Genomic DNA, 55,756 nt, shown 5'->3' on the forward strand with positions numbered 1-55,756 from the left:
CCGCACCGTGCGCGGTGCGTCACCCGGTGCGGGCCTGACGGCTCGGTGCTGCGCCACGTGCGCGCACCCGCCCGTCACCGCTGCACCCGGTCAACAAGACCGCACCGTGCCGCGCCGGCAACCACCCGACGACCGCGACCAGCCCGCAGGAGACGCAACGCACAGGAGGCCCGGTGCCGGTTCATGGAACCGGCACCGGGCCTACCGTCGGTGCGTTCAGTGCACGCGGTCAGCGTGCGCGTGTTTCGCTACTGCACGTCCTCGTCAACCCAGTCGAAGGTCTTCGTGACGGCCTTCTTCCACAGGCGGAGCGTGCGCTCGCGCTCGGCGGCGTCGAGCTGGGGCTCCCAGCGCTTGTCCTCCTGCCAGTTGGCACGGAGCTCGTCGAGGTTGGCCCAGAAGCCGACCGCGAGACCGGCGGCGTAGGCCGCTCCGAGCGCCGTCGTCTCCGCGACGACCGGACGGACGACCGGCACGTTGAGCATGTCGGCCTGGAACTGCATGAGCTCGCTGTTCGCGGTCATGCCGCCGTCGACCTTGAGCTCGGTCAGGTCCACGCCGGAGTCGGCGTTGACCGCGTCGAGCACCTCGCGGGTCTGCAGCGCCGTCGCTTCGAGGGCAGCGCGCGCGATGTGCCCCTTGTTGACGAAGCGGGTGAGGCCGACGATCGCACCGCGGGCGTCCGGACGCCAGTACGGCGCGAAGAGCCCGGAGAACGCCGGCACGAAGTACACGCCACCGTTGTCCTCGACGGTCTTGGCCAGGGCCTCGACCTCCGGGGCGCTGCCGATCAGACCGAGGTTGTCGCGGAGCCACTGGATGAGCGAGCCCGTGACGGCGATCGAACCCTCGAGGGCGTAGTGCGTCTCCTGGTCGCCGAGCTTGTAGCCGACGGTGGTGAGCAGGCCGTTCTCGGAGCGGACGATCTCGGTACCGGTGTTGAAGATCAGGAAGTTGCCGGTGCCGTAGGTGTTCTTCGACTCGCCCTGGTCGAACGCGGCCTGACCGAAGGTCGCGGCCTGCTGGTCGCCGAGGATGCCGGCGATCGGGACCTCGCGCAGCAGGCTCGAGGACTCGACGTGGCCGTAGACCTCGGAGGAGCTGACGATCTCGGGGAGCATCGACTTCGGGACACCGAAGTCGGCGAGGATGTCGTCGCGCCACTGCAGCGTCTCGAGGTCCATGAACAGCGTGCGGGACGCGTTCGTGACGTCGGTCTTGTGCACGCCGCCGTCGATGCCACCGGTCAGGTTCCAGAGGACCCAGGTGTCGGTGGTGCCGAAGAGCAGGTCGCCCGCCTCGGCCTTCTCACGAGCACCCTCGACGTTCTCGAGGATCCACATGATCTTGGTGCCGGCGAAGTAGGTCGCGAGCGGCAGGCCGACGATGGCCTTGTACTTGTCGGTGTCGCCGTCGGCGAGCTTGTCGACGAGCGCCTGCGTGCGGGTGTCCTGCCAGACGATCGCGTTGTAGATCGGCTTGCCGGTGGTCTTGTCCCAGACGACGGCCGTCTCGCGCTGGTTGGTGATGCCGACGGCTGCGACGTCGTGGCGCGTGATGTCGGCACGCGACAGTGCCTGACCGATCACCTCGCGGGTGTTGTCCCAGATCTCGGCGGGGTCGTGCTCGACCCACCCGGCGCGCGGGAAGATCTGCTCGTGTTCCTTCTGCCCGGTCGAGATGATCGAACCGGAGTGGTCGAACACGATTGCTCGGGTCGAGGTCGTGCCCTGGTCGATGGCGACGATGTAGTCGGCCATTGGTGCTCCTTACGGGTGTGTTCGGTGCGGGTGCGTGTCCGGCCGTACTGCACGGCCGTCCACGCCTTCGGGGTGGGGGTGGGTCAGCTGACGATGGGCAGCAGGGCGTAGGACAGCCCGGCAGCGAGGGCGCCACCGATCAGCGGTCCGACGACCGGCACCCATGCGTAGGCCCAGTCGCTCGAGCCCTTGCCCTTGATGGGCAGGAAGGCGTGCGCGATGCGGGGGCCGAGGTCACGGGCCGGGTTGATGGCGTAGCCGGTGGGGCCACCGAGGCTGACACCGATCGCGATCACGAGGAAGGCGACGGGGATCGCACCGAGCGATGCCGGCGTCTGACCGTTCGAGAACGCGATGACGACGAAGACCAGCACGAAGGTGCCGATGATCTCCGTGACGAGGTTCCAGCCGTACGACCGGATCGCGGGGCCGGTCGAGAAGACGCCGAGCTTGGCGGCCGCGTCGGGCTCCTCGTCGAAGTGCTGCTTGTAGGCGAGCCAGACGATGACCGCACCGATGATCGCGCCGATCAGCTGGGCGAGCCAGAACAGGAACATCTCGCCGACGGTGATGTTGCCGAGGATCGCCTGCGCGAGGCTGACCGCGGGGTTGAGCTGTCCGCCGGACTTGTAGGACACGGTGACACCGGCGAAGACCGCGAAGCCCCAGCCGATCGTGACCATCAGGAACCCGGCTCCGAAGCCCTTCGACTTCGCCAGCGACACAGCGGCGACGACGCCGCCACCCAGGATGATGAGCATCGCCGTACCGACGAGCTCGGACAGGAACTTGACGCCGATGTCGTCCATCGGTGACCTCCAGTGCGTGAGGTGGGGGTCCGGCCGTGCTGCGCCGCACTCCCCGTTGAGTGATTGAGGCCAACCATAGTGACGACGCTCACGGCCGGGCGATGAATTCGTGAGCGAAGTGCGGCATCGTGCACGAACGTGCAGGGCGAGTGTCCCCTGCACGATCCCGAGCCGGTGGCGCGTCCTCGGCGCACTGCACGAACGTGCATCGGGAGAGGACGGTCGCTCGTGCCGTCGATGTAGATTGGGCGCACTCCGGTCGACGACGCGCGGTGTGACCGCCACGGTTCGACCCCGTACCCGTGGAGGCACCGCATGAAGAAGCTCATCAACGACCCGCAGGCCGTGGTCGAGGAGACCGTCCGGGGCTTCGCCCGGGCACACGCCGGACACATCGTCCTGGTCGAGGACCCGATCCACCTCCACCGCGCTGACGCACCCGTCGCCGGCAAGGTCGGGATCGTCAGCGGCGGTGGCAGCGGGCACGAACCGCTGCACGCCGGCTTCGTCGGGTACGGCATGCTCGACGCCGCGGTGCCCGGCCCGGTGTTCACGAGCCCGACGCCCGACCCGATCGTCGCCGCGACGAAGGCCGTCGACGGCGGAGCGGGCGTGCTGCACATCGTGAAGAACTACACCGGCGACGTGCTCAACTTCGAGACGGCCGCCGAGCTCGCGGCGATGGACGACGTCCGGGTCGAGTCCGTCGTGGTGGACGACGACGTCGCGGTGCAGGACTCCCTGTTCACCGCCGGTCGTCGCGGCGTCGCCGGGACCGTCGTGGTGGAGAAGTGCGCCGGCGCCGCCGCCGAGCGCGGGGATGACCTGGACGCGGTCGCCGCCGTGGCCCGGCACGTCAACGACGTCACGCGGTCGATGGGGCTCGCACTGGCGTCGGGCACCGTCCCGCACGCGGGGGAGCCGTCGTTCGTGCTCGCCGACGACGAGGTCGAGCTCGGCATCGGCATCCACGGCGAGCCCGGCCGCGAGCGGATCGCGATGGCACCGGCGGACGAGCTGGTCGACCGCGTGCTCGAACCGATCCTGACCGACCTCGACGCCCCGGCCGGGTCGTCGCTGCTGCTCCTGGTGAACGGCATGGGCGGCACCCCGCTGTCCGAGCTCTACATCGCGTACCGACGCGCCGCCGAGGTCCTCTCCGACCGCGGCCACCAGGTCACGCGTAGTTTGGTCGGCGACTACGTCACGTCCCTCGAGATGCAGGGGTTCTCGCTCACCGTCACGGTGCTCGACGACGAACTCACGGCCCTCTGGGACGCCCCGGTGGAGACCCCGGCCCTGCGATGGGGACGCTGAGCGTCCACGGCCGCTCGACCACCGGACCACGACAACGGGCCACCGGGCCCGACACACGAAGGGAACCGCATTGGCGCTCGACACCGCATGGGCCATCGACTGGGTCCGTCGCACCGCCGCGACGATCGATGAACACCGCGCCGAGCTCGTCACGCTCGACCGTGAGATCGGCGACGGCGACCACGGCGAGAACCTCGACCGCGGGTTCCGGGCCGTGCTCGAGGCCGTCGACTCCGGGTCCTTCGACACCCCGGGTGCCGTGCTCAAGACCGTCGCGACGAAGCTCATCTCGACCGTGGGCGGGGCGGCCGGCCCGCTCTTCGGCACCGCCTACCTGAAGGCGGCGCAGGCCGCCGGTGACGCGGCCGAACTCGACGCGGACACCCTCGTCGCCGTGCTCACCGCCGCCCGCGACGGTGTCGTGTCCCGCGGCAAGGCAGCGGTCGGCGACAAGACGATGGTCGACGCGTGGAGCCCCGCGGTCGACGCCGCAGCAGCGGCCGCCGGTGCCGGCGACGACCCGAAGGCCGTGCTCAGCGCAGCAGCCGACGCCGCCGCGCAGGGTGCGGCGGACACCGAGCCGCTCGTCGCCCACAAGGGCCGCGCGAGCTACCTGGGCGACCGCGCGATCGGGTACCGCGACCCCGGTGCGCAGTCGACCGCGTACATCCTGCGCGCAGCGGTGGACGCAGCGTGACCGTCGGCATCCTGGTCGTCTCGCACAGCGCGGCGATCGCGACGGGCACGGTCGAGCTGGCACGGCAGATGGCCGCGGACGTGCCGCTCGTCGCCGCGGGCGGAACGGACGACGGCGGCATCGGCACCTCGTTCGAGGCGATCACCGCCGGCATCGAGGGACTCGCCCAGGCGGGCGCCGTCGTGGTCCTGTGCGACCTCGGCTCCGCCTACCTGACGACCGACACCGCGCTCGACTTCCTGGACGACGACGTCCGCGCACGCGTCCACGTGTCGCACGCCCCGTTGGTCGAGGGAGCGGTGGCGGCCGCGGTCGCCGCCCAGACGGGCGGTGACGCCGACGCGGTGCTGGCCGCCGCAGCGTCGGCCGCGGGTTCCGAGGCGGACGCGAGCACCGCCTCCCGTCCGTCCGGTGACCAGCCTGGAGGCACGGGGCCGGCCGACGGGGCCGCTCCCGTCGACGACGCGGCCGGGTCCGACCGCGTCAGCGCGTCGGTCGAGCTGGTCAACGAGACCGGGCTGCACGCCCGGCCCGCCGCGGAGTTCGTGAAGACGGCGGCGAAGTACGACGCGAGCGTGCACGTCAACGGCGTGGACGCGAAGAGCCTGCTGGCGATCATGGCCCTGGCGCTGCCGAAGGGTGCGACGGTGTCGATCGACGCGTCCGGCCGGGACGCGCAGTCCGCAGTCGACGCCCTGGTGGAACTGGTCCGGTCCGGCTTCGGCGAGTGACACCGCCGCCGGGGGAGCCCCCGGCGGCGGTGCCCGTCCCGGTCAACGGATCGAGATCGTCCCCGCCAGGTCGAGGTCCGAGGGGCCGCCGGTGACCCCGGCGTCTGCGAGCAGGGTGGCACCGAACACGGCGCTCCAGAACGTGCGGGCGTCCCGGGCGACACCGCTCGGGCTGGTCCAGCCCTGGTCGGCGACGACGCGCTCCAGGTAGCGCTCGGACTGCCGGAACAGCACGGCGAGCAGCAGCCGCACGCGCTCACGCTGAGCCGGGTCGTCCCCGGCTGCCCCGAGCGCGCGCACCACGAGCGGGGTCGACGGCATCGCGAGGGCGGTGCGGGCGAGGACCTGTCGGAACGACTCCGGCGAGCGCGCACGACGGCCGGCCGCCTGCAGTCGCGTGGTGTCGCGGAGGAACAGCGCGAACGCGGCGTCGAGCACCAGACGGTCCTTCGAGCCGTAGTGGTGCGTGATCTGGTTCGGGTAGACACCCGCGGCCCGGGCGACCTCGCTGACGGTGACGGTCCGAGCGCCCGCGCTGAGCAGTCCGGCCGTCGCGGCGAGGATCTTCGCCCGTGTCGCCGCGCCGCGTGCCGTGCCGGAGCCGTCCACCGTGGTTGCCATGTCGGAATTGTACGTGGTACAACTCAACTTGTTCAACGTACAAGAGGAGTTCCCGTGGACATCGTCATCACCGGCTTCGGCGCGGTCTCACCCTTCGGCCACGGCGTCGCGCCGCTCTGGGACGCCCTGGTGGCCGGTCGCTCCGGCGTCCGCGCCCTGCACCGCGACGGAGCGCTCTGGGAACAGGTGCCGATCCGGGTCGGGGCCGATGCCGCACTCGACGCCGAGGGGGCGCTCGGGCGGGTCCGCGCCAATCGCCTGGACCGCAGTCAGCAGCTGGCACTCGTCGCCGCGGACGAGGCCTGGGCCGACGCCGGTGCCCCCGCGGTGGAGGGCGACCGTCTCGCCGTGGTGATCGGCACCGGGATCGGGGGAGTGGAGACCCTCCTCGACGCCCACGACGTGCTCGGTGCGTCCGGTGCCCGGCGGGTCTCACCGCGCACGGTGCCGATGCTCATGGCGAACGGTGCCGCCGCGCAGATCAGCATCGCCTACGGGGCGCGGGGCGGCGCCTACACGACGGTGTCGGCATGTGCCTCCGGTGCGGAGGCCATCGCCACCGCCGCGCGACTCATCGCCACCGGTGAGGCCGACGTCGTCATCACCGGCGGGACCGAGGCCGCCGTCACCCCGGTGACGATGGCGTCGTTCGCCCAGTCGCAGGCCCTCGCGAAGCCCGACAGCGACGACCCCACGACCCTGTCCCGTCCGTTCGACGCCGACCGCCGCGGCTTCGTCCTCGGTGAGGGCGCCGGCATCGTCGTGCTCGAGCGCGCCGACCACGCCGTCGCCCGGGGGCAGCGGTCGCACGGCACGCTCGCCGGCTGGGGGATCACCTCGGACGCGCACCACATCACCGCACCGCTTTCGGACGGCAGCGAGCAGGAGCGGGCGATGCGCGCCGCGATCCGGATGGCGGGCCTCAACGGCGGCGACGTCGACCACGTGAACGCACACGCCACCGGCACCCCCGTCGGCGACGTCGGCGAGGCAGCCGCCATCAGCCGTGCGGTGGGGACCGGAGCGCTGGTCACCGCTCCGAAGAGCGCCATCGGGCACATGTTCGGCGCTGCCGGCGCTGTCGAGGCGATCCTGACCCTGCGGGCGCTCGAGACCGGGACCGTGCCACCGACCCTGAACCTCGACCGGCTCGACCCCGCGGTGGACCTCGACGTCGTCTCCGGCACCGCCCGGACCGCGCCGCTCCGTGCCGCGTTGAACAACTCGTTCGGGTTCGGCGGTCAGAACGCGTCGCTGGTGTTCACCGCGGCGTGAGCTCCTGCAGGCCGGTGACCCGGAGCAGGTCGAGCTTCGCGGCGTCCTCGGAGCCCGGGACGACCGTGTAGACGACGATCCGGAGGTCACCGCCGGGGACGCTCAGCACGTCGCAGTCGATCTCCACCGGCCCGACGGGCGTGTGCACGACCTTGCGGCTCGCACGGTGCTCGGCGATCCGGCCGGTCTCCCAGCGGCGGGCGAACTCGGGGGACTCCCGCAGCAGCCGGTCGACCAGGTCCGCCAGGTCGCGGTCCCCCGGGTAGCGGCCGTAGGCCTGTCGCAGGTCAGCGGCGAGGTCGCTCGAGAACTCCTCCTGGTGCTCGTCGTCCCAGTCCACTCCGTCGCGCTCCTGCGTGAAGTGCCGCCAGACCAGGTTGCGATCGAGCCCGACGTACCGCGAGGGGTCGCCGTTGACCGCGGCCCACAACTCGTTCCAGAGCACGATGTCGTGGGTCGCCGTGAACACCGCGAGCGGCACGTCGCCGAGCCGGTCGACCAGCCGCTGCACGCCGGGCGTGATGTGCCGCGGCACGACCTGACGCGACGGCGGGGCGACGCCGGCCACCCGGCACAGGTGGTCCCGCTCCTCGGACGACAGCCGGAGCGCCGTCGCGAGGGCGCCGAGCAGCTGCGGCGACGGGTTCGTCGCCCGGCCCTGCTCGAGGCGGACGACGTAGTCGACGCTCACGCCCGCCAGCGCGGCGAGCTCCTCGCGACGGAGGCCCGGGGTCCGTCTGCCGGGGCCGGCCGGCAGGCCGACCGCCTCGGGACGCACCCGGTCGCGCCAGGAACGCAACACGTTCGCGAACTCGCTCATGTCCACCATCATCGCCCCGCGCCTCCAGTCCGTCCTGGTACTGCCGGTCCCACCGTCGCACCGTGCCTGGGGGAGCCGGGCCGACGGGGGCAGGCTGGACGCATGACAACGACATTCATCACCGGGGCCAACCGCAGCCTCGGACTCGAGACCGCACGCCGACTGCTCGAGGCCGGCCACACCGTGTACGCCGGCATGCGCGACCCGGCCAGCGGCGACGACGCCCGCGCACTCGGCGCCCACGTCGTGCAGCTGGACGTCACCGACCAGGCCAGCATCGACGCGGCGATCGCGACCATCCCCGAGCTCGACGTCCTGGTGAACAACGCCGGGATCCTCGGCAGCTCGTTCGGGGTCGACGACCTCGACGCGAGCGCGATGGCGACCGTGCTCGACACCAACGTCACCGGCATCGTCCGGGTGACCCAGGCCGCGCTGCCCCTGCTGCGACGTTCGGCGGCACCCGTCATCGTGAACGTCTCGTCGGGGGTGGGGTTCCCGCGCTGGCTGACGACACCGGGACACGACGAGTACGGGGTGCCGGCGGTGCCGTACGCGGCGTCGAAGGCGGCCGTGATCGCGTTGACCGTGCAGTACGCGAAGAACCTGCCCGGCTTCCGGGTGAACGCGAGCGACCCGGGCTACACGGCGACGGAGTTCAACGGGTTCGGCGGGCACCAGACGATCACCGAGGGCACCGACGCCACGGTCATGCTCGCGACGATCGGCACCGACGGGCCGACGGGGGAGTTCCACAACCGCGAGGGCCGCATCGAGTACTGAGGGCAGCGCTGCGGGTGCACCCGCGCCCCGTCAGTCGTGCACGTCGGCGCCGAACCCCGGCCCGGGACGCATCATCCAGCCGTCCGGATCGGGCAGCGGGCGGAACCCGAACCGCTCGTACAACCCGTGTGCGTCCGCGGTGAACAGGGCGAAGCGCTTCAGGCCGAGCGGCTCGACCGCCTCGGTCACGCCGCGCACGAGTGCGACGCCGACGCCGCGGCCCCGGGCGTCGGGGTCCACGAACACGTCGGCGAGCCAGCCGAACGTCACGCCGTCGGTGATCACCCGCGCGTAGCCGAGCTGCTCGCCGGTCGTCACGTCGTACACGCCGAAGTTCCGGGAGCCGGCGATGATCGCCTCCTGCGTCGCCCGGTCACGGCCGCGGGCCCAGTACGACTCCTCGCTGAGCCAGCGGTGCACGCGGTCGACGTCGAGGTCTTCGGGGTCGGCGGAGAAGCGCAGGTCGGTCATCTCCTCAGTCAACCGGAGACGCGGCGGAGGGTCGACGTCCGATCCGGATCCGGTGGACCGTTCCTCGATGCGTCCGCGATGCCCGCAAGAACGAATACGACATATTCATTGCAGCATTCCAGATGGATTCCTACACTCCTGGGCAGTGGGTGCACCCGCATCCGCCCGCACGAGGAGTCCCATGCGAACACGCATCCCGATCCGAGCAGTCGTCGCCACGGCGTTGTCGATGACGCTCCCACTCGCCGCCGTCGCCCCAGCGGGCGCGACCCCAGCCGGGGGAGCGGTCGGCACGGCCGCGACGGACGCTCCGCGGTCGACCGCCCGCCCAGCAGGGACGGTCGGTCTCGCTGCGAAGGTCGCCAAGGACGGGAACGGTCCGTTCAGCCCGGACGACCGACCCGGAGGCGACTCGAGCGGAACGAACGGCATCGTGCGGACACTCGACGCGATCACGTACAGCGTCGAGATGAGCGTGAACGACGGCGACAGCGTCGACCAGCGGTTCGTCGTGACCGCTCCGGCCGGCACGACCTGGGCGGGCCTGCCGAAGCCGTGCACCGGGGCCGCGTCGCGCATCGACGGGCAGAAGCTCACCTGCTCGGTCGGTGACCTGACCGAGGGCAACCTCGTCGAGGTCCCCGTCGTGCTCGACGTCTCCGGCACCATGCGGCACGGCGACGCGATCGACGTCACGGTCGAAGCCACCGCGGACAACGCTGACAACGGCGTCGTGACGGCAATCGCACCGACCGTGACGGTCTCGGCAGCTGCGCGCTACAACCTCAGCAAGGACGTCGTCGGTTCATCGCTCACCCCTGACGTCGTCGGTCCCGATGGCGATCGAGGCCTCCGCCTCGTCTACCCGATCGCGGTCAACTGGGAGCCCGTCGTCGCCGGACAGGGCCTGCTCGGGTTCGAAGCGAGCGCCGGCCCGATGACCTTCACCGACGACGTGTCCGAGATCCTCGGCGACCTACCGTCGACCGCCGTGCTGTGGAACGGGACCGCGCCTGCCTGCGGCGTGAACGCAACGAACGCCTGGCGCTTCGACGGCCTGCCGGGCGGACGCGGTGGCGGGCCGCGCAGCGTGGTCGACTCGGGGACCATCGTCTGCGCGCAGTCCTCGCCCGGCGCGGACATCGACGTGACGATCACGGACACCGTCACCGATCCGGACCGCATCCCCACCCAGTCGCTCAGCGGTGGCCCGGTCACGGGTGGCACCAGGGCGTACTTCGTCTCGGGCTACCTGAGCCTCTGGCTGCCCTACCCGCCGGGCTCTGTCCTGTCGACCAATCGGTACTCGGCCCTGCAGACCACCTCGGCGAGTGGCGCACAGAACTACCCAGGCAGCGAGGAGCCCCTCGCCGACAACACCACGTCGCGCAATCTGGTGGGCCTCGGGTCCGGCACCGCCGGCAAGCGACTCTGGCGCGTCATCGACGGCGCCGGCACCACCGTCGAGGGTTCCGCCCGCGCCGGCGATCCGTGGGTGACGCAAGGGCAGGTCCTGCGGAGCGACGTCACCGTCCTCAACGACGGGTACCGCCGTTACACCGGCACGATCCTCTGCGACACCTTCGATCGCGAGACCCAGCGCCTCACGCGCGCGGGCACCCCGGGGGCGACGGCGTGGACCAGCGGGTTGAGCAGACCGCGGATCGAGTACGCGGCCTACGACATGACGAGCCCCGCGTCCGGCCAGGGACACACGTGCGACGATGACGACGGACCGTGGTTCGGCAGCCCGGACGACGTTCCGGGCGGTCGCGCCGCGGTCGGCGCCGTGCGCGCGCTCGGCGACGTCGACGGTGGGGCGAGAGCGGTGCTGCACACGTACGTCGCAGTGTCCGCCGCACCCTCGGGGACCCGCGCGTACGACTTCGGGCACGCCCTGCTCGGCGAACACACCGACGTCTGGACCCACGACACGGCTCGGCCGGAGAACGGCGCCGGAGCGATGGCCGACAGCGTCGTGATCACGGAGAACCTGGCACGCATCAGGAAGAAGATCGTCGACCCGGGCACGACCGCGGAGGACACACCGGACAAGACGAGCTTCGTCGGGTCCGGGAGCACCCTCGAGTACGCCCTCTACCCGACACTCACCAACGGCCACTCCGGTGGTCAACCGACCACGGTGACGGTCCGCGACGTGCTGCCGATGCACACCGACTACATCGCGGAGAGTGCGTCCCGGCCGGCCGAGATCGACACGATCACGGACAATGCCGGCAACCTCCGCCAGCGCCTCACGTGGACACTCGACGGCCTGCAGCCGAACACGAAGATCCCGCCGATCACCTACGAACTGCAGGTGTCGAGTCTCGCGCCAGCCGGACCGGTGCAGAACTACGCGACCATCGCGTCGCCGACGGACCGCTCCGAAGCGTTCCGCCGCGACACCCAACGAGCGGTGCAGGTCGTCGCCGCGGTCGGTGTCGGTGTCGAGAAGGTCGCGACCGAACCGGTCGTCGCGACGGGGGACCAGCTCGAATGGGACCTGCTCTACACGAACCGCGACGCCCGGAGCATCAGCGGGCTCGACGTCATCGACGTCCTGCCGCACCGAGGCGACCCACAGGGCTCCGCCTTCCACGGGACGGTCTCGCTGGCAGACCGCGTCGACGTCGCACCCGGCGCCGGTGAGACGGTGCGCTACACCACGAGCGATCCGGCCTCCATCTCGCTCGACGGCACTGCACCGTCCAACCAACCGGGCGGCAGCACGCTCTGGTGCGCGGCGGCGGACCTCGGCGACGCCGCGTGCGGGTCCGCGGAACTCGCCGACGTCACGGCCGTGCGGATCGAACGGACCGGCGAGGTCGCCCCGGGCCAGTCGGTCCGACACCACGTCGTGGTGCAGACCCACGGGCAGCGGGACGGCGACACCTACACGAACCGCTTCGGGCTCCGCGCCTCGAACCTCGAACTCGCCGCGCTGTCGAACCGCGCCACCGTGCGGGTCGTCGCCGGCAGCATCGGAGACCGGGTGTGGACGGACAGCGACGGTGACGGTCTCCAGGGTTCCGACGAGCCGGGCATCGACGGCGTACCGGTCCAGCTGTCCGGCGTCGACGACCGCGGTGCCGATGTCGTACGCGCGACCACTTCGGGACCCGATGGGGAGTACTCCTTCGACGGACTCCGCCCGGGTGCCTACGTCGTGACGTTCACGGCTCCGGACGGCCGTCGGTTCACGAAGGAGCACGTCGGAACCGACGGCACCATCGACTCGGACGCCGGCCAGGACGGCGAGACACCCGCGGTCTCGCTCGCATGGGAACGCTCCGACGAAGGCGCGAAGGAATCGATCACCCGCGACCGCACGGTCGATGCGGGGCTGCTGGTCGACGACTCGCCGTCGCACCCCGAGCCGGAACCCGGGCCTGACCCCGATCCCGACCCCGGCACGGTTCCCGGCTCCGGTGCGACGACCGTTCCACCTGTCACACCGTCGCCCGGTGCGCGCGCGGGTGTTCGGGAACTGGCCTTCACGGGCACGTCGGGATCGCCACTCGTCCTCGGCGTCGCGCTCCTCCTGCTGGCGCTCGGCGCCGCGATGCTCGGAACGAACCGGAACCAGCGGCGGCAGCGCTGATCCATCACTTGCAGCACGGCGATGCGACGGAGTCCTGACCCCAGGGGTCGGGGCTCCGTCGTCTTGCGACCTCCCGTCTGTCAGGATGGCGGCATGCGCGCCGTCCAGTACGCCCAGTTCGGTTCCGTCCCCTCGATCGTCGACCTGCCGGAGCCCGTGGCCCCGGACCACGGTGTCGTCGTGCGGGTGGCTGCTACCGGTGTCTGTCGCAGCGACTGGCACGCGTGGAAGGGCCACGACGACTCGGTCCGGCTGCCGCACGTGCCCGGCCACGAGTTCGCCGGTGTCGTCGCGGCGATCGGGGCGGGCGTCCAGCGCTTCGCCGTCGGCGACCGGGTCACGGCCCCGTTCGTGTTCGCCTGCGGGACCTGCGCCGAATGCCTCGACGGCGCCACCCAGGTGTGCACCGCCCAGCAGCAGCCCGGGTTCGACCTGCAGGGCTCGTACGCGGACTCCCTGGTCGTCCCGCACGCCGACCTGAACCTCGTCGCGCTGCCCGACGCCGTGGACTTCGCGGTGGCGGCAGCGCTCGGCTGCCGATTCGGCACCGCGTTCCACGCCCTGCACGCCCGAGGGCGCGTCGCCGCAGGGGAGTGGGTCGTGGTCTGCGGCTGCGGGGGAGTCGGGCTCTCCGCGGTCATGGTCGCCGTGGCCGCCGGCGCGCACGTCGTCGCCGTCGACGTCTCCACGGCCGCACTCGAGCGCGCCGCTGCCCTGGGCGCCGACACCGTGCTGATGGACGCCGATGCCGTCACCACGGTCCGATCCCGCACGGGAGGCGGAGCGCACGTCTCGCTCGACGCCTACGGCAGCCGTGCCACCTCCGTCGCCGCCGTGGCGTCCCTGCGTCCGCGCGGCCGGCACGTGCAGGTCGGGCTGCTCCTCGACGACGAAGCCGCTCCGGCGATCCCGATGGGCCGGGTCATCGCGGACGAACTCGAACTGCTCGGCAGCCACGGCGCAGCGGTCGGGGAGTACGGCGCGATGCTCGACGCCATCGTGGCCGGGCGGCTGCGTCCGGAGGAGACGATCGGCCGCACGATCGGCTTCGACGACCTGCCCGAGGCGCTCGTCGCGATGGACCGCCCTGCGACCTCGTCGGGCATGACCGTCGCGGTGTTCTGAGGCTCGGGCGTCCCGTCAGCCCTCGGTCCGCGCGTCCGCGCCCCGGCGGATGCGGAGCACGACCGCGCCGATGACGAGCACTGCCAGGATCCCGACGACCCCGAACAGGAGTGCCGGGCCACCGTGGCCGTGCGCATGCGTGCCGGCACCCGTGTTCGGTGCGGCTCCCGCTGCCGCTGCCGCTGCCGACGGTTCCGAGGATGATGTGGGCGCGGCCGTCGGGCTCGTCGTCGTGGGTGGAACGGTCGGAGATGCGGCCGGTGCCACCGAGAACGCGAGCTGCCCCTCGATCGGATGGCCGTCAGGGGAGACGTACCGCCAGACGAGGGTGTGCGGGCCGGGGGAGAGCGACACCGCCTTGGACATCGAGGTGCCGTCGACGGCCACCGCTCCGGACGACTCGTCGGTCCCGCCGTCGTCCCGGACCTCGATGCGCAGACCGGCTTCGAGCCCGGCAAGCGGCGCCTCGCTGAAGCTGAGTGTCACTCGCTCAAGGTCGGCAGCCACGGTGGCGCCGTCCGCCGGATCACTCGAGGTCAGTGCTGCGTGCGCCGATGCAGGTGGCGTGCCGATCAGCACGAGGAACGCGGACAGGGCGACGGCGAACAGGACCCGGGGTGTCACGGTTCGTGAGCGGCGTTGGTCATCTCGGTGATCGTGCACGCGTCCACGGTAGGGGAGCGATGTCGAGCGTCCCGTCAGCCGAGCGGGGCCTCGCAACGTCTGAGTCGACATAAGCCTGAGTTGACATAATATGCATTATCGGCGCACGGGCGGAGACGCTTCGTGAGCAGAAAAGGTCGAGTCCGCTGTACGGACTCGACCTCTTCTGCTCACTGGATGACGACGGCGTCAGTCGGCGGGCTTCGTCGGGACGTCGTCAGCGTCGATCTCGAGCGCCGCCGGCTCGCCACCCTGTTCCTCCAGGGTGTCCTGGTCGGTGTCGGGCTGCTCCGGCGACTCGCTCTGGGTGGTCTCTTCGGCTGGGTCAGGCTGGCTGTAGCTCATGCGCCGGACGGTACGCCCGCGTTCCTGAACAGCTGCAAGCTCGACGCCCGAGACGTTTGGTGAGCAGCAATGGTCGAGTCCATCCGCTGGACTCGACCATTGCTGCTCACGATGCGAAGCGGACCACTCACATGTTCGAGAGCGCCACCGCGTTGATGATGAAGCCGATCACGCCGATGACGATGGCGACGATCGACAGGATGACGCCGGCCGTGATCATCCCGCGGCTGCCGCCACGCTTGCGCGCCGAGATGCCGAGTACGAGACCGACGATGCCGCCGATGACACCGACGATCGGCACGAACAGACCCACGAACGTCCCGATGATGCCGAGCACCAGGGAGACGATGGCGAAGGTGTTCGACTGCGCGGGCGCGTTGCCGGGGTTGGACATGGTGGAGCTCCTTCTGGTCAGGACGCCGATCCAGGCCGGGTAGCCGATCGTGAGCGTCAGTCAGAACGGTAGTCCTCACACACGGCTGGTGCCCAGATTCGCAGTCCGAGCCTGTCCCCCGGCTCAGGCTCCGACGTACGCCGCCAGGTGCTGCCCGGTCAGCGTCGACCGCGCCGCCACGAGTGCAGCGGGCGTCCCCTCGAACACGATCCGCCCGCCGTCGTGCCCGGCGCCCGGCCCGAGGTCGATGATCCAGTCGGCGTGCGCCATCACGGCTTGGTGGTGCTCGATCACGACGACCGTCCGGCCGGCGTCGACGAGCCGGTCGAGCAGGCCGAGCAACTGCTCGACGTCGGCCAGGTGCAGGCCCGCGGTGGGCTCGTCGAGCACCACCACGCCGCCCCGGTCACCGAGGTGCGTCGCGAGCTTGAGCCGCTGCCGCTCTCCCCCGGACAACGTGGTGAGCGGCTGTCCGATCGTCAGGTAGCCGAGCCCCACGTCGGCGAGCCGGGCGAGGATCGTGTGGGCCGCCGGCAGTGCGGACTCCCCCGCCGCGAAGAACGCCAACGCGTCGGCGACGGACATGCCGAGCACCTCGCTGATGTCCTTCCCGCCCAGGTGGTACCCGAGCACGGACTGGTCGAACCGCTTGCCGTCGCACTCGACGCAGGGGCTCGCGACGCCCGCCATCATGCCGAGGTCGGTGTACACGACACCGACACCGTTGCACGCCGGGCAGGCGCCCTCCGAGTTGGCGCTGAACAGCGCGGGCTTGACGCCGTTGGCCTTCGCGAACGCCTTGCGGATCGGCTCGAGCAGGCCGGTGTAGGTCGCCGGGTTGCTCCGCCGTGACCCACGGATGCCGCTCTGGTCGATGGCGACCACGTCGTCGCGCCGGGCCAGCGACCCGTGGATGAGCGTGCTCTTGCCCGAGCCGGCGACCCCCGTCACGACGGTGAGCACCCCGGTGGGGACGTCCACGTCGACGTCGTGCAGGTTGTGGGCCGAGGCGCCGCGGATCGCGATCGCCCCGTCCGGACGACGGACCTCGGACTTCACGGTCACGCGGTCGTCCAGGTGCTGACCGGTCACGGTCCCGCTCGCACGCAGCCCGTCGACGGACCCCTGGTAGCAGAGCGTCCCACCGCCGGAACCGGCACCGGGTCCGAGGTCGACGACGTGGTCGGCGATCGCGATGACCTCGGGCTTGTGCTCGACGACCAGGACGGTGTTGCCCTTGTCGCGCAGCCGGACGAGCAGCTCGTTCATCCGCTCGATGTCGTGCGGGTGCAGCCCCGTGCTCGGCTCGTCGAAGACGTACGTGACGTCACTGAGCGAGGAGCCGAGGTGCTTCACCATCTTCACGCGCTGCCCCTCTCCCCCGGACAGCGTGCCGGTCGGGCGGTCGAGCGACAGGTAGCCGAGTCCGATCTCGACGAAGGACTCGAGCAGGTCGCGGAGCCCCTCGAGCAACGGCCCGACCCCAGGGTCGTCCAGACCCCGCAGCCAGGCGACGGCGTCGGTGATCTGCATCGCGCAGACGTCGGCGATGCTGCGGCCCGCGATCTTCGACGAGCGGGCGGTGTCGTTCAACCGGGTCCCGTCGCACGCCGGACACGTCGTGAAGGTCACGGCGCGGTCGACGAACGCCCGGATGTGCGGCTGCATCGCCTCGCGGTCCTTCTGCAGGAACGATCGGCGGACCCGGTGCACGAGCCCCTCGTAGGTCATGTTGATGCCGGCGATCTTCTGCTTCGTCGGCTCGCGGTACAGGAAGTCCTGCCGCTCCTGCTCGGTGAAGTCGCGGATCGGGGTGTCCCGGTCGAAGTAGCCCGACTCGGCGTACAGCCGCACGTTCCACCCGTCGGTCCCGTACCCGGGGATCGTGAGCGCGCCGTCCCCGAGCGACTTCGTGTCGTCGAACAGCTGCGTCAGGTCGATGTCGTTCACCAGCCCCCGGCCCTCGCAGTCCGCGCACATGCCGCCGACCCGCGTGAACGAGACCTTCTGGGCCTTCGCGTCCGCACCCTTCTGCAAGGTGATCGCTCCCCCGGCCGTCACGGTGGCGAGGTTGAACGAGAACGCGTTCGGCCCCCCGATGTGCGGCTGACCGAGTCGGCTGAACAGCACGCGCAGCATCGCGTTCGCGTCCGTGGCGGTGCCGACGGTGGAGCGTGGGTCGGCGCCGATGCGCTCCTGGTCGACGACGATCGCGGTGGTCAGGCCGTCCAGCAGGTCGACGTCCGGACGCGCGAGCGAGGGCATGAACCCCTGCACGAACGCGCTGTAGGTCTCGTTGATCATCCGCTGCGACTCGGCGGCGACGGTGCCGAACACGAGCGAGCTCTTGCCCGAGCCGGAGACCCCGGTGAACACCGTGAGCCGCCGCTTCGGCAGGTCCACGTCGACGTCGCGCAGGTTGTTCGCGCGGGCACCGCGCACCCGGATCCGGTCGTGCCGGTCGGCAGGGTGCGCGTCGGCGCCGGTGGGGTCGTCGTCGACCGGATCGGTGTGCATGCGGGTCAGCGTACCGACGGGAGGCCCGTGGCAGGGCCGCCACGGGCCTCCCGTCCGGTCCTGGGTCGGCCGTCAGGCCGTGGTGCGGTGCTCAGGCGCCATGTCGGCGCACCAGGTCCGGCAACTCGGCGGGTTCGAACTCCTCGTCGGTCGCCTCGAGTTCGTCGGCGGTCCACCACCGCGAGGCGAGGATGTCGACGCGCTCGTCGTCGGTCCACTCGGCGTCGGACAGCTCGAAGCCCGGCGTGCGGACGACGTAGAACTCGGCGTGCCCGCGGTCGTGGTCGGCGAGGTCCCACTCGACCGTGAAGTCCCAGGACCACACCGGTTCGCCGGGTTCGTCGATGACGATCCCGGTCTCCTCGCGCAGTTCGCGGATCGCGGCGTCGCGGTGGGTCTCCCCCGGGTCGACCCCACCACCCGGCGTGATCCAGCGGTGGGCGCCGTCCGAAGAGGGCGAGTTCGTGTCCATCAGGAACACGCGGCCCTCGGGGTCGAGCAGCAGGATGCGGGAGGTGCGGCGCAGGCCGGGCTTGGCGGTCACCCGCCCGACGTTAGCCGACGAAGCCGCTGACGTCGCCGACCAGCTTGGTGTGGTCGGCGGGGATCGGCTCGACGGCGGCGAGGGCGATCTCGGCCGCGAACTCGGACACGCTGTAGAGCTTGCCGACCTCCTGCCGACGACCCTCGATCGCGCCGGGGTTCAGGCGGTTCAGCAGCGTCGCGGTGATCGTGCCCTCGATCATGTCGCCGGAGACGACGACGAACTCGATGCCGGCGGCCTCGAGCTGCGGGATGAGCTCACGGAGGGCGAGTTCTCCGGCGCGCTTGCTCTTGGCGACCGGGACGTACTCGTCCATCGTCTCGGCGGTCTCGACGAAGTGCGCCTGGTGGCTCGTGACGAACACCACACGGGAGCCGGCGGGCATGTGCGGCACGGCGGTCTGCAGCATGTCGACCTGGGCGTCGCGGTTCAGGCGGAGCGCGTAGTCCTCGCCGACGCCGGACTCCATGCCGCCCGACGCGTTCAGCACGAGCAGGTCGATGCCGCCCCACTCCTGGACGACGGTGTCGACGAGGGCCTGCACGGAGTCGTGCTCGGTGAGGTCGGCGCCGACGGCCAGGGCGGAGCCGCCGGCCTCGACGATCTTCTCGGCGATCTGCTCCGCGCGCTTGGCCTTGTTGCGGTAGTTCACGACGACCTTCGCACCGGCCTCGGCGAGGTACCCGACGGTGTCGGCGCCGATGCCACGGGACGAACCGGTGACGACGGCGCGCTTGTCGGTGAGGGATCCGGGGGCGAGGGGGTTGCTCACAGTCGTGTTCTCCAGGTCTGGTTCCGGCCGGTCGGGCGCACCGAGCCTACCAATCGCCTGCACGACCGTCGGACGGCCCTGATATGTTGAACGGAGTTGTACCGGCTGTCGCGACGCAGCGAGCCGCCGCGCGCGACCGAGGGAGGGAGATCGCGTGAACGGAATCGATTGGATCCAGAGCACCGTCTGGATCGGCCTGGTGTTGCTCCTGGGCGTGGTCGAGATCTTCACCCTCGACTTCATCTTCATCATGCTCGCGGCGGGTGCCGCCGGCGGGTTGATCGCCGCACTGCTCGGCGCCCCGTGGTGGCTGTCCGCCATCGTCGCCGCGGTGGCCGCACTCGTGCTGCTGTCGCTCGTCCGACCGCGACTGCTCGTCGCGCTCGGCCGCGGTGCCGACCCGCACCGCACCAACGTCGAGGGCCTCATCGGGCTCGCCGGCACGGTCGCGGTCGCCTTCACCTCCTCCAGTCCTGGTCAGGTGCGCCTGGCCAACGGCGAGACCTGGAGTGCACGGTTCGCCGCGGGCTCCGTCGACCGCACACCGCCACTCGGGACCCCCGTGGTCGTCGAGTCGATCGAGGGGTCGACCGCGGTCGTGCGCCTCGCAGAAAGGGCCACCTCGTGACCAGCATCTCCCCGGGGACGATCGCACTGCTCGTGCTCGTCCTCGTCGTCGTCATCTTCGTGATCGTCGTCCTGGCGAAGGCGATCCGGATCGTCCCGCAGGCCACCGCGGGCGTCGTCGAACGACTCGGCAAGTACCACAAGACCCTCAACCCGGGCTTGAACCTTCTCGTCCCGTTCATCGACCGCCTGCGGCCGCTGCTCGACATGCGTGAGCAGGTCGTCTCGTTCCCGCCGCAGCCCGTGATCACCGAGGACAACCTGGTGGTCTCGATCGACACGGTCGTCTACTTCCAGGTGACCGACGCCCGCGCCGCGACGTACGAGATCGCGAACTACCTCGGCGCCGTCGAGCAGCTCACCACCACCACGCTCCGCAACGTCGTCGGTGGTCTGAACCTCGAAGAGGCACTGACCAGCCGCGACAACATCAACGGCCAGCTCCGCGTCGTCCTCGACGAAGCCACGGGCAAGTGGGGCATCCGCGTCGGCCGAGTCGAGCTGAAGGCGATCGAGCCGCCCGTGTCCATCCAGGACGCCATGGAGCAGCAGCTCCGTGCCGAGCGCAGCCGTCGTGCCGCGATCCTGCAGGCCGAGGGCACCAAGCAGTCCCAGATCCTCGAGGCCGAGGGACAGCGACAGGCCGCGATCCTGGCCGCCGAGGGTGACGCCAAGGCACAGGTGCTCCGTGCCGAGGGTGAAGCCCAGGCCATCGCGACCGTGTTCGAGGCCATCCACACCGGCGACCCGGACGAGAAGCTGCTGTCCTACCAGTACCTGCAGACCCTGCCCAAGATCGCCGAGGGCACCTCGAACAAGCTCTGGATGATCCCGAGCGAGTTCACCGAGGCACTGTCCGGCATCGCGAAGGGCTTCAGCGCCAGCCGCGGTGGCGGCGCCGGTCCGGTCGCCGGCGGCGCCGGTGGCACGGACTTCCTGTCCCGGATCTCGAAGCTCGCGAACGAGAGCCTGGCGAACACCACAGCGGCGGACACCACGATGCCGCGTGCGGACGCCACCGCCGCGGACATCGTCCCCGAGTCCGACCTCGACGCGCGCCTGGCCGAGTCGAACCGCAGTGTCGATGCGCACCTCGCGGCCGCCGACGACGCGACCGCCGAGCAGGTCGGGGACACTCCGCCCACGCCGGGCGACGACGCCTCCGGTCACCGCACCAGCGACGGCTCCGGTCGGCGCTGACGGTCCCGCACCAACGAACGACGACGCCCGCCCCGAGGAACCGGGGCGGGCGTCGTCGTGTGGTCGGTGGTGTCAGGCGCCGCGTCGTGCGCGGAGGACCTGCAGGCGCTCTTCGAGGAGCTCCTCGAGTTCCTCGCGCGAGCGGCGCTCGAGCAGCATGTCCCAGTGGGTGCGGGGTGCCTTCACGTCCTCTTCGGCGACCTCGACGGGGATCCCGTCGTCGCCGAGCAGGCGGCCCTCGCGACCGGAGCGCGGCTCCGACCAGGTCTGGGGGACGTCCGCATCGGCCGAGAAGACGATGTCGAACGTCTCACCCGAATCCGTCTGGTAGACCGCGCGCTTGCGATCTGAGAGCTCGACGCCCTCTTCGCTCTGGAGACTCTGACTCCCGAGCCGCATGCCGCGGAGACTCCGATCAGCCATGTGTGTGCTCCTCTCGCTCGTCTGCCCTCCACAACACTGTCCCACGCCCCATCAATCCCGTACCGGCGCATTCACAGTCCGTTCCCAGTGGCTGGGCGCGGCGTGCCCGATCAGGAGCGGCTGCGACGGCCCCAGGGCGCGCAGGCGAGGAGCACGAGGAGCCCCCCGAGGGAGAGCAGGAGCGTGATCGAGCCGGACAGGATCGACGCCGGGGTGGTGGACGTGCCGAGCGGCACGTCGGTCACCATCGACGTCGCGGTGTACTCCGGCACCCGGTCGATCGTGCGGCCGCTCGGGTCGATGACCTGCGACGCTCCGACGGTCGAGATGTTCACGAGCGACCGACCGGTCTCGATGGCCCGCATCCGCGCGATCTCGAGCTGCTGCAGGTTCTCGTCGGTGCCCGAGAAGTCGGCGTTGTTCGTCTGCGCGAGGATCACCTGCGCTCCCCCGCGCACCATGTCGGCGGTCAGCCCGTCGTCGACGATGTCGAAGCAGATCGAGATGCCGGCACGGATGCCCGCGACGGAGAGCACGTTCGGCTTCGTCCCCGGCGTGTAGTCGCGCTGCAGCAGACCGATCAGCGACGGTGCGAGCTTGGAGAAGAACCAGCGGTCGGGCACGTACTCGCCGAACGGCACCGGGCGCTTCTTGTCGTAGGACGACTGCCAGCCGTCGGCGGTCCACACGAACGACGTGTTGTGCAGCACCCCCGACGGGGTCTGCGTGATGGCACCCGCGACGATCGGGGCGTCGAGCGAGTCGACCACCGAGTCGAGGGCGGAGGCGATGACCGGCTGCTGCCGCGGGTCGTACTCCGCACCGGCCTCGGGCCACACGACCAGGTCCACACCCTTCGCGTCCACGTCCGTCGCAGCGACCTGCGCCGCCAGGACGTCGCCGGGCTCCGCACGGTCGAAGTAGCCCGCGGGACCGTTGCCCTGCACCGCCTCGACCCGGATCGTGCCGCTCGTCGCCGTCGGCCACGCCGGCACGGCCAGGACCGCCGCGACGAGCAGACCCGCCGTCGCCACCCGCACGGGCAGCCGGAGCGTCACGCCCGGCACGCGGGGTGCCACGAGCGCGAGCGACACCACGACCGCGACGCAGTACACGACGATGAACGTCAGCCCGAGGACGCCGACGTACGCGGCCAGGTGCGTGAACGGCCCCTGCGACTGCGACAGGCCGACCCGCCCCCAGGCGAAACCACCGTACGGCCAGCTCCCCGAGAACCACTCGCGTCCGGTCCAGAGTGCGGCGACGACGGCCGGGAGGCCCCACACGCGTCCGGCGGTCGAGGGCACCACGCGGGCGACCCAGCGGTACGCCAGGGCGATGGCGACGCTGCCGAGTGCGAAGAACGCGGCTTCGAGCAGGGCGAGTGCGAACCACGGGACCGGGCCCAGGTAACGACCGGCCCACGAGATGGCCGGGATCCAGAACGCCGCGCCGGCGAGGTAACCGATCCACGCCGCACGCCGCGCCCGCTGCCCCATCACCGCGAGCAGCATGCAGGCGAGTGCCGGGTAGGCGAGGAACCACCATCCGGGCGACGGGAACGCGAGAGCGAAGAGGATCCCACCGATGACGGCCAACGGCAGCGCGGTGCCCAGCGGCAACGCGGCGAACGGGCCGGTCGCGACCGCCCCGCGGCCGACGCGCGCGGGCAGCCCGCGCACACTGGTCTCCGGAACCGGCACCGGGCCTCCCGTCAGACCGCCGCGTAGGCGACGATGCCGCGGCGAACCGCGTCCGTCGCCCGTCGGGCGGTCTGGGCGAGTTCGTCGTCGCCGGCGTTCCGGATCTGGTCGAGCAGGTCGATGACCTGCTTCGACCAGCGCACGAAGTCGCCGGCCGGCAGGTCGAGGGTGCGGAGGACGTCGTCGAGGGCCGAACCCGAGGCCCAGCGGAACATGCCGACGGCCATCGCCGGGGTCGGGGGCTGCGAACCGGCCAGGCGCGCCGCACGCTCGATGTCGTCGAGGCGCGACCAGATCGTCAGAGTCTCGTCGAGCGCGGGGCGGAACGCACCGCGGGGCAGGGCGTGCTCCGTGCCGGGCGCATCCTCGCGGCGGGGCTGGTAGATGATCGTCGCGGCCATGGCGGCGAGTTGCGCGGGGGTGAGGTCCTTCCAGACCCCCGCCTCGAGGCACTCGGCGACGAGCAGGTCGCGGTCGCCGTAGATGCGCTGCAGGCGACGGCCGCCCGCTGCCACCGTGGCTTCGCCGTTGCCGGCGTCCACCAGGTAGCCGAGCTCGAGCAGGACCTCGGTGACACGGTCGAACGTCGTGGCGACGGCGCCCGTGCGGGACCGGATCTGCTGGACGAGCTTGTCGTTGGCACGCTTGAGCTTCCACCAGCGCTCGGACCAGCGGGCGTGGGCCTCGCGCTCCGGGCAGGCGTGGCAGGGGTGGCGCTGCAGCTGGCGGCGGACCGCCGTGATCGCGGCCTGGCGTTCCTGGCGGGCGCCGTGTGACGCCTCGCGGCCGCCGGGCACGTTCGTGCGCTCGAGGTCGGACAGCTCGCGGCGGAGCGCCGAGTACTCGGTGAAGTCGCCGAGGTGGCACTGCATCGCCTCGCGGTAGCCGTCGAGCGATTCCTGCTGCGAGCGGACCTTGCGAGCGAGGTCGACCACCGACCGGTCGGCCTGGAACTGGGCGAACGACGTCTCGAGGACCTCGCGCGTGCGCTGCCGGCCGAACTGGTCGATCAGGTTGACGGCCATGTTGTAGGTCGGCTTGAACGACGAGTTGAGCGGGTACGTGCGGCGGCTGGCCAGCGACGCGACGGCCTGCGGGTCGAGTCCGTCGGTCCACTGGATGACCGAGTGCCCCTCGACGTCGATGCCACGACGACCGGCACGACCGGTGAGCTGCGTGTACTCCCCCGGGGTGATCGGCACACGGGCTTCGCCGTTGAACTTCTCGAGCTTCTCGAGCACGACGGTGCGCGCCGGCATGTTCACGCCGAGCGCCAGGGTCTCGGTGGCGAACACGACCTTCAGGAGCTTGCGCTGGAAGAGGTTCTCGACGACCTCCTTGAAGGCGGGGAGCAGGCCGGCGTGGTGCGCCGCGACCCCGCGCTCGAGCCCTTCGAGCCACTCCCAGTAGCCGAGGACGGCCAGGTCTTCGTCGAGCAGGGTGCGGCAGTGGTACTCCGCCGTCTCGCGGATCTCGTTGCGCTCCTGCACCGTCGTCAGGGACAGGCCCGAGCGCAGGACGTTGCGGACGCCCTGGTCGCAGCCGTTGCGGCTGAACACGAAGAAGATCGCGGGCAGGAGCATCCGCTCGTCGAGCATGTGCGCGATCTGTTCGCGGTGCACCTTCTCGGTGCGGGGCCCGCGACGCTCGGGGTAGCCACCACGACCGCGCCGGCCGCGGTGGCCGCCGCCGTTCCGCTCGCTCCGCGAACCGCCGCCGACCATGCGGAGCAGTTCCGGGTTCACGCGGTTCGTCGCCGCGGCACCGCTCGAGTCGAACAGGTCGACCATCTTCGAACCGACCAGGACGTGCTGCTCGAGCGGCACCGGGCGGTCTTCGGAGACGATGACGTCGGTGTCGCCGCGGACGGTCTGCAGCCAGTCGCCGAACTCCTCGGCGTTGGACACCGTCGCGCTGAGCGAGACCAGGCGGACCTCGGTCGGGAGGTGCAGGATGACTTCTTCCCACACGGCACCGCGGAACCGGTCGGCGAGGTAGTGCACCTCGTCGAGGACCACCCAGGCGAGGTCGTCGAGGAGGTCCGAGTCGGCGTAGATCATGTTGCGGAGCACCTCGGTCGTCATCACGACGACGCGGGCGCGGGGGTTCACGTTCGTGTCCCCGGTGAGCAGCCCGACCTCGGACTCGCCGTAGACGTCGACGAGCTCGGCGTACTTCTGGTTGCTCAGTGCCTTCATCGGAGTCGTGTAGAAGACCTTCGCCGTCGGCTGGCGCATGGCGAGCCAGATGGCGAACTCGGCCACGATCGTCTTGCCGGCTCCGGTCGGGGCGGCGACCAGGACGCTGCGGCCCTGGTCGAGCGAGTCGCAGGCGGCGAACTGGAACGGGTCGAGATCGAACCGCAGGTCCGTCCGGAAGAGCTCGAGGTTGCGCGACCGGTTGCGCACCTTGGCCGCGGCGAACCGCTCGGCCGCACTCGTGCCACTCACAGGTCGTACTCCTCGTCGAGCTTCGCCTGGCGCTTGGCCAGACGGCGGTCGTGGATCCACGCGATGAAGCAGGCCGCGACGTACAGCACGGTCATCGGGATGGCCAGCAGGAACATGGAGATGACGTCGGCACTCGGGGTGACGATGGCGCAGAAGACCAGGATGCAGAGGATCGCGACGCGCCAGCTCTTGATGATCGCGGAGGCCGACAGCACCCCGACGAAGTTCAGCAGCACGATGAACACCGGCAGCACGAACGCGATGCCCACCGCGACGATGAGCTTGATGACGAAGTCGTAGTACGCCTTCGCATCGACGATCGAGGTGTCCTGGCTCGACACGAAGCTGCCGAGGATGCCGACCACGTGCGGCAGGATGTACCACCCGAAGTAGCACCCGGCGAAGAACAGCGGGATCGCGGTGCCGAGGAAGCCCCAGACGTACTGCCGCTCACGCCGGACGAGCGCCGGCACGATGAACGCCCAGATCTGGTAGAGCCAGACCGGGCTCGCGATGACGACGCCGATGGTGATCGCGATCTGCAGCTTGAGGTCGAACGCCCCGGTGATCATCGGGAAGTTCAGCTCGGCCGTGTGTCCGCCGACCTTGGCGAGCTCGGTCACCGGTGCCCGGAGCGCGTCGAGCACCCACGGGGTGAGGAACCAGCCGCCGATCGCACCGACGACGATCGCCACGACTGCGCGGAAGAGACGGTTGCGCAGCTCGATGAGGTGCTGCCCGAGCGACATGCGGCCTTCGGCGTCGGTCTTCTGGCGCCCCTGCCGCTTCGCTCGCCCGCGCGCGGTCGTCGAAGCCATGTGCTCGATCTTACGGGGTCGGGACCGACAGTCCGCCGGGGGTCGGCGCGGCCGCGTGGCGGGTGGGTGGCGGGTGGCGGGCGGGCGTTTGGCGAGCAGGCGGGCGGGATCGGGTGTACCTGGCGAGATCGGGCGTACCGGGTCGGAAGATCGCATCAGGTACGCCCGGAACGACCAGGTACCCGAGGTTCACCGTGCGAGATCGGGCGTACCGGCGAGATCGGGCGTACCTGGTCGGAGCAACACACCAGGTAGGCCCGGAACCATCAGGTACCCGAGCTTCACCGTGCGGGATCGGGCATACCTGGCGAGACCGGGCATACCTGGTCGGATCAACACACCAGGAACGCCCGGAACGACCAGGTACCCGAGCTTCACCGTGCGGGATCGGGCGTGCCGTGCGACATCGGGCTTACCTGGCGAGTTCGGGCCTACCTGGCGAGTTCGGGCATACCGGGTCGGAAGATCACACCAGGTACGCCCGGAACCACCAGGTACCCGAGGTCCACCGTGCGAGATCAGGCCTACCTGGCGAGATCAGGCATATCTGGCGGGATCGGGCGTACCGGGTCGGAACGTGCAGTGCTCGGAGGGGCCGCAGCGGCAGACGTCAGCCCGCGGCGAGGGCCGCGGCCGCGAAGTCGCGCACGGCGTCACGGGCCGCGGGCGGGTCGAGCACCACGGCACGACCAGGCAACCCGGCGACGAGCCGGACCACGCCGTCGAACCCGTGCGACGCCGCGAGCCGGATGCGGACACGGCCGTCGGAGTCGGGCGCGTCCGCGGTGTCGGACAGGAAGTCGGCGACCAGGGGCAGCGACGTCGAGTCGAGCTCCACCGTGACGATGACGTCGTCGGCGGCCTGCTGGAACAGCGTGTCCGGGATCACGACCTGGTCGATCGTCTTCTCGGCCGGGCGGTCGTCGACCCGCGCCTCGGACATCCGGTCGAGCCGGAACGTCCGGAGTGCCTGCCGGTCGAGGTCCCACGCGCGCAGGTACCAGTCGGTGTCGATGGACTCGACCCGGAGCGGGTCGACCCGTCGGGTGCCGCCCTGGGTGCGCGGTCCGGCGTACTCGAAGACCAGGCCGCGGCCGTCGGACATCGCCCGCCGGATGGTGGCGAGGGCGACGTCGTGCAGGTCCTGCCCGACGGCGACGGTCGACGCCGCTCCCCCGGCACCGCGGGACAGCTTGGCCATCAGCGCGCGGATGGCGTCACGGTCGGCGGCTTCGGGCAGCGCGGACAGGTACTGCAGGCCCGCGATGAGTGCCGAGGCCTCACGAGCGGACAGCCGCGGTGAGTCGTCGATCGCCACGAGGTTGGTCAGCACGATCATGTCGTTCTGGTCGAAGTCGTCCCAGGCGATGTCGAACAGGTCGCCGTGCTGGTACTGCATCGTCTCGCCGGGAACCCCCGACACCGCGATGAGTTCGACGGCACGCCGGATGCGGGCCTCGGGCACACCGAAGTGCCGAGCGGCCTCGGCCACCGAGACCCGTTCGCGGTCGATCAGGTACGGCACCAGGGCGAGCAGGAACGCGAGCTTGTCCTGGGCCTGCAGGGGTTGGGCGTCAGCCACGAACGGGGTCCTCTCCGGGGGCTGCGGCACGGTCGTCGTCGGTGTGGTCGCGCACGAGTGCACGGAGGCGCTGGTCGACCCGTGCCCGCAGGTCGTCGGGTTCGAGCACCCGGACCTCGGGCCCGAAGGCGGCGAGTTCCTCGGCGAGGATCTGCGGGTCGACGTGGTGCAGCACGAGCGCGCCGTCGGCGTCGGTCTCGGTGTCGCGGCGACGGGTGAGTCGGCGTTCGGCGTCGGAACCCGGCGTCACGGCGATGCGCGCGGTGCGCTCGGCCCAGATTCGCTCGAGCTCGGCGAGGGTGCGCTCCCCCGCGCCGACGGGAGCGGTGTGCTGCCCGACCTCGTACTGGGTGACGGGTCCGACGATGCGGGCCAGCAGGTAGTTCTTGTCCGAGTCCGTTGCGAACTCGTGGGCGGCGAGCATCCACCGGCCGCCGTGCTGCACCAGGGCGAGCGGAGCCACTTCGCGCCGACGGGCGTCGTGCTGCCCGGGCGTGATGTAGTCGAAGCGCACGGCTGCGCCGCGGTCGAGCGCGGAACGGAGCGGCTCGAAGGACGCATCCCGGGCACGGAGCCGCGGGGCGTACGCGTCGACCCCGAGCTGCAGGGCACCGTCGTCGTCCTCGGCGCCGGCCGAGCGGACCTTCAGCAGGCCACGGCGGGAGTCGGCGGACAGTGCGCCTTCGCGCCAGGCCATCGCGGCCAGGGACAGCAGCGCGGATTCGTCCGGGGTGAAGCGGACGTCGACGGGCAGGTCGTACTCACCCTTCGGGATCCGGTACCGGAGCGTCTGGTTGTTGCCCGCGGCACCCGGGGTCTCGATGGTCTCGAGGGGGATGCCGAGCTCGCGGACGTCGTCCTTGTCGCGTTCGAACTGGCGCTCGAGCGAGGCGTTGTCGCCACCGGTCGAGAACCGCTGCCGGTACCCCTGCACGTTGGCCAGGATCTCGGCCTTGGTCAGCCCGGACTCCGTCGAGAGCAGCGCGAGCACGAGGCTGAACAGCCGCTCCTCGGCGGGCACACGGGGCACACGGGTCGCTGGCACGAGCCGATCCTACGGCAGCGCGGGTGCACCGGAGTGCACCCGCGCCGCGGTCCGTGGACGGTCGGACCGGGTCAGTTCGAGATCGCCCCGAGGACGTCGATCACGTACGCGTACGCGGTCCCCTGCTGGTTGACGATGGCCAGGACCTGGTCGCCGACGTGGTGCCCGACGATGGCGGACCGGACGCCCTCGTCGACCTGGCCCTTGGTGAGCGGGATGGCCTGCGCGCCGGAACCGTCGGTCCAGCTGGAGCCGGCGACGGACGGGTCGGCACCCCAGGTGACGGCGGTGTACTTGATGACCGCGGTGTCCTTCGCGGTGAGCTCGCGACCGTCGCCCTTGCGGAGCAGGTGCGTCTCGTTCGACTTCGGCGCGCTCCACGACGGGATCGTGATGCCGGGGGCGCCGGAGGGTGCGAGCACCACGGCCGGCATCTTGTCGCCGGCGAGCTGCGGGGTGCCGGTGGCACGGGCGTCGAACGCGCGCTTGACGTCGATGACGGCGATGACGGCGTCCTCGGTCTTCTTCGACGACGAGCTGCCAGCGGTGCCGCCGGTGCTGCTCAGGGCGCTCTTCGGCAGGGCCACCGCCAGGCGGTCGCCGACGCGGGCGCACTGCAGCGAGGCGCCGAGGGCCCCGTAGTTGCTCGCACCGGCGGTGATCGGTGCCGTCTGGCCCGAGTAGCCGCTCGTCTGGGCGACCTGCCCCGTGGAGCCGTCGACCAGGGTGTACTCGACCAGGACGGGGGTGCCGTCGTCGATCGTGCGACCGGAACCCTGCTGCAGCACGGACACCTGGGTGCCCTTGGTGGTCAGGCCCTTCGGCACGTTGACCTTCGGCTCCGAGCCGAACTTGCCGGTGGCGGTCACCGCTTCGGACGCGGCGCCGGGAGCGGCGCAGCTCGAGGGCGTGGTGCCGGCACCGTTCGAGGCGCAGGCGGTGAGGGACACCGCGAGACCGATGGTGACCAGGAGTGCGGGGATGGTGCGCACGGACCCTCTTTCCGTTCGATGCAGGACGGGCACGCCGTCAGCCTACCGTTCGTCCTCGACGGCCCCGGACGGAGCCGCAGCGGCATCCGACGGAGCCGCAGTGGCATCCGACGGAGTCACAGCTCCCCCGGACGGCGCCGCAGCACCCTCCGCCGCCGACGACGCCTCGGCCGCCGCGACCTTCCGCGCCTGTGCCGCCGACTGCCGGGCCACCTTGCGGAGCTTCTTGTCGCTCGTCGCCCGCTCGCCCACGGCGCCGGGGGTCCAGGCCTCGATGTCCTCGTCCGAGAACTCCGCCTTGCCCGCGCGGCGCTTCAGGTTCGGCAGCACGGTGCCGTCGGCCAGGCGTCGTGCCGTGATGAGGAACCCGGTGTGCCCGACCATGCGGTGGTCCGGGCGGACGGCGAGGCCCTCGACGTGCCAGGTGCGCACCAGGGTCTCGCTCGGCATCGGGTCGGTGAAGCGCCCGGTGTCGCGCAGGGCCTCGGCCGTGCGGGACAGCTGCGTGACGGTCGCGACGTAGCAGACGATGAGTCCGCCGGGCACGAGGGCGTCGGCTGCGGCGTCCACGCACTCCCACGGCGCGAGCATGTCGAGCACGACCCGGTCGATGCTCTGCGGCTCGGTCGCGTCGGGCAGCGACTCGACCAGGTCACCGACGGTGACGGACCAGTTGTCCGGGACTGCGCCGAGGAAGGTGCCGACGTTGCCCTTCGCGATCGCCGCGAACTCCTCGCGGCGCTCGAACGACTGCAGCTGCCCGGTCGGGCCGATCGCGCGGAGCAGGAACAGCGACAGCGCCCCCGAGCCGACGCCGGCCTCGACTACGCGGGCCCCGGGGAAGACGTCCGCGAAGGCCACGATCTGCGCCGCGTCCTTCGGGTAGACGATCGCGGCGCCACGCGGCATCGACATCACGTAGTCGTTGAGCAGCGGACGGAGCGCGAGGTACTCGTCACCGGTGCTCGCCCGGATGACGGAGCCGTCGGGCTGGCCGATGACATCGTCGTGCCGCAGCACCCCGCGGTGCGTGTGGTACTCACCCGCGGTCTCGAGCGACAGCGTCGTGAGCTTGCCCTTCGGACCGGTCAGCTGCACGCGGTCGCCGGCCCGGAACGGGCCGCGCGGCGGCGTGTGCGGTGCGCCGCCCGCGGTGTGCGGGAGGGCTGCGGTCGGATCCGCAGTCGGACTGGAGGCGCTGCTCGCGTCCGCCTCGTCGCGTGCGTCGTCGGTGTGGCTCATCGGGTGACCCCTTCGGTGTCCGCAGCGTGCGCCGGGTCCGGCACCGCGCCTCCAGAGTGCGCAGCCCGTGCGGCCAGTGCCGGCGTCGTCAACTCGACCAGACGGTCGACGTCGACCCCAGCCAGGGTGGTCAGGTGCACGTCGCCGCCGGCGATCTCGGAGAGCGGGACGATGTGCTCGACGGCCACCGTGACGGCGCCGGAGGCGACGGCCGACGCGACGCCGGTGGCGGAGTCCTCGATCGCGACGCACGCGGTGGGCTCGACGCCGAGCTGCGCGGCGGCGGACAGGTACGCGTCCGGGAACGGCTTCGGACGGTCGACGTCGTCACCGGCGACGACGACGCGGAAGCCGCGTTCGCCCAGGGCCTCGGCGGCGACGAGCGCCATCTTGCGACGGGACATCGTGACCAGGGCGGTCGGGATGCCGCGGGCGTGGAGCTCCTCGACGAGCTCACGGGCACCCGGCCTCCAGGGCAGTTCACCGGCGCGCAGGTGCTCCATGACGTAGTCGGTCATCCACTGGATGATCTCCTCGACCTCCATGTCGACGCCCTTGGCGCGCAGGAGCTCACCGGAGCGCTCGAGGCCGGACCCGACCAGGGACAGGCCGTCCTCGTGGGTCCACTCGGCGCCGTAGCGGTTCGTCAGGTCGACCTGGGACCGCTGCCAGATCGGCTCGGTGTCGATGATCGTGCCGTCCATGTCCCACAGCACGGCTGCGGGCGGGACGAGGGCAGGAGGATGCGCGGTCACGGGCGACGAGTCTACCGGGGCCGTTCCGCTGGGCGCGGACGCGCGCGTGCGCCGACACCCCCTGGGCCTACAGTGGATGCCTGAATCGTGTCCGGCCGGGGGCATCGCTCCCGCCCCGCTCCGCTCCACCACCAGGAGGTCCGCTCCGTGCCACAGCACTCCCCCTTCAGCGACGGTCGCTTGCTCGTCGTCGCCTTCGAGGGCTGGAACGACGCCGGCGAGGCCGCGAGCGGTCTGGCGCGTCGCATCGTCGAGTCGCTCGGCCTCGACGAGTTGCGTGAGCTCGACGGCGAGCGGTACGTCGACTACCAGTTCAACCGGCCCACCGTCGGCACCGACGACAACGGCGACCGCGGCGTGCAGTGGCCCCGGATCGTGCTGCACGGCCCCGGTGCCGAGGGGCGTCCGGTCATCGGTGCCACCGGCTCCCCCACCGACCGTGACGTCTTCGTCCTCGTCGGACCGGAACCCTCGCGCACCTGGCGGGGCTTCTGCTCGGAGATCATCGACCTGGCGGACGTCTACTCCATCGACGCCGTCGTCTTCGTCGGTGCGATGCTCGCCGACGTCCCGCACACCCGGCCGATCTCGGTGTTCGTGTCGAGCGAGAACGCCGGGGTCCGTGCCGCGTTCGACGTCGACAAGTCCTCGTACGAGGGCCCGACCGGCATCCTCGGGGTCCTCGCCGACGCGATGGACAAGGCCGGGTTGACCACGCTCTCCCTGTGGGCGTCGGTGCCGCACTACGTGCACAACTCGCCCTCGCCCAAGGCCACGCTCTCGCTGCTCGACAAGATCGAGGAGCTCACGGACGTCACCGTGCCCCGTGGCTCGCTGCTCGACGACGCCACCGAGTGGGAAGAGGGCATCGACGCCCTCGCCGCCGACGACGAGGACATGGCGTCCTACATCGGGCAGCTCGAGCAGGCGCGCGACACCGTCGACTCCCCCGAGGCCTCGGGTGACGCCATCGCGCAGGAGTTCGAGCAGTACCTCCGTCGCCGTGAGCGCAAGGACGGCAAGGACGGCGGCACCGCCGGTGGCGAGGGGCCGTGGCGGCCCCAGCAGTAGCCGTCACCCGCTGACGGACAGGAGGCACGGTGCCGGCTGGCACCGTGCCTCCTGTCCGTCAGCGGGCGTGCGGCGTCCGGCGTGCGGCGTGCGGCGTGCGGTCACGACACCCCGCTCACGTCCGGCGAGTGGTCGCGAACTGTCGGCTGCGGCCCGCCCGGGCGACAGTTCCTGACCCCTCGGCGGCGCGCACGCGACCTGTCGCGACCACACAGCGGACGGGAGGCCCGGGTCTGTCCCGCCACGGGCCTCCCGACCGGCGGCCGCGAACGGTCACGACACCCCGCTCACGGCCGGCGAGTGGTAACGAACTGTCGGCTGCGGCCCGCCCGGGCGACAGTTCCTGACCCCTCGGCGGCACGCACGCGAAACTGTCGGCTGCGGCCCACCTCGGCGACAGTTTCTGACCCCTCGCCGGCGCGCACGCGACATGTCGCGTCCGCGCAGGTCAGGCCAGGCGGATGCCGAGCAGCGCGTCGATCAGGTCGAGGAGCTCCGGCGTGCACGCCGTGCCACCGGCGATCGCCGTGTCGACCGCGGCGACCGCACCGGGGGTGTCCAGGTCGTCGGAGACCCGCGCGCGGATGCGTGCCGCGACGTCCGCCGCGTCGTCGGCGTGCCCGGCGGAGGATCCCGAGGCCCAGGCGTCCCAGCCGGCGAGCCGCGTCTGGGCGCTCGTCAGCTCGGTGTCGAACCACTCCCAGTCGTCGGAGTACTTGTGCGACAGCAGCGCGAGCCGGATGGCACGGGGGTCGGCGCCGTCGTCGAGCAGCCCGCGCACGGTGACGAGGTTGCCGAGCGACTTCGAGATCTTCGTGCCCTGGTAGGCGATCATCCCGGTGTGCACGAACGCGTTCGCGAGGGGCTGGTGTGCGAGGGCCGCAGCGTGCCCGGCGCTCATCTCGTGGTGCGGGAAGACCAGGTCGCTCCCGCCGCCCTGCACGCTGATCGGCAGCCCGAGGCGGTCACCGGCGATGACGCTGCACTCGATGTGCCAGCCGGGGCGCCCGGGGCCGATCTCGGTGTCCCAGGCCGGCTCGCCGTCACGCGCGGCGCGCCACAGCAGCGGGTCGAGCGGGTGGCGCTTGCCCGGACGATCCGGGTCGCCGCCGCGTTCGGCTGCGAGGGCGAGCATCGTCTCGCGGTCCAGGCCGCTCTCGTCACCGAGGGTCCATGCGTCGGTGGGGCGGTTCACGTCGAAGTACAGGTCGTCGCCCTCGGCGCCGTCCGTCGGGACCTCGTACGCGTAGCCGGACTCCTGCAGGAACGAGACCGCCTCGGCGACGCGCTCGACCTCGTCGGTGACGGCCACGAAGTCGTCCGGCGGCAGGATCCGCAGCGACTCCATGTCGCGGCGGAACAGGTCGACCTGGGAGGCAGCGAGTTCACGCCAGTCGACGCCGTCGCGGGCGGCACGCTCGAGCAGCGGGTCGTCCACGTCGGTGACGTTCTGCGCGTACTCGACGTCGAGCCCCGCGTCACGCCAGGCGCGGCCGAGCGTGTCGAACGCCAGGTAGGTCGCCGCGTGGCCGAGGTGCGTGGCGTCGTACGGCGTGATGCCGCAGACGTACAGCGCGGCACGGTCCTCGTCGCGGGCGGGGTCCACCGGCTTGCCCGTTGCGGTGTCGTGGACGACCGGTCGGGGTGCGGCGCCGGGGACGTCGGGGACGGATGGGGCCTGCCAGGCCCTCACGGCTGGATCACTCCGAGCGACAACAACACGATGAGCACGATACCGAGTGCGATCCGGTAAACCACGAAGGGCATGAAGCTGCGCTTGCTGATGTAGTTCATGAACGCCGCGATCACGACGAACCCGACCACGAACGCGACGACGGTGGCGATGAGCGTGTCGGCGAGTCCGAACGGCGAGCCGTGGTCGCCGAGGCTCGTCGCGGCCTCGTAGAACCCGGACAGGAACACCGCCGGGATCGCGAGCAGGAACGCGAACCGCGCGGCCGCCGGGCGGGTGTACCCGAGGGCGAGACCCATCGACACGGTCGCACCGGAACGGGACACACCGGGCACCAGGGCGAGCATCTGCGCCAGGCCGATGAGCAGACCACCGCGGAACGTCATCTGCTCGATCCGGCGCTCCTTGCGGCCGACACGGTCGAGCACCCCGAGCACGACACCGAACACGATGAGGACGATCGCGACGATCCAGAGGGACCGGAACGTGGTCTCGATCGAGTCCTTGAGCAGGAGCCCGGCGATCCCGATCGGGATCGTGCCGAGGATCACCAGCCAGCCGAGCCGGACGTCGGGGTCGCCCTTCGGCACGTCACGCTTGACCACCGACCGGAGCCACCGCCCGATGATCCGGGTGATGTCCTTCCAGAAGTAGATGAGCACCGCGGTCTCGGTGCCGAGCTGCGTCACCGCGGTGAAGGCCGCACCGGGGTCCTTCGCGTCGGGCAGGAAGAGCCCCACGATGCGCAGGTGCGCGCTGGAGGACACGGGCAGGAACTCGGTGAGCCCCTGGACGAAGCCGAGGAAGATCGCCTCGAGGATGTGCATCGCACGGGCCTTTCGGGGGGGAGGTCGGTCAAAGCACCGCCACGACGGCGACCATGAACAATATCAGTACGTGGCCAGCAGGTCGCCCAGCACCCGCCGACCGAACGCCAGCGAGTCGAGCGGCACCCGCTCGTCCACGCCGTGGAACATCGCGGGGAAGTCGACACCGGCCGGCAGCTGCAGCGGCACGAACCCGTACCCCGCGATGCCGAGCGTCGAGAGCGCCTTGTTGTCGGTGCCGCCGGACAGCAGGTACGGCAGGACCGGTGCGCCCGGGTCGTGCCGGCCGAGGACGTCGCGGACGGCGTCGACCAGCGGGCCGCCGAAGTCCTGCTCGAGGCCGATGTCGCGGAACGACATGGCCACCTCGACGTCGGGCCCGGCGAGCCCCCGCACCCGCTCGAGCACGGTCTCCTCGTCACCCGGCAGGCAGCGGATGTCCACCAGGGCCTCGGCGGTGTCCGGGATGACGTTGTGCTTGTAGCCGGCCGTCAGCACCGTCGGGTTCGACGTGGTGTGCAGCGCGGCGTGGATGAACCGCGACGCCGAGCCGGTGGCCAGCGCGACCTCGTCCGGGCCGGTGACCGTCGGGTCGACCCCGAGGAACCGCGCCACCTCGGCCACCATCGCGTCCGTCGTGGCCGAGAGCCGGACGGGCCACTCCTCGCTGCCGATCCGGGCGACCGCCGCCGCGAGCTTCGTGACGGCGTTGTCGCGGATCACGTGCGAGCCGTGGGCAGCGGTGCCGCGCGCGATCAGCTTCACCCACATGAGCGCCTTCTCGCCGGTCTGCAGCAGGTAGGCGCGACGGTCACCGAGCGTGATCGAGTACCCGCCGACCTCGCTGATCGCCGCCGACGCCCCCGCGAAGACCTCCGGGTGCTGGTCGACCACGTGGTGGGACCCCAGGACTCCCCCGGCCTCTTCGTCGGCGAAGTACGCGATCACCAGGTCACGCTCCGGCGCACCGTGCTGTTCGATGACGTCGGCCAGTGACGTGAGCATCATCGCGTCCATGTTCTTCATGTCGACGGCGCCCCGACCCCACAGCGACCCGTCCTTGACCACGCCACCGAACGGGTCGACCGACCAGTTCGCCGGGTCGGCCGGCACGACGTCGAGGTGCCCGTGCACCACGAGCGCCGGCTTGTCACGGTTCCGACCGGGCACCCGCGCCACGACGCTCACCCGGTCCGGCTCCGACTCGAACAACTGCGGCTCGAGACCCAGCGCGCGGAGCTTGTCCTCGACGTAGTGGGCTGCTTCCGTCTCACCACGGGACTTCCCCTCGCCCCAGTTCGTCGTGTCGATGCGGATGAGGTCGCGGGCGATCGCCGCGGTGGCCTCGAGCTCGGGCACGGACTTCGGCTCGGAGGGCTCCGGGTTCGTCATGGCTCCACGGTATCGGTCGGCACCGACCCCGTCGCCGGGACAGCGCGCGCAGGACTCGCCCGGGATGCGCGACCGTGTTCATCGCGCGTTCAGACCCGTGCTAGTGTCTTCTCTCGGCAGGAACGCCGGGTTCAACCCGGGAAACAGACACCAGACACCCTGTCCGGGTGGCGGAATTGGTAGACGCGCTAGCTTGAGGTGCTAGTGCCCGTATTAGGGCGTAGGGGTTCAAGTCCCCTCTCGGACACAGAAATGCGTGCCCCCTGACCTTTCGGTCGGGGGGCATTTTCTGTTGTGTCTTCCCGGCGAGTGCCGCCATCGCTGCGCTCAGGGCGTCACCGCCTCTGGGGCGCCACTTCGCTGCGCTCAGGGCGATCCCCGCCCGCGCCGCCTCGCTTCGCTCAGGACGTTCTCCGCGCAGCGTCGGTGCGCGCGGGTGGACGCGGGACGTGCGGACTGGAGGCGCGGGGCGGGGCCGTAGCCCGCCTCCAGGCCGGAACGTGCGCGCGTCGCGGGCCGGTGTGACGTTGCGCACTCCGTGTGACGGGACAACGTCGCACCGAGTGGGCACCGCGCGCCGCGCACCACGCGCGGTCAGCGCGAGCGGCGCACCCGCCGCACCACCAGCACGACGGCGCCGAGCGCCGCCAGCCAGCCCCAGTTCGCGACCACCGGGTCGAGCACCTGGTGCCGCCAGTCCGACCGACTCGACCCCAGCCGCGACGCAACGGGGTGGTTCCCACGCTCCGCCGCGACGCCGGTCTCGCTGATCACCCGGTCCGGCCGACCCCGGAGCGCATCGGTCACCCGGTGCGTCGCGACGTCCACGCGGTCCCCGACGACGAGCAGCATCCAGTGCGCCAGGCGGCCCTCGCTGAACCGCCGGTAGGCGTACCGCCGGACGATTCCGGCGACACCGTGCAGGGGCTGCGCGGTGCCGAACACCGGCGTCATGTGGGCGTGCTCGATCGAGCGCTCCCGGCCGTGCGCACCGTCCTGCTGCGGCGGGCGGTCCCAGTGGGCTCCGGTGGCCGAACCGGCTTCGCGGGAGAGCTTCGGAACGGACGGCCGGTCCGCCGGGTCGAGGTCGCTCCCCCACCCCGGGATGCGGGCACGGAGTTCCTCGGCCGACGGCACTCTTCGGGGTGGATCGGCGATGTACGGGGTGTGGTCGGACATGTCGGGCCTCCTCACGGCACGACGACGGTCTTGATGCAACCGTCGAGCTTGGACGAGAACAGGTGGTACCCCTCGGCGATGTGCTCGAGGGGGATGCGGTGCGTGATGATGTCGCTCGGCTTGAAGTGTCCGGCCTGGATGTGCTCGAGCAACCGCGGCCACTGGCGCTTCACGTGCGCCTGGTTCGTGTGGATCGTGACGCCCTTGTTCATCGCGTCACCGAACTTGACCGCGCTCGGGATCGGCCCGTACGCGCCGATTGCCGAGACCGTGCCGCCCTTGCGGACGCCGTCGATCGCCCAGTTGAGCGCCGTCGGGGACCCGCCCTGCAGCTTGAGCTTCGAGGCGGTGACCTGCTGAGTGAAGTTGCCGTCCGCCTCGGCTCCGACGGCGTCGATCACGCTGTCCGCACCCAGGAAGTCGGTCTGCTTCTTCATCTCGAGCACGACGTCGTCGACCTCGGCGAAGTTGATCGTCTCGGCGTGCGCGAAGCTCCGGGCCTTCTCGAGCCGGTACTCGAGCTGGTCGACGACGATCACCCGACCGGCTCCCATGAACCACGCCGACGCCGCGGAGAACAGTCCGACCGGCCCGGCACCGAGCACCACGACGGTGTCGCCCTCACGGATCGACGCGAGCTGCGCCCCGAAGTACCCGGTGCTCAGTGCGTCCGTCATGAGGAGGGCGTCGTCGTCGTCGAGCCAGTCCGGGATCACCTGCGGTCCGACGTCGGCGAACGGCACCCGCACGCGCTCCGCCTGCCCGCCGTCGTACCCGCCGGTGGTGTGCGAGTATCCGTAGATCCCGCCGACCGCGGTCGCGTTCGGGTTCACGTTGTGGCAGTTCGCGAAGAGTCCGCGGGCGCAGAACCAGCACGTGCCGCAGAAGATGTTGAACGGGACCATCACGCGGTCGCCGACCGACAGGGTCTCGACGGACGAGCCGATCTGCTCGACCACCCCGATGAACTCGTGGCCGAACGTGTGCCCGACCCGGGTGTCGGGCATCATGCCGTGGTACAGGTGCAGGTCCGACCCGCAGATCGCGGCCCGTTCCACCCGGACGATCGCGTCGTTCGGGTGCTCGATCCGGGGATCCGGTTTCTCCTCGACGCGGATCCGGTAGGGGCCGCGGTACGTCATGGCGCGCATGGACGCTCCTCTCGTTCGTCGCGTCAACGCTGGCGCGCGCCACGTTGGAACGGACCCAGGACCGCAGATGGCGGACAAGCGGTGGGCGTCCGCACCGACGGACGGGAGGCGCGGTGCCAGCTGGCACCGCGCCTCCCGTCCGATCTGTGGGTGCGTCTAGCTCTTCGACGCCTCGACGAAGTTGCGTCGCGGGTCCGTCTCCTTGATGAGCGAGGTCGCGTCGCGACCCGACACCGCACCGGTGATCCAGCCGATGATGATGCGGGCCTTCCGGTTCAGGGTCGGCATCGCGTACACGTGGTACGCGCGGTGCGCGAGCCACGCGAGCAGGTTGGTCATCTTGATGCCCTTGATGTTCGCGGCACCCTTGCCGACACCGTACGACGCGACGGTGCCGATGGAGGGGTGGCGGTACTCCTCGAGCGGCTTGCCGGTGATGGTCGCGACGATGTTGTCGGCGGCGACCACGGCCTGGCGCACGGCGTTCTGGGCGTTCGGCGGGTAGAACGCCGGCTGCTTGTCGGCGGTCAGGTCGGGCACCTGCGCGACGTCACCCAGGCCCCAGACGCCCTCGACGACCTGGTGGGTGTCCTCGGCCTCGACCTGGAGCTTCGCGTTCGCGGCGAGGTGGCCCTTCGGCCCGCGCGGCAGATCGGAGGCGTCGAGGAGCGGGTTCGGCTTGACGCCCGCGGTCCAGACGAGCAGGCCCGTGGCGAACTCGTCGCCGTCGGAGAACTTGACGACACCGCCCTCGGCGCTCGGCATGGTGGTCTTCAGGCGGACGTCGATGCCGCGGGCGCGGAGCGACTCGAGCGTCCACTTGGACAGCTCCGGGCCGACCTCGGGCGCGACGCGGTCGAGGGCGTCGATGAGCACCCAGCGGGGCTGCTCACCGGCGAGCGACGGGTAGGTCTTGATGGCAGCCTGCGACACGTCGAAGAGCTCACCGATCGCCTCGACGCCGGTGTAGCCGCCGCCGACGAAGACGCTGGTCAGCAGACGGCGACGCTCGTCCTCGTCACGGGTGGCAGCGGCCTTCGCGATGTTGTCGAGGAGCTTGGCGCGCACGTAGGCGGCCTCTTCGACGCTCTTGAAGCCGACGCCGTACTCCTCGAGCCCGGGGGTCGGGAAGGTGCGGGTGACGGAACCGAGGGCGACGACGAGGTGGTCGTAGCCGAGGGTGCGGTCGTCGCCGCCGGCGGTCGCGATCGAGACGGTCTTGTCCGCCGAGGAGATCGCGGTGACCTTGCCCTGGATCACCCGGGTCTTGCGCAGTGCACGGCGCAGCTCGACGGTGACGTCCTTCGGCGCGATGTGGCCACCCGCGACCTCGGGCAGGAACGGCAGGTACGTGTAGTAGGTGTTCTGGTCCACGAGCGTGATGCGCATGGGCACCGTGGCCGCGTGCTTCTGGAGCTGCTTGACCGTGGTGTAGCCAGCGGAGCCGCCGCCGAGGACGAGGACGTGAGGGATCGAGTCTGCCATTCCTCCGGTCTACCGGACTTTGGCTTGGCGCGTCATGAGTTCCGCGGCCTGTCGCGGAGCCGCCACCACGCGGTCTCGGCCAGTTCGGGCCCCGTGAACACCCCGTGCGGGGTGCGGCGGGACTCGGTGAGCGAGAAGCGGCGCAGTCGGTAGCCGCCTCCGAAGCGGTCGATGATCGCCTCGGGTGACGCCTCGGGGTCGCGCTTGACGTACCAGGTGCGGTCGTCGACCGGCTCGATCACGCCGGGGTCACCGTCGTCCGCCGATGCGGGAGCGCAGGATGTCGATGCGCTTCTGGATCTGCTCGATGCTCGCCTGCGCCACGGCCGGTCCACCGCTGATCCGTCGGAGTTCGGCGTGGATCGATCCGTGCGGTTCGTTCGAGTGCCGGGACCAGATCGACACGAGCCGGGCGAGCTCGGTGCGCTGCTCCTTGATCGTCATGTACATCGGTCGGTCGGGCTCGGGCGGCTTCGGCATGCCGTCCTTGGCCGTGCGGCCCTTGGAACGCTTCGCCTGCGTCGCCTGTCGCGCGCGCAGGAGGTCGCGCACCTGGTCGGGTTCGAGGAGCCCGGGGATGCCGATGAAGTCGAGCTCTTCGAGGGAACCGACCTCGCCGCCGGTGCCGAACTCACCGCCGTCGTAGAGGACGCGGTCGAAGGACGCCTGCGAGTCGAGCGCCTCGAACGGCTGGACCTCGAGCAGGCTCTCGGACGCGCGGTCTTCCTTGTTGGCCTCGGCGACCATCGCGTCTTCGGGGTTGTACATGCCGTCGTCGGCGTCCTTCGGGCGGTCGAGGGCATGGTCGCGCTCGAGCTCGAGGGTGGCGGCGAGGGCCATCAGGCCGGGGACGCTCGGCAGGAAGACACTCGCGGTCTCACCGCGGCGGCGGGCACGCACGAAGCGGCCGATCACCTGGGCGAAGAACAGCGGCGTGCTCGCGCTCGTGGCGTAGACGCCGACGCAGAGCCGTGGGACGTCGACGCCCTCGGAGACCATGCGGACGGCCACCATCCAGCGCGAGGTGTCGTCGGCGAACGCGCTGATGCGGCTCGACCCGGCGGCTTCGTCGGACAGCACCACGGTGGGACGCTCCCCCGTGATCTGCTGCAGGATCCGGGCGTAGGCGCGCGCCGTGGTGGTGTCGGTGGCGATGACCAGGCCGCCGGCGTCGGGCACACCGCGACGGACCTCGGTCAAGCGTTTGTCGGCGGCGGAGAGCACGGCCGGCATCCACTCGCCCTCGGGTGACAGCGCGGTGCGCCAGGCCTGGGCCGTGATGTCCTTCGTGACCTGCTCGCCCAGGGAGGCCGACATCTCGTCGCCCATCCGGGTCTTCCAGCGCATCTGTCCGGCGTAGGCCATGAACAGCACGGGGCGGACGACGCCGTCCTTCAGGGCTCGGCCGTAGCCGTAGTTGTAGTCGGAGATCGAGGTGCGGATGCCCTGCTCGTCGGGGGCGTACTGCACGAACGGGATCGGTGCGGTGTCGGACCGGAACGGGGTCCCCGACAGCGAGAGCCGGCGGGTGGCGCCGGAGAACGCCTCTCGGATGCCGTCGCCCCACGTCAGGGCGTCGCCACCGTGGTGCACCTCGTCGAGGACGACCAGGGTGCGGCCGCCCTCGGTGATGCGCTTGTGCACCTCGGGGTTCATGCCGACCTGGGCGTAGGTGATCGCGACGCCCTGGTAGTGCCGGCCGAACATGCCGTCGCCGTTCTTGAACATCGGGTCGATCCGGATGCCCACACGGTCGGCGGAGTCGGCCCACTGGCGCTTCAGGTGCTCGGTCGGGGCCACGACGACGATGCGGTCGACGGTGCCGCGGGCGAGGAGCTCGGTCGCCAGCCGCAGCGCGAAGGTGGTCTTGCCGGCGCCGGGGGTCGCGGCCGTGAGGAAGTCGCGGGGTTCCTTCTCGAAGTACTTCGTGAGCGCTTCGATCTGCCAGGCGCGGAGCTTCGAGGCCGTGCCCCAGGCGGCCCGGTCCGGGAACGCCGGCGACAGGTGCTGGACGGCCGAGTTGCCGGCCGCTTCGGCCAGTGCCGCGGCATCGGCTTCGGCGCGGGCTGCGTCACCGTGCGCCTGGGTTTGGTGCGCCTGGCTGCCGTCGTTCGTCGGCGACGATCCGCCTGCGCCGGACTGGTCGTCACCCGACTCCGCCCACAGCGTGGCGGGCTGCTGGTCTTCGTACTCCGCTGCGCTCACTGAACCCGATTCTACCGCCACCGTCAGTCCTGCCGAGCGTGCGGGACGCCGCCGTCAGGGGTCCGGCGGACCAGGGATGCCGGTCGGAGCACGCCGGCGCCGAAGCGCGCGGCGACCGCGTCGACCGTGGTCTCGGTGTCGCGCCACGGCGCGTCGTCGTCCCACAGGGCGTTGCTCGCGGCCGCGGGCACGAGGTTCTCGCCGCGCACCCCGATCAGCCGGATCTGGTTGCCCGGTCGGTGCAGCACGTCGTACAGCTCGACGGCTTCGCGGTGCAGGCGCTTCGCGACGTCGGTGGGCTCCGCCAGGGTGCGCGACCGGGTCAGGGTGGTGAAGTCGGTGTACCGGACCTTCAGTGCCACGGTCCGGGCCTGCACGTCGGCCTGGCGCAGGCGGACGGCGACCTTGTCGGCCAGGCGCAGGAGTTCACGGGCAACGTCGTCGCGCTCGGTCAGGTCGCGGCCGAACGTGACCTCGTGCCCGATCGACTTCTCACCGACGCCGGTGTCGACCACGCGCGGGTCGCGACCCCACGACAGGTCGTGCAGCCGCTGCCCGCCGGCCGGGCCGAGTGCCGACACCAGTGACCCGAGCGGGGTGTTCGCCAGGTCGCCGACCGTGCGGATGCCCCGGCGTTCGAGCGTCTCCTGCGTCTTGCCGCCGACGCCCCAGAGCGCGGACACCGGCTGCGGGTGCAGGAACGCCACGGTGTCGGCGGCGGGCACCACGAGCAGGCCGTCCGGCTTCGACCGGCTGGACGCGAGCTTCGCGACGAACTTCGTCGATGCCGCACCGACGGAGCAGTGCAGACCGGTCTCGGCGAAGACCGTGCGGCGGATCGCCTGGCCGATCTGCCACGGGGTGCCGTACAGGCGGAGGGCGCCGGCGACGTCGAGGAACGCCTCATCGATGCCGAGGCGCTCGACCCGCGGGGTGAACCGGTCGAAGATCGCCATCACCGCGGCGGACTGCGCCCGGTACTTCTCGAAGTGCGGTTCGACGATGACGGCGTTCGGGCAGCGGCGCTTCGCGATGGCCATCGGCATTGCGGAGTTGACCCCGTAGCGACGGGCTTCGTAGGTGGCGGCGGTGACGACGGAGCGGTCGGAGTCGTGCCCGACGATGACCGGCAGCCCCACCAGGTCGGGGCGGTCGAGCAGTTCGACGGAGGCGAAGAAGGCGTCCATGTCGACGTGCAGCACGGTCGCCGAGACGTCGTCCACCGGTGCGTCGGAGACGAGGCGGTTCCGTCCGTCCTGCTTGCTCACACCGAGATGATGCCAGGCACCGCCGACATCGCCGTGCCCGGGCGTGCTCACGGCCGCTCGGTGCGCGGTTCGTCCCGTCGTGCACGGTTGCTCGCCCGCCGTCGCACCGTGCGCCCTTCGCGACTCGGTGCCGGGTTGGTTGCACCGTGCGGCGCCACAGGGCAGCACCGAGCGCGCAAGCTCGCACCAGCCGACGGACCCAGCACCGTGCGGCGCCACGCCACGACGCCGTCGCGCCCACCGCACCGTGCGCCCTTCGCGACTCGGTGCCGAGATGGTTGCACCGTGCGGCACCACAGGGCAGCACCGAGCGAGCAAGCTCGCACCGGCCGACGGACCCGGCACCGTGCGCGGCCACGCCAACCTCGCACCAGGCACTAGGCAGCCCCGAGCGCAGCGCTCAGCCGAGCGGGCCGAGCACCGACGCGGCGATCGTCCGCGCCGCGGAGTCCCGCGACGACGGGTGGTACTGCCCCGCCCGGACGTCCCGCGCCAGCCGCGCCAGCTCGCTCGACGACCGGAACGCCGAGCCGCCGACGACGCGCATGGCCTCGTCCACGACGTGCTGCGCGGTGTCCACGGCCCGGGCCTTGGTGCCGACGAGCAGCGGGAACCAGCGGGCTCCGAGGTCGTCGAGTTCGTCGAGTTCGTCGACCGACCGCGCCAGCGAGTCGACCTGCAGCGTGATCGCGTCGACCGCACCGCGCAGGTCGGCGATCGCCCGGCGCACGTCCGGGTCCTGCGACCGCGGGGTCCCGTCGGCCGCGGTCCGCCCCGCCACGGCGGCCGCCGCGAGCGTGATCGCCCGCTCCGCGACGCCGGCGTACACCGAGGCGATGAGGAGCTCGAACGACGCGAAGATCCCGAACACGAGCGGGTCCTGGTTCGGCCCGACCGGCAGCGACCGGACGATGCGGTCGGCGGGGACGTGCACGCCGAGCAGCTTCGTGGTGCGGCTCTGCGTCGCGCGCATCCCGAGCGTGTCCCAGTCGTCCAGGTGCTCGACGTCGCCGTCGGACCGCAGGACGAACCCGTGCACGAGCCGTGGCTCCGGCCCCGAGGTGTCCTTGCCGAAGACGCTCATGACGTCCCACGCCGGTGCGAGGGACGTGAAGACCTTCGTGCCGGTGAACCGGTAGCCGCCGTCGCCGTCCGGCTCCGCAGTCGTCGACGAGTCGAACAGCACGGCGTCGTTGCCGGGTTCGCTCACCCCGAATGCGTGCAGGTGGTCGTCCGCAGCGTGGTCGGTGACGGCCTGGAGGAACGACTCGCCTCGCGCACGGACGACGCGGGCCGCCTGCACCCACACCTGGTGCATGCCGAGACCGAGTGCCGTCGCCGGTGCGGCCTGGGCGAGGGCGCGCTGCACCCGCGCGGTGGCGCGGAGGCCGAGGCCCGCACCGCCCTGCTCGACGGGGACGCCGATCCGCAGGTAGCCGGCGGCGCGGAGCTCGTCGAGGTCCTCGGTGCAGAACGCGTTCGCGGCGTCGTAGCCGGGGGCGCGCTCGGCGATGCGGCTGAGCAGCTCGTCCGGCACCGACCAGCCGACGGCGTCCGTGTTGGCCTTCGTCATGCCACGAGACTAGGGTCCGGGACGTGTCAGATCGTCATCCTTGGACCAGGTACGTCGCGATCGGTGACTCGTTCACCGAGGGCATCGGGGACCCCGACCCCACCGTCCCGGGCGGCAACCGCGGCTGGGCGGACCGCGTCGCCGAGGTGCTCGCACACCAGACCGACGACTTCGCCTACGCGAACCTCGCGATCCGCGGGCGGTTGCTGCAGCAGATCATCGACGAGCAGGCCGAGGCCGCCGTCGCCTTGCACCCGGACCTCATCACGGTGTCCGCCGGCGGCAACGACATCATCCGCCCCGGCTCGGACCCGGACGAGCTCGCCGAGCGCGTGGACCGGCTCGTCGCCGACCTGCGCCGCGACGGAGCCACCGTCGTCCTGTTCACCGGCCCGGACGTCGGGATGACCCCCGTGCTCGGCATGGTCCGTGGCAAGACGGCGATCTACAACGAGAACCTGCACGCCATCGCCCTGAAGCACGGCGCCCTGGTGGCGAACATGTGGGCACTCCGGGTGCTCCGGGACCCGCGGATGTGGGCCCCGGACCGCCTGCACCACTCCCCGATGGGCCACTCGACGATCGCCGCGGCGGTGCTCGACACCCTCGGCGTGCCGCACGGGCTCGAACCGTTCAACCCGGACCCGCTGGAGGCTCGGCCGTGGCGCGAGGCCCGTGCCGAGGACCTCGGCTGGGCCCGGGAGTACCTGGTGCCGTGGGTGGTCCGGCGCATCAAGCACACCTCGTCCGGCGACGGGGTGTCGGCGAAGCGGCCCGAGCTGCAGATCGTCACGGAGCACCCCTCCGACACCCCGTAGACGCGGCGCGGAGCCGAGGGACGAGAGGCCGCGGAGCCGCGGGCCCTCAGTCCGCTGGGCGCCGCAGCGTGAGCGGTCCGTCGTGCAGCGGCTCGGTCTGCCAGCTCGTCGTCGTCGATCCCGTGGCGGGGTCGATCCGGACGTGCGCCAGGTGCGGGGTCTCGACGAACCGCACGTCGACACGGACCGTCCCGTCGTCCGCGACGGCACCGCTCGCGGCGAGCGGGCCCTCCACGGCCCACTCCCCCTGCCCGACCGGCACCGACAGGGAGCCGCCGTCGACGTCGAGCGTGAGCCGCCACCCGTCGCCGTCGCGGGCCAGCGGACCGGCGTCGGCGAGGCCCTGCAGCGGCCCACCGTCGACGGCGGGCAGTCCCAGGGAGGTGAGCCGGGCCTCCAGGGCGGATGCCGACGCCGCGTCGGACGCGCGGTCGACGGCGGGCAGCAGGTGTTCCCAGACCGCGTCGAGGACGGCCTGCATGTCGAGGCTCTGACCGTTCATCGCGAGGACGACGTCGTGCTCCGGCAGGACGATGCAGAACTGGCCGTATGCGCCGTCGCCGCGGAAGCCGTGGCGGGCCATCCAGAACTGGAAGCCGTAGCCCTGGGACCAGTCGGGGTTGGCCTCGTCCGGGTTGGCGACCTGCGTGCTGGTCGCCTGCTCGACCCAGTCGGCGTCGAGGATCCGCTCGCCGTCCCAGACGCCGCCCTGCAGGTACAGCTGGCCGAGCTTGGCGACCGCGTCGGTCGGCGCGTAGCACCCGCTGTAGCCGAGCTCCGCGCCGGTGTCGTCGCGGCGCCAGGCGAGGTCGTCGATGCCGAGCGGGTCGAGCAGGTGCGGGCGGAGCCACGCGACGAGGGACCCGCCGGTCACCCGCCGGACGATCTCGGCGAGGGTGTACGTGCACGGCTGGTTGTAGGCGAAGACCGTGCCGGGCTCCTCGTCCGGCGGGACCAGCAGGAACCCGCGCACCGTGTTCGTCGGGTCGAGGGCCTGGGCGCGGTCGATCGTCTCCTCGCGGTGGCCGCTCGCCATCGCGAGCAGGTGCCGGACGCGGATGCGGCGACTGCGTTCGTCGGTGACGTCGGCGTCGAGCTCCGGGAAGTACGACAGCACGGTCGCGTCGAGGTCGATCAGGCCCGCCCGGACGGCGATGCCGACGCCGGCGGCGGTGAAGCTCTTGCTCAGGGAGTAGAGCAGGTGCACGCGGTCCGCGGCGTAGGGCTGCCACCAGCCCTCGGCTGCGACCTGGCCGTGCCGCAGCAGCATGATGCTGTGCGGCTCCACGCCGGGCGTGGACTCGAGGGCGTCGAGCAGGGCGGTCACACCACCGGGATCGATGCCGAGGGCGGCGGGGGTGGTCCGGGGGAACGTCGTCATCGTCGTCACCCGACCGACTCTACGGTCGGCGGCCGACGGGCGTCACGCCCCCTGGAACGGGTTCGTCCAGCGCCACCAGACGCCGGGGTCGTCGATCGTGCGTTCGAGCACGAGCGGCACCGTGACCGGGTCGTGGTCGGAGATGCGGAACCGCACCTGCCCGACCCGCTCACCCTTCGTGCCGAAGGTCACCTGCTCGAGCTTCGCCTTCGCGGTCACGGTCGTCTTGCCCCACACGAGCACCTCGGCAGCCTTCGTCGTGACCGCGTCGGCCTCGTCCTGCCACGGGGTCGAGAAGGTGCCGAAGGTCTGCCCCTGGTGCGTGAGCGTCACCACCTGGAAGTTGTCCGCCACGGACCGCAACAACCGCTGCACGTCGACGTCGAGGGAGTCGTGGTCGACACCGCCGAGCATCACGCCGACGACGGTGACGTCCTTGCCACCGCGCTCGTACGTCGCCGCGAACAGCAGACAGGCGCCGGCTTCGTCGAGGGTGCCGGTCTTGATCCCCTCGATGCCGTCGAGCCCCAGGAGCTTGTTCGAGTTCTCGATCTCGCCGACCGTCGGGATCGTGACGTCCTTGGTGCCGACGATGTCCTTCACCACCGGGTTCGCCAGCGCGAGCTGCCCGAGCTCGACCAGGTCCGTGGCGGTCGAGGTGTTGTCCGGGTCGAGGCCGGTCGGCTCGTGGATCGTGGTGTCGTCCAGGCCGTGTTCGTCGAGCCAGTCGTTCGCCGCGTGCTCGTAGGCGGCGATCGACCCGAAGGCCCAGATGGCGAGTGCGCCGGCGTAGTTGTTCGCCGACTTCATGAGCATCACCTGGAACGTCTGGTGCTCGGTGAGCTTCAGGCCGGCGGGCATCGGGGCGACCTCGCCGTTCTGCGCGGCGTACTTGGCGTACAGGCCCTCCATCTGCTTCGTGAAGCGGATGGACGGACCGGACTCCCCCGCGGCCATCGGTTTCTCGTCGAGCACCACGAGCGCCGTGACGACCTTCGTGATGCTCGCGATCGACCGGGGCTTCGTGTCACCGCTGGTGCGCAGGCTCTCCGGGAAGTCCGTCGCCTCGACCGCGGTCGCGCCGTACCCCGGGAAGCTCAGCGCCGGGACGGTCGTCTTCGGTGCCGAGTACGTGGTGGTGCTGGCGCTCGCCGGGCCGAACGGCACGACGGCCGCGGCGACGAGGTACCCCGCCACCAGGAGCAGGACGGCGACCACCGAGATCGTGACCGGCCTCCGGACGGCGGAGCGGGGGCGGCGGACGACTCGTGACACGGGACCCGAGCGTACCGGTCCGCTCCTAGGCCGAGGCTGCGACGGGCTGGTCGGGCTGCCGTTCCGGAGCAAGAGGTGGGGTCGCTGTGCCGCCGGCATCGGTCGCGACGACCGGGTCGGCCGAACCGGCCGAGCCCGTCGTCTCGGCCCGGGCGAAGGTCAGGCGACGGGACAGGTAGGCGAACACCGGCCCGAGCGCGTTCATCAGCACGACCGACCCCCAGGCGGCCCAGGCATTCCCCGGGTCGAAGCCGAAGCCGCCGAAGCAGGTCGCGAAGAACGAGGCGAACCCGAGGAACATGCCGGGGACGAGCCCGAACAGCTTCGTGCGACCGGTGTACATCAGGGCGCAGTTCACGACGAGGATGAGCAGCGCCAGCACGGTGTTCTGCGCAGCCTGCCCCTCGCCGAACAGGGTCCCGAACCGCTGGTCGAGCAGGACGATGACCAGGCCGAACGCCGAGCCGATCGGCATCGCGGCCCACAGGCGCGTGGCGTTCCGCAGCGTCGGCTTGCTGCCGAGCAGGAACATCCCCGCCCAGCTGATGAAGATCGCCCAGGTCGGCAGGTGCAGGGCGTTGCCCCCGATGAACGCCGTGGCACCGGCCAGGACGGAGGCGACGATCTCGTGCGGGATCCGTTCACGCATGGCTGAGTTCCTTCGATCGGTTCGTGGTGCGGCTGGTGGTGAGGCGGGTGGTCCGGGTCGTCTCGGCGACGACCCGGCCGCGCTTGAGGACGAGGGCGCGGTCCGGCCGGTCGAGCAGGACGCCGTCCGGGTCGGTGGTGGAGAGCACCACGAGGTCGGCGGCGGCGCCGGGCCGGATGCCGTGGGTGTCCGCGACGCCGACGACCTCGGCCGCCCCCGTGGTGGCCATGTCGAGCACCCGTCGCAGGTCGTCCGGGCCGGACAGGTGCCCGGTCTGCGCCAGGAGCAGCCCGACGTCGAGCAGGTCGGCGTTGCCGAACGGGGTGAAGGCGTTCCGGACGTTGTTCGACGCGTACGCGCTCGTGACCCCGGCGTCCCAGAGTTCGCGGACCGGCACGACCCCGCGACGCACGTCGTGGTCGTCGGACCGGCCGCCCAGGTGCAGGTCGGTCGCGGGCAGCGGCACGACGGCGACCCCGGCAGCTGCCAGACGGTCGAACAACGCCCGGCGCTCGCCGCGGGGCAGGCTCGCGACCGAGGTCACGTGCCCGAGCGCCACCCGCCCCTGCAGCCCGCGGGCGGTCACGCGGTCGGCGATGTGCCCGGCGAGGGCGTACCGCGGGTCGGAGGTGTCGTCGGCGAAGTCGGCGTGCAGGTCGGCCGGCACCCCGAACTCCTCGGCGAGGTCGAGGACGGTCTCGACGTGCTCGTGGCACGCGGCCAGGGTGTGCTCGTTGTAGGTGCAGCCCCCGATGACGTCCGCCCCCGCGGCGAGCGCCTGACGGAGCAGCGCGAGGGTGCCCGGTGCCTTGGCGATGCCCTCCTGGGGGAACGCGACGATCTGCAGGTCGAGGGCGTCCCGGTACTCGTCGCGCAGGTCGAGCAGCACCTCGACGCCGGTGAGCCCGACGATCGGGTCGACGTCGGGGTGTGCGCGGACGAGCGTGGTGCCGTTCGTGATGGCCTGGTCGAGCAGGGTGCGGGCGCGGTCGCGGACGGTGGCGTGGGTGAAGCCGCGCTTGAGCTCCCCCGTGACGGCGATGGCGCCGGCGAGGGTGCCGTCGGGGTTCGGGCGTTCCCGGTCGAGCAGGGCCTTGTCGACGTGCAGGTGTGCCTCGATGAGCCCGGGGATGAGCACACGTCCGGCGCAGTCGACCACGCGAGCGGAACCAGCGGGAGCGGCGGCACCGGGCAGCGCGTCGGCCACGCTGACGATCACGCCGTCGGCGATGGTGACGTCGACGGATCGACCGTCGGTCAGCCGTGCGTTGGTGAGGACCAGGTCCACGTCGAACCCCTCTTCCGGTCGGTGCGGGTGGGACGTGCTCCACCATTCGCCCGCCGTGTTTCGGGTTCCGACGCCCCGTGTGACGGCCGTGTAAAAGATGGTCGTACCAATGAACCAAGCAGACCAACCGGCCCTACGGTCGAGGGCATGCACCGTGGACGGACCCTGAGCGCGGCGACCGCCGCCCACCTCGGCACGCTCGTGCTCGACGACCTGCAGCCCGGCGACAAGCTGCCGCCGGAACGCACCCTCGCCGAGGACCTCGCCGTGTCCCGCACGACCATCCGGGAGGCGCTGCAGGAGCTCGAGCGCCGTCGCCTGGTCTCCCGGACCCCCGGCCGTGGCACCGTCGTGCTGCCGCGACCGGAGGAAGCATCCGCCCTGCTCGACCACCACCGCGACGACCTGGACCACCGGGCTGAGCACGTCGCCGAGTTCCGGACCGTCGTGGAGCCGCAGGTCGCCGGACTCGCGGCGGCGCGGGCTGGCGAGGCCGACCTGCTCACCCTGGAACGCATCCTCGCCGCCACCCACGCGGGGCTCAGCCCGGAGGAGTCGCTCGCCCAGGACGTCGCCTTCCACGTGCAGGTCGCCCGCACCTCGGGGAACCCCCTGCTCGTGTCCCTGTGCGAGCTCAGCAGCGGTTGGGTGCAGGACGTCCGTGCCCGCTCGCACAGCACCAGCGAGGGGCGCCGGTCGTCGTTCGAGTGGCACGAGCGGATCCTCGAGCGGGTCCGGGAGCACGACGTCGCGGGCGCGACGCGGGCGATGGCCGACCACCTGGCCGACGTGGCCCACCTGGTTGAACGGAGGACGGAACGATGACCACCACACACCGCACCACCACACGCGAGACCACCGCCCCCGCGGTGGCGACCCTGCAGCCCGGCACCGGACCCGTCCGCGGTGACCACGCCCTGCCAGTCGACCCGGAGACCGTCCTCTGGGGCCGACTGCCGAGCGACGGTGACACCCCGGCCCTGACGATCGGCCCCGGGGAGTCGGTCACGATCGACACCGTCAGCCACGAGGGGATCCTCCCCGACCAGGGCAGCGACCCCGTCGCCTGGTTCGGCGACCACGGCGTCGCTCCGGAGCACGTCCTCGCCGACGCCGTCGCGATCGCCCGCTCCGGTCACCGCGACCCCGCGTCGGACGGACCGCACGTGGTGTCCGGGCCGATCGCGGTGCGCGGTGCCCGTCCCGGCGACGTGCTGACGATGACGGTCCTCGAGACCCTGCCCCGCGTGCACTACGGCGTCGTGTCGAACCGGCACGGCCGCGGTGCCCTGCACGGTGAGTTCCCGGTCGACGGCACGACGGTGAGCGTCTTCGCCGACGTCGTCGACACCGACCAGGGCCGGCGGGGCCGTATCCCGCTCACCGCCGCCGGCGACCGCTTCGCGCACTTCCCCCTCGCCCCGTTCCTCGGGATCATGGGCGTCGCCACCCCCGGGGAGCGGCTGCACTCGGTGCCGCCCGGTCGCCACGGCGGCAACATCGACGTCAACCTGCTGCAGGCCGGGTCCCAGCTGCACCTGCCGGTGCTCGTCCCCGGCGCACTCGCCCACGTCGGCGACCCGCACTTCGCCCAGGGCGACGGCGAGGTGGCGCTCACCGCGATGGAGGCCTCGCTCCGCGCGACGATCCGCTTCGACCTGACCCCGGCAGCCGAGGCCGCCGCGCGCTTCGGGGACCTGGTCTGGCCCGTCGCCGAGACGCAGGAGTTCCTCGTGCCCACGGGCATGGACCCGGACCTCGACGAGGCCGTCCGGCAGTGCGTCCGGCACGCCGTCGCGATCCTCGGCGCGCGCTGGGGCATGGAACGCCACCTGGCGTACGCGTACCTGTCCGCAGCGACCGACTTCAACATCTCGCAGGTGGTGGACCTGGTCACCGGTGTCCACGCCCGCATCCGCAAGGCCGACTTCGAGGAGCCCGCCCGATGACCGCGCCGCACACGTCGACGGCACCCGACGGACTGCTCGAGGCGCTCGACGCCTACGAGGCCGCCCTGCTGGCGAACGACCTCGACGCCCTCGACGCCGCGTTCGTCGACTCCCCCGGCACGATGCGCGGCGACGACCGCGGCCTGCTCGTCGGGCACGACGCGATCAGCGCGTTCCGCGGGGCGCGGGGTGGGGTCGCGACCCGGTCGCTGACGCACGTCGAGGTCCGCCCCCTGACGGAGGACCGTGCCCTCGTCGTGTCGGTGTCCCGGTTCGCGGCGGGTGGGCAGGGCCTCCAGACCCAGCTCTGGCGCCGCGACGGCGACACCGGCGAACGCGAGACCCACGACGGCGACACCGGCGCCGGCCCCCGCTGGCGCATCGAAGCGGCCCACGTCACCGGCCGCCCGAAGTCCGTCGACACCACCGTCTGGCGGGCCGTCGGCGACCCGCTCGTCGCCCCCACCGCCTCCGGACCGCTCGACGGCCTGACCGTCGCCGTCAAGGACCTCTACGCCGTCCCCGGCCAGCCCGTCGGCGCGGGCAACCCGACGTACCTGCGCGAGGCCCCCGTCGAGACCGCGCCCGCCGCAGCGGTCGCCGCGCTCCTCGCCGCCGGCGCCTCGATCCGCGGGATCGCGCGCACCGACGAGTTCGCCTACAACCTGACGGGCCGGAACACGCACCACGGCACGCCGCCGAACAGCGCGGCTCCCACCCGACTGCCTGGAGGCTCGTCCAGCGGATCCGCATCGGCCGTCGGCCTCGGGACGGCCGAGGTCGGGATCGGCACGGACACCGCGGGATCGGTGCGGGTCCCCGCCTCGTACCAGGGACTCTGGGGCCTCCGGACGACCCACGGCACCGTGTCCCGCGAGGGGCTGCTCCCGCTCGCGCCGTCGTTCGACACCGTGGGGTGGCTCACGCGGAGCCCCGGTGTGCTGCTCGCCGCCCTCGACGCCACCGTGCCGCCGCCCGCGACGGCAGGGGCTTCCGATGGGACCGTGCTCGTCGTCCCCGAGGAACTCGTCGCACTCGTCGAACCGGCCGTCGCCCGGTCCTTCACCGCCTTCGTCGCGACACTCGACGAACCCGTCGCGACCGTCCGGCTGCGGGACTTCGGCATCCCGGACCCCGCAGCACTGCAGGAGCAGATGCGCCTCGTCCAGGCCGCCGAGGCACTCGCCGCCCACGGCCCCTGGATCGACGCGCACCCCGGCGCACTGAGCCCCGTCGTCGGTGACCGGTTCCGGGCGGCACGCGCGAACGACCCCGACGCGACCGCCGACGCCGTCGCACGCCTCGATGAGGTCCGTGCGACGATCCGCCGTGCCCTCGCCGGTCGGACGCTGCTGTTCCCGACCGTGCCCGGACCCGCTCCGCTGCTCGACGCGGACACCGCTGCGCTCGAGCGCACCCGGACCGCCACCACGGCGATGACCGCGCTCGCGAGCGTCGGCGGCCTGCCCGCGGTGAGTGCACCGGCGCTGACCGTGGACGGCGCGCCCGTCGGCGTCTGCCTGGTGGGCGGGCCGGCCACCGACCGTGCCCTGGTGATCCGTGCCGGGCGCATGCTGCCGGACCAGGCCGCCCCGGGCCTCCCGACCGTCTCGGTGGTTCGCTAGGAGGCGAGCCGCCGGGCGTGGGTGACCGCCCACAGACCGACGGCGCTCGCCGCGGCCACGTTGAGCGAGTCGACGCCGTGCGCCATCGGGATCCGGACCGTCGTGTCGGCCGAGGCGATCGCGGCCGGCGTCAGCCCCTGCCCCTCGGTGCCCATCACGAGCGCGACCTTGTCCGGCAGGTCCGCCACGAAGGCGTCGAGGTCGACCGACTCGTCGGTCAGCGCCATCGCGGCCAGGTGGAAGCCCTGCGCGCGGAGTTCCTCGCCCGCCGCGGGCCAGTCGCCGATGCGGGTCCACGGCACCTGCAGGACCGTGCCCATGCTCACCCGGACGCTCCGGCGGTACAGCGGGTCGGCGCACCGCGGGCTGACGAGCACCGCGTCGGCGCCGAGGCCGGCGACGCTGCGGAACACCGCGCCGACGTTCGTGTGGTCGACGATGTCCTCGAGCACGACGACGACCTTCGCGTCCCGCACCACGTCGGCGACGCTCGGCAGCTCGGGACGCTGCATCGCAGCGATCGCACCGCGGTGCATCCGGAAGCCGGTGAGCTCCTCGAGCAGGGCGTCGGCACCGACGAAGACCGGCCCGTCGTGCTCCGCGACCAGGGGCAGGACGCTGTCGAGCCACTTCTCCTGCACCAGGATGCTCCGCGGCACGTGTCCGGCGCGGACCGCGCGCTCGATGACCGTGTTCGACTCGGCGATGTACAGGCCGCCCTCGGGCTCCGAGACCCGGCGGAGTGCCACGTCGGTCAGACGGGCGAAGTCGTCGAGGCGGGGATCGTCGAGGGAGTCGATGCGGACGGGGTGCACGGGGCTCGTTTCGGTGTGGTGCGGGGG

49 protein-coding genes and 1 tRNA gene are annotated in these 55,756 nt (G+C 71.6%); 15 read left to right on the top strand and 35 right to left on the bottom strand.

The window, feature by feature from the left end; translation table 11 throughout:
- Positions 1-248: 248 nt before the first annotated feature.
- Together glpK and DEJ06_RS11340 are read right to left on the bottom strand one after the other, a co-directional pair.
- The gene (gene glpK, locus DEJ06_RS11335) at positions 249-1,760 is read right to left on the bottom strand and encodes a glycerol kinase GlpK (protein ID WP_071403832.1); all 1,512 of its coding nucleotides are present in this window, start codon (positions 1,758-1,760) and stop codon (positions 249-251) included.
- An 83-nt stretch (positions 1,761-1,843) separates the two neighbouring features.
- Positions 1,844-2,569, bottom strand: coding sequence for an MIP/aquaporin family protein (locus tag DEJ06_RS11340; RefSeq protein ID WP_111039345.1), 726 nt, complete (start codon positions 2,567-2,569; stop codon positions 1,844-1,846).
- 315 nt (positions 2,570-2,884) lie between these two features.
- Here DEJ06_RS11340 and dhaK point away from each other — a divergent pair, with 315 nt between their 5' ends.
- From dhaK to dhaM, 3 genes are all read left to right on the top strand, one after another.
- Complete coding sequence (dhaK, locus tag DEJ06_RS11345; RefSeq protein ID WP_111039346.1) at positions 2,885-3,886, top strand: dihydroxyacetone kinase subunit DhaK; 1,002 nt, start codon at positions 2,885-2,887, stop codon at positions 3,884-3,886.
- Positions 3,887-3,956: 70 nt separating this feature from the next.
- A complete protein-coding gene (gene dhaL, locus DEJ06_RS11350; protein WP_111039347.1) occupies positions 3,957-4,583 on the top strand; it encodes a dihydroxyacetone kinase subunit DhaL in 627 nt (208 codons plus the stop codon).
- Positions 4,580-5,314 (top strand): dihydroxyacetone kinase phosphoryl donor subunit DhaM, encoded by a 735-nt coding sequence (gene dhaM, locus DEJ06_RS11355; protein WP_111039348.1) that lies wholly within the window; start codon positions 4,580-4,582, stop codon positions 5,312-5,314. Before dhaL ends, dhaM begins: the two co-directional genes overlap by 4 nt.
- A gap of 42 nt (positions 5,315-5,356) precedes the next feature.
- Here dhaM and DEJ06_RS11360 read toward each other — a convergent pair whose 3' ends face one another.
- The gene (locus DEJ06_RS11360; RefSeq protein WP_111039349.1) at positions 5,357-5,935 is read right to left on the bottom strand and encodes a TetR/AcrR family transcriptional regulator C-terminal domain-containing protein; all 579 of its coding nucleotides are present in this window, start codon (positions 5,933-5,935) and stop codon (positions 5,357-5,359) included.
- Positions 5,936-5,989: 54 nt separating this feature from the next.
- Here DEJ06_RS11360 and DEJ06_RS11365 point away from each other — a divergent pair, with 54 nt between their 5' ends.
- Entirely contained in the window at positions 5,990-7,210 is a 1,221-nt protein-coding gene (locus DEJ06_RS11365) for a beta-ketoacyl synthase (RefSeq protein WP_111039350.1), read from the top strand.
- Here DEJ06_RS11365 and DEJ06_RS11370 read toward each other — a convergent pair.
- Entirely contained in the window at positions 7,197-8,030 is an 834-nt protein-coding gene (locus DEJ06_RS11370; RefSeq protein ID WP_181436742.1) for a helix-turn-helix domain-containing protein, read from the bottom strand. The genes DEJ06_RS11365 and DEJ06_RS11370 overlap by 14 nt on opposite strands.
- Before the next feature lie 102 nt (positions 8,031-8,132).
- Here DEJ06_RS11370 and DEJ06_RS11375 point away from each other — a divergent pair, with 102 nt between their 5' ends.
- Positions 8,133-8,813: an SDR family NAD(P)-dependent oxidoreductase gene (locus tag DEJ06_RS11375; RefSeq protein WP_111039352.1), complete on the top strand. Its 681-nt coding sequence runs from the start codon at positions 8,133-8,135 to the stop codon at positions 8,811-8,813.
- A 30-nt stretch (positions 8,814-8,843) separates the two neighbouring features.
- Here the strand turns inward: DEJ06_RS11375 and DEJ06_RS11380 are convergent, their stop codons facing one another.
- On the bottom strand, positions 8,844-9,284 hold the full coding sequence (locus DEJ06_RS11380) for a GNAT family N-acetyltransferase (protein WP_111039353.1): 441 nt from the start codon (positions 9,282-9,284) through the stop codon (positions 8,844-8,846).
- A gap of 181 nt (positions 9,285-9,465) precedes the next feature.
- Here DEJ06_RS11380 and DEJ06_RS11385 point away from each other — a divergent pair, with 181 nt between their 5' ends.
- Together DEJ06_RS11385 and DEJ06_RS11390 are read left to right on the top strand one after the other, a co-directional pair.
- A complete protein-coding gene (locus tag DEJ06_RS11385) occupies positions 9,466-12,888 on the top strand; it encodes an SdrD B-like domain-containing protein (protein ID WP_111039354.1) in 3,423 nt (1,140 codons plus the stop codon).
- A 93-nt stretch (positions 12,889-12,981) separates the two neighbouring features.
- The gene (locus DEJ06_RS11390) at positions 12,982-14,013 is read left to right on the top strand and encodes an alcohol dehydrogenase catalytic domain-containing protein (RefSeq protein ID WP_111039355.1); all 1,032 of its coding nucleotides are present in this window, start codon (positions 12,982-12,984) and stop codon (positions 14,011-14,013) included.
- A gap of 15 nt (positions 14,014-14,028) precedes the next feature.
- On the opposite strand, the gene DEJ06_RS11395 is transcribed toward DEJ06_RS11390, so the two are convergent.
- From DEJ06_RS11395 to DEJ06_RS11415, 6 genes are all read right to left on the bottom strand, one after another.
- A complete protein-coding gene (locus tag DEJ06_RS11395; protein WP_181436741.1) occupies positions 14,029-14,637 on the bottom strand; it encodes a copper resistance CopC family protein in 609 nt (202 codons plus the stop codon).
- Positions 14,638-14,865: 228 nt separating this feature from the next.
- A complete protein-coding gene (locus DEJ06_RS18285; RefSeq protein WP_163343611.1) occupies positions 14,866-15,021 on the bottom strand; it encodes a hypothetical protein in 156 nt (51 codons plus the stop codon).
- 127 nt (positions 15,022-15,148) lie between these two features.
- Positions 15,149-15,415 (bottom strand): DUF4190 domain-containing protein, encoded by a 267-nt coding sequence (locus DEJ06_RS11400; protein WP_111039357.1) that lies wholly within the window; start codon positions 15,413-15,415, stop codon positions 15,149-15,151.
- Between the two features lie 123 nt (positions 15,416-15,538).
- Positions 15,539-17,932, bottom strand: coding sequence for an excinuclease ABC subunit UvrA (locus DEJ06_RS11405; protein WP_111039358.1), 2,394 nt, complete (start codon positions 17,930-17,932; stop codon positions 15,539-15,541).
- Between the two features lie 91 nt (positions 17,933-18,023).
- Positions 18,024-18,476, bottom strand: coding sequence for an NUDIX hydrolase (locus DEJ06_RS11410; protein WP_110863723.1), 453 nt, complete (start codon positions 18,474-18,476; stop codon positions 18,024-18,026).
- 10 nt (positions 18,477-18,486) lie between these two features.
- The gene (locus DEJ06_RS11415; RefSeq protein ID WP_111024422.1) at positions 18,487-19,248 is read right to left on the bottom strand and encodes an SDR family oxidoreductase; all 762 of its coding nucleotides are present in this window, start codon (positions 19,246-19,248) and stop codon (positions 18,487-18,489) included.
- A 154-nt stretch (positions 19,249-19,402) separates the two neighbouring features.
- Between DEJ06_RS11415 and DEJ06_RS11420 the strand changes: the two genes are divergently transcribed.
- Together DEJ06_RS11420 and DEJ06_RS11425 are read left to right on the top strand one after the other, a co-directional pair.
- Positions 19,403-19,876 carry an NfeD family protein gene (locus DEJ06_RS11420; protein ID WP_110863722.1) on the top strand — a complete coding sequence of 158 codons (474 nt, stop codon included), beginning with the start codon at positions 19,403-19,405 and terminating at the stop codon, positions 19,874-19,876.
- Complete coding sequence (locus DEJ06_RS11425) at positions 19,873-21,075, top strand: SPFH domain-containing protein (RefSeq protein ID WP_111039359.1); 1,203 nt, start codon at positions 19,873-19,875, stop codon at positions 21,073-21,075. Before DEJ06_RS11420 ends, DEJ06_RS11425 begins: the two co-directional genes overlap by 4 nt.
- 72 nt (positions 21,076-21,147) lie before the next feature.
- Here the strand turns inward: DEJ06_RS11425 and DEJ06_RS11430 are convergent, their stop codons facing one another.
- The 9 genes from DEJ06_RS11430 to DEJ06_RS11470 form a co-directional block, all read right to left on the bottom strand.
- Complete coding sequence (locus tag DEJ06_RS11430) at positions 21,148-21,498, bottom strand: RNA polymerase-binding protein RbpA (protein ID WP_027465636.1); 351 nt, start codon at positions 21,496-21,498, stop codon at positions 21,148-21,150.
- A gap of 110 nt (positions 21,499-21,608) precedes the next feature.
- Entirely contained in the window at positions 21,609-23,201 is a 1,593-nt protein-coding gene (gene lnt, locus DEJ06_RS11435) for an apolipoprotein N-acyltransferase (RefSeq protein ID WP_258372418.1), read from the bottom strand.
- A gap of 11 nt (positions 23,202-23,212) precedes the next feature.
- On the bottom strand, positions 23,213-25,651 hold the full coding sequence (locus tag DEJ06_RS11440) for an RNA helicase (RefSeq protein ID WP_071244709.1): 2,439 nt from the start codon (positions 25,649-25,651) through the stop codon (positions 23,213-23,215).
- Entirely contained in the window at positions 25,648-26,400 is a 753-nt protein-coding gene (gene tatC / locus DEJ06_RS11445) for a twin-arginine translocase subunit TatC (RefSeq protein ID WP_110863923.1), read from the bottom strand. Before tatC ends, DEJ06_RS11440 begins: the two co-directional genes overlap by 4 nt.
- A gap of 679 nt (positions 26,401-27,079) precedes the next feature.
- Positions 27,080-28,051, bottom strand: a complete 972-nt coding sequence (locus DEJ06_RS11450) for a YafY family protein (RefSeq protein WP_111031702.1) — start codon at positions 28,049-28,051, stop codon at positions 27,080-27,082.
- The gene (locus DEJ06_RS11455) at positions 28,044-29,096 is read right to left on the bottom strand and encodes a YafY family protein (RefSeq protein WP_111039361.1); all 1,053 of its coding nucleotides are present in this window, start codon (positions 29,094-29,096) and stop codon (positions 28,044-28,046) included. Before DEJ06_RS11455 ends, DEJ06_RS11450 begins: the two co-directional genes overlap by 8 nt.
- Positions 29,097-29,167: 71 nt before the next feature.
- Positions 29,168-30,088 (bottom strand): FKBP-type peptidyl-prolyl cis-trans isomerase, encoded by a 921-nt coding sequence (locus DEJ06_RS11460; protein ID WP_111039362.1) that lies wholly within the window; start codon positions 30,086-30,088, stop codon positions 29,168-29,170.
- A gap of 42 nt (positions 30,089-30,130) precedes the next feature.
- Positions 30,131-31,330 (bottom strand): tRNA (adenine-N1)-methyltransferase, encoded by a 1,200-nt coding sequence (locus DEJ06_RS11465; protein WP_111039363.1) that lies wholly within the window; start codon positions 31,328-31,330, stop codon positions 30,131-30,133.
- Positions 31,327-32,085 carry an HAD family phosphatase gene (locus DEJ06_RS11470; protein WP_244993106.1) on the bottom strand — a complete coding sequence of 253 codons (759 nt, stop codon included), beginning with the start codon at positions 32,083-32,085 and terminating at the stop codon, positions 31,327-31,329. The genes DEJ06_RS11465 and DEJ06_RS11470 overlap by 4 nt, the downstream gene beginning before the upstream one ends.
- 147 nt (positions 32,086-32,232) lie before the next feature.
- Here DEJ06_RS11470 and DEJ06_RS11475 point away from each other — a divergent pair, with 147 nt between their 5' ends.
- Positions 32,233-33,156 (top strand): proteasome assembly chaperone family protein, encoded by a 924-nt coding sequence (locus DEJ06_RS11475; RefSeq protein ID WP_027465645.1) that lies wholly within the window; start codon positions 32,233-32,235, stop codon positions 33,154-33,156.
- Between the two features lie 448 nt (positions 33,157-33,604).
- On the opposite strand, the gene mshC is transcribed toward DEJ06_RS11475, so the two are convergent.
- From mshC to DEJ06_RS11490, 3 genes are all read right to left on the bottom strand, one after another.
- A complete protein-coding gene (gene mshC / locus DEJ06_RS11480) occupies positions 33,605-34,849 on the bottom strand; it encodes a cysteine--1-D-myo-inosityl 2-amino-2-deoxy-alpha-D-glucopyranoside ligase (protein WP_111039364.1) in 1,245 nt (414 codons plus the stop codon).
- Positions 34,846-35,676 carry an undecaprenyl-diphosphate phosphatase gene (locus DEJ06_RS11485; protein WP_111039365.1) on the bottom strand — a complete coding sequence of 277 codons (831 nt, stop codon included), beginning with the start codon at positions 35,674-35,676 and terminating at the stop codon, positions 34,846-34,848. The genes mshC and DEJ06_RS11485 overlap by 4 nt, the downstream gene beginning before the upstream one ends.
- A 63-nt stretch (positions 35,677-35,739) precedes the next feature.
- Positions 35,740-37,068, bottom strand: a complete 1,329-nt coding sequence (locus tag DEJ06_RS11490) for a M20/M25/M40 family metallo-hydrolase (RefSeq protein ID WP_111039366.1) — start codon at positions 37,066-37,068, stop codon at positions 35,740-35,742.
- 161 nt (positions 37,069-37,229) lie between these two features.
- Between DEJ06_RS11490 and DEJ06_RS11495 the strand changes: the two genes are divergently transcribed.
- Positions 37,230-37,315 (top strand) — tRNA-Leu (locus tag DEJ06_RS11495).
- Positions 37,316-37,662: 347 nt separating this feature from the next.
- Here the strand turns inward: DEJ06_RS11495 and DEJ06_RS11500 are convergent.
- From DEJ06_RS11500 to DEJ06_RS11530, 7 genes are all read right to left on the bottom strand, one after another.
- On the bottom strand, positions 37,663-38,247 hold the full coding sequence (locus tag DEJ06_RS11500; protein ID WP_111039367.1) for a hypothetical protein: 585 nt from the start codon (positions 38,245-38,247) through the stop codon (positions 37,663-37,665).
- 11 nt (positions 38,248-38,258) lie between these two features.
- On the bottom strand, positions 38,259-39,398 hold the full coding sequence (locus DEJ06_RS11505; protein WP_111039368.1) for a zinc-dependent alcohol dehydrogenase: 1,140 nt from the start codon (positions 39,396-39,398) through the stop codon (positions 38,259-38,261).
- 156 nt (positions 39,399-39,554) lie between these two features.
- The gene (locus DEJ06_RS11510; RefSeq protein ID WP_027465651.1) at positions 39,555-40,883 is read right to left on the bottom strand and encodes an NAD(P)/FAD-dependent oxidoreductase; all 1,329 of its coding nucleotides are present in this window, start codon (positions 40,881-40,883) and stop codon (positions 39,555-39,557) included.
- Positions 40,884-40,915: 32 nt separating this feature from the next.
- Positions 40,916-41,125, bottom strand: coding sequence for a hypothetical protein (locus DEJ06_RS11515; RefSeq protein WP_017887301.1), 210 nt, complete (start codon positions 41,123-41,125; stop codon positions 40,916-40,918).
- A gap of 7 nt (positions 41,126-41,132) precedes the next feature.
- Positions 41,133-42,923: a DEAD/DEAH box helicase gene (locus DEJ06_RS11520; protein WP_071403990.1), complete on the bottom strand. Its 1,791-nt coding sequence runs from the start codon at positions 42,921-42,923 to the stop codon at positions 41,133-41,135.
- A 188-nt stretch (positions 42,924-43,111) separates the two neighbouring features.
- Positions 43,112-44,356 (bottom strand): DNA polymerase IV, encoded by a 1,245-nt coding sequence (gene dinB, locus DEJ06_RS11525; RefSeq protein ID WP_111039369.1) that lies wholly within the window; start codon positions 44,354-44,356, stop codon positions 43,112-43,114.
- 400 nt (positions 44,357-44,756) lie between these two features.
- Positions 44,757-45,929, bottom strand: coding sequence for an acyl-CoA dehydrogenase family protein (locus tag DEJ06_RS11530; RefSeq protein ID WP_111039370.1), 1,173 nt, complete (start codon positions 45,927-45,929; stop codon positions 44,757-44,759).
- A gap of 23 nt (positions 45,930-45,952) precedes the next feature.
- Between DEJ06_RS11530 and DEJ06_RS11535 the strand changes: the two genes are divergently transcribed.
- Positions 45,953-46,747 carry an SGNH/GDSL hydrolase family protein gene (locus DEJ06_RS11535; RefSeq protein WP_071244716.1) on the top strand — a complete coding sequence of 265 codons (795 nt, stop codon included), beginning with the start codon at positions 45,953-45,955 and terminating at the stop codon, positions 46,745-46,747.
- Between the two features lie 46 nt (positions 46,748-46,793).
- On the opposite strand, the gene DEJ06_RS11540 is transcribed toward DEJ06_RS11535, so the two are convergent.
- From DEJ06_RS11540 to DEJ06_RS11555, 4 genes are read right to left on the bottom strand one after another with little or no spacing between them, the layout of a single operon-like run.
- The gene (locus DEJ06_RS11540; RefSeq protein WP_181436746.1) at positions 46,794-48,128 is read right to left on the bottom strand and encodes a serine hydrolase; all 1,335 of its coding nucleotides are present in this window, start codon (positions 48,126-48,128) and stop codon (positions 46,794-46,796) included.
- A 42-nt stretch (positions 48,129-48,170) separates the two neighbouring features.
- Complete coding sequence (locus tag DEJ06_RS11545) at positions 48,171-49,403, bottom strand: D-alanyl-D-alanine carboxypeptidase family protein (RefSeq protein ID WP_146243475.1); 1,233 nt, start codon at positions 49,401-49,403, stop codon at positions 48,171-48,173.
- A 25-nt stretch (positions 49,404-49,428) separates the two neighbouring features.
- Positions 49,429-50,052, bottom strand: a complete 624-nt coding sequence (locus tag DEJ06_RS11550; protein WP_111039373.1) for a DUF1097 domain-containing protein — start codon at positions 50,050-50,052, stop codon at positions 49,429-49,431.
- Positions 50,045-51,340 (bottom strand): amidohydrolase family protein, encoded by a 1,296-nt coding sequence (locus DEJ06_RS11555; RefSeq protein ID WP_111039374.1) that lies wholly within the window; start codon positions 51,338-51,340, stop codon positions 50,045-50,047. Before DEJ06_RS11555 ends, DEJ06_RS11550 begins: the two co-directional genes overlap by 8 nt.
- Positions 51,341-51,487: 147 nt before the next feature.
- On the opposite strand from DEJ06_RS11555, the gene DEJ06_RS11560 reads away from it, so the two are divergent.
- Genes DEJ06_RS11560 through DEJ06_RS11570 form a run of 3 tightly spaced genes read left to right on the top strand, consistent with a single transcriptional unit; the run spans position 51,488 to position 54,914 of the window.
- The gene (locus DEJ06_RS11560; protein WP_111039375.1) at positions 51,488-52,165 is read left to right on the top strand and encodes a FadR/GntR family transcriptional regulator; all 678 of its coding nucleotides are present in this window, start codon (positions 51,488-51,490) and stop codon (positions 52,163-52,165) included.
- Entirely contained in the window at positions 52,162-53,289 is a 1,128-nt protein-coding gene (locus DEJ06_RS11565) for an acetamidase/formamidase family protein (protein WP_111039376.1), read from the top strand. Before DEJ06_RS11560 ends, DEJ06_RS11565 begins: the two co-directional genes overlap by 4 nt.
- Complete coding sequence (locus DEJ06_RS11570; protein WP_111039377.1) at positions 53,286-54,914, top strand: AtzH-like domain-containing protein; 1,629 nt, start codon at positions 53,286-53,288, stop codon at positions 54,912-54,914. The genes DEJ06_RS11565 and DEJ06_RS11570 overlap by 4 nt, the downstream gene beginning before the upstream one ends.
- Here the strand turns inward: DEJ06_RS11570 and DEJ06_RS11575 are convergent.
- Entirely contained in the window at positions 54,911-55,729 is an 819-nt protein-coding gene (locus tag DEJ06_RS11575) for an RNA methyltransferase (protein WP_071403769.1), read from the bottom strand. The two genes, DEJ06_RS11570 and DEJ06_RS11575, sit on opposite strands and share 4 nt — an antisense overlap.
- Between the last annotated feature and the right edge of the window lie 27 nt (positions 55,730-55,756).

The organism is Curtobacterium sp. MCLR17_051, from assembly GCF_003234395.1.
GTDB classification, from domain to species: domain Bacteria; phylum Actinomycetota; class Actinomycetes; order Actinomycetales; family Microbacteriaceae; genus Curtobacterium; species Curtobacterium flaccumfaciens.

Bases quoted from the DNA above. Each gene is read 5' to 3' on its own strand.
- DEJ06_RS11430 (WP_027465636.1), bottom strand. From the start codon at position 21,498: ATGGCTGATCGGAGTCTCCGCGGCATGCGGCTCGGGAGTCAGAGTCTC.
- DEJ06_RS11530 (WP_111039370.1), bottom strand. From the start codon at position 45,929: ATGACGAAGGCCAACACGGACGCCGTCGGCTGGTCGGTGCCGGACGAG.
- DEJ06_RS11570 (WP_111039377.1), top strand. From the start codon at position 53,286: ATGACCGCGCCGCACACGTCGACGGCACCCGACGGACTGCTCGAGGCG.
- DEJ06_RS11500 (WP_111039367.1), bottom strand. From the start codon at position 38,247: ATGTCCGACCACACCCCGTACATCGCCGATCCACCCCGAAGAGTGCCG.
- DEJ06_RS11560 (WP_111039375.1), top strand. From the start codon at position 51,488: ATGCACCGTGGACGGACCCTGAGCGCGGCGACCGCCGCCCACCTCGGC.
- DEJ06_RS11390 (WP_111039355.1), top strand. From the start codon at position 12,982: ATGCGCGCCGTCCAGTACGCCCAGTTCGGTTCCGTCCCCTCGATCGTC.
- DEJ06_RS11565 (WP_111039376.1), top strand. From the start codon at position 52,162: ATGACCACCACACACCGCACCACCACACGCGAGACCACCGCCCCCGCG.
- DEJ06_RS11380 (WP_111039353.1), bottom strand. From the start codon at position 9,284: ATGACCGACCTGCGCTTCTCCGCCGACCCCGAAGACCTCGACGTCGAC.
- DEJ06_RS11490 (WP_111039366.1), bottom strand. From the start codon at position 37,068: ATGACGAACCCGGAGCCCTCCGAGCCGAAGTCCGTGCCCGAGCTCGAG.
- DEJ06_RS11550 (WP_111039373.1), bottom strand. From the start codon at position 50,052: ATGCGTGAACGGATCCCGCACGAGATCGTCGCCTCCGTCCTGGCCGGT.
- DEJ06_RS11370 (WP_181436742.1), bottom strand. From the start codon at position 8,030: ATGAGCGAGTTCGCGAACGTGTTGCGTTCCTGGCGCGACCGGGTGCGT.
- DEJ06_RS11485 (WP_111039365.1), bottom strand. From the start codon at position 35,676: ATGCACATCCTCGAGGCGATCTTCCTCGGCTTCGTCCAGGGGCTCACC.
- DEJ06_RS11385 (WP_111039354.1), top strand. From the start codon at position 9,466: ATGCGAACACGCATCCCGATCCGAGCAGTCGTCGCCACGGCGTTGTCG.
- dhaK (WP_111039346.1), top strand. From the start codon at position 2,885: ATGAAGAAGCTCATCAACGACCCGCAGGCCGTGGTCGAGGAGACCGTC.
- DEJ06_RS11360 (WP_111039349.1), bottom strand. From the start codon at position 5,935: ATGGCAACCACGGTGGACGGCTCCGGCACGGCACGCGGCGCGGCGACA.
- tatC (WP_110863923.1), bottom strand. From the start codon at position 26,400: ATGTCGCTCGGGCAGCACCTCATCGAGCTGCGCAACCGTCTCTTCCGC.
- DEJ06_RS18285 (WP_163343611.1), bottom strand. From the start codon at position 15,021: ATGAGCTACAGCCAGCCTGACCCAGCCGAAGAGACCACCCAGAGCGAG.
- glpK (WP_071403832.1), bottom strand. From the start codon at position 1,760: ATGGCCGACTACATCGTCGCCATCGACCAGGGCACGACCTCGACCCGA.
- DEJ06_RS11465 (WP_111039363.1), bottom strand. From the start codon at position 31,330: ATGAGCCACACCGACGACGCACGCGACGAGGCGGACGCGAGCAGCGCC.
- DEJ06_RS11375 (WP_111039352.1), top strand. From the start codon at position 8,133: ATGACAACGACATTCATCACCGGGGCCAACCGCAGCCTCGGACTCGAG.
- DEJ06_RS11340 (WP_111039345.1), bottom strand. From the start codon at position 2,569: ATGGACGACATCGGCGTCAAGTTCCTGTCCGAGCTCGTCGGTACGGCG.
- DEJ06_RS11400 (WP_111039357.1), bottom strand. From the start codon at position 15,415: ATGTCCAACCCCGGCAACGCGCCCGCGCAGTCGAACACCTTCGCCATC.
- DEJ06_RS11405 (WP_111039358.1), bottom strand. From the start codon at position 17,932: ATGCACACCGATCCGGTCGACGACGACCCCACCGGCGCCGACGCGCAC.
- DEJ06_RS11510 (WP_027465651.1), bottom strand. From the start codon at position 40,883: ATGGCAGACTCGATCCCTCACGTCCTCGTCCTCGGCGGCGGCTCCGCT.
- DEJ06_RS11505 (WP_111039368.1), bottom strand. From the start codon at position 39,398: ATGCGCGCCATGACGTACCGCGGCCCCTACCGGATCCGCGTCGAGGAG.
- DEJ06_RS11540 (WP_181436746.1), bottom strand. From the start codon at position 48,128: ATGACGACGTTCCCCCGGACCACCCCCGCCGCCCTCGGCATCGATCCC.